At 69.6% G+C, this 57,037-nt stretch carries 56 protein-coding genes and 1 pseudogene (1 of these 57 cut by a window edge); 28 read left to right on the top strand and 29 right to left on the bottom strand.

Annotated elements, in window-relative coordinates:
- On the top strand, positions 1 to 512 hold the 3' portion of the coding sequence (locus tag VF106_RS46410) for a cellulose binding domain-containing protein (protein ID WP_330846486.1). It extends 1,030 nt beyond the left edge of the window; 512 of the gene's 1,542 nt are visible here — the last part of the coding sequence; its start codon lies beyond the left edge, outside the window; the stop codon is at positions 510 to 512.
- Positions 513 to 624: 112 nt separating this feature from the next.
- On the top strand, positions 625 to 849 hold the full coding sequence (locus VF106_RS46405) for a hypothetical protein (protein ID WP_330846485.1): 225 nt from the start codon (positions 625 to 627) through the stop codon (positions 847 to 849).
- On the opposite strand, the gene VF106_RS46400 is transcribed toward VF106_RS46405, so the two are convergent.
- Positions 846 to 1,052, bottom strand: a complete 207-nt coding sequence (locus VF106_RS46400) for a DUF3072 domain-containing protein (protein ID WP_330846484.1) — start codon at positions 1,050 to 1,052, stop codon at positions 846 to 848. The genes VF106_RS46405 and VF106_RS46400 overlap by 4 nt on opposite strands.
- A 108-nt stretch (positions 1,053 to 1,160) precedes the next feature.
- Between VF106_RS46400 and VF106_RS46395 the strand changes: the two genes are divergently transcribed.
- The 4 genes from VF106_RS46395 (at position 1,161) to VF106_RS46380 (ending at position 8,187) form a co-directional block, all read left to right on the top strand.
- Positions 1,161 to 1,730, top strand: a complete 570-nt coding sequence (locus VF106_RS46395; RefSeq protein WP_330846483.1) for an ArsR/SmtB family transcription factor — start codon at positions 1,161 to 1,163, stop codon at positions 1,728 to 1,730.
- Positions 1,731 to 1,845: 115 nt separating this feature from the next.
- Positions 1,846 to 3,258, top strand: a complete 1,413-nt coding sequence (locus VF106_RS46390) for an alpha/beta hydrolase family protein (RefSeq protein WP_330846482.1) — start codon at positions 1,846 to 1,848, stop codon at positions 3,256 to 3,258.
- Positions 3,259 to 3,352: 94 nt separating this feature from the next.
- Positions 3,353 to 4,597 carry a hypothetical protein gene (locus VF106_RS46385; RefSeq protein ID WP_330846481.1) on the top strand — a complete coding sequence of 415 codons (1,245 nt, stop codon included), beginning with the start codon at positions 3,353 to 3,355 and terminating at the stop codon, positions 4,595 to 4,597.
- A gap of 104 nt (positions 4,598 to 4,701) precedes the next feature.
- Complete coding sequence (locus VF106_RS46380) at positions 4,702 to 8,187, top strand: S8 family peptidase (protein ID WP_330846480.1); 3,486 nt, start codon at positions 4,702 to 4,704, stop codon at positions 8,185 to 8,187.
- A gap of 33 nt (positions 8,188 to 8,220) precedes the next feature.
- Here VF106_RS46380 and VF106_RS46375 read toward each other — a convergent pair whose 3' ends face one another.
- The 11 genes from VF106_RS46375 to VF106_RS46325 all read right to left on the bottom strand — a co-directional run bounded on the left by VF106_RS46375 (position 8,221) and on the right by VF106_RS46325 (position 21,956).
- Positions 8,221 to 8,991 (bottom strand): glycerophosphodiester phosphodiesterase, encoded by a 771-nt coding sequence (locus tag VF106_RS46375; RefSeq protein ID WP_330846479.1) that lies wholly within the window; start codon positions 8,989 to 8,991, stop codon positions 8,221 to 8,223.
- Positions 8,992 to 9,035: 44 nt separating this feature from the next.
- Positions 9,036 to 9,743 (bottom strand): phosphocholine cytidylyltransferase family protein, encoded by a 708-nt coding sequence (locus VF106_RS46370; RefSeq protein ID WP_330846478.1) that lies wholly within the window; start codon positions 9,741 to 9,743, stop codon positions 9,036 to 9,038.
- Positions 9,740 to 10,963, bottom strand: coding sequence for a CDP-glycerol glycerophosphotransferase family protein (locus VF106_RS46365; protein ID WP_330846477.1), 1,224 nt, complete (start codon positions 10,961 to 10,963; stop codon positions 9,740 to 9,742). The genes VF106_RS46370 and VF106_RS46365 overlap by 4 nt, the downstream gene beginning before the upstream one ends.
- Positions 10,964 to 11,257: 294 nt before the next feature.
- A complete protein-coding gene (locus tag VF106_RS46360; RefSeq protein ID WP_330846476.1) occupies positions 11,258 to 11,920 on the bottom strand; it encodes a sirohydrochlorin chelatase in 663 nt (220 codons plus the stop codon).
- Complete coding sequence (locus VF106_RS46355; RefSeq protein WP_330846475.1) at positions 11,917 to 13,047, bottom strand: uroporphyrinogen-III synthase; 1,131 nt, start codon at positions 13,045 to 13,047, stop codon at positions 11,917 to 11,919. Before VF106_RS46355 ends, VF106_RS46360 begins: the two co-directional genes overlap by 4 nt.
- Positions 13,044 to 13,382, bottom strand: coding sequence for a nitrite reductase small subunit NirD (nirD, locus tag VF106_RS46350; RefSeq protein WP_330846474.1), 339 nt, complete (start codon positions 13,380 to 13,382; stop codon positions 13,044 to 13,046). Before nirD ends, VF106_RS46355 begins: the two co-directional genes overlap by 4 nt.
- Positions 13,379 to 15,877 carry a nitrite reductase large subunit NirB gene (nirB, locus tag VF106_RS46345; RefSeq protein WP_330846473.1) on the bottom strand — a complete coding sequence of 833 codons (2,499 nt, stop codon included), beginning with the start codon at positions 15,875 to 15,877 and terminating at the stop codon, positions 13,379 to 13,381. The genes nirD and nirB overlap by 4 nt, the downstream gene beginning before the upstream one ends.
- Before the next feature lie 4 nt (positions 15,878 to 15,881).
- Positions 15,882 to 17,417, bottom strand: coding sequence for an MFS transporter (locus VF106_RS46340; protein WP_330846472.1), 1,536 nt, complete (start codon positions 17,415 to 17,417; stop codon positions 15,882 to 15,884).
- Positions 17,414 to 18,859 (bottom strand): FAD-dependent oxidoreductase, encoded by a 1,446-nt coding sequence (locus VF106_RS46335; RefSeq protein WP_330846471.1) that lies wholly within the window; start codon positions 18,857 to 18,859, stop codon positions 17,414 to 17,416. Before VF106_RS46335 ends, VF106_RS46340 begins: the two co-directional genes overlap by 4 nt.
- Positions 18,856 to 20,898, bottom strand: coding sequence for a molybdopterin oxidoreductase family protein (locus VF106_RS46330; protein ID WP_330846470.1), 2,043 nt, complete (start codon positions 20,896 to 20,898; stop codon positions 18,856 to 18,858). Before VF106_RS46330 ends, VF106_RS46335 begins: the two co-directional genes overlap by 4 nt.
- A gap of 119 nt (positions 20,899 to 21,017) precedes the next feature.
- Entirely contained in the window at positions 21,018 to 21,956 is a 939-nt protein-coding gene (locus VF106_RS46325; RefSeq protein ID WP_330846469.1) for a LysR family transcriptional regulator, read from the bottom strand.
- An 86-nt stretch (positions 21,957 to 22,042) separates the two neighbouring features.
- Between VF106_RS46325 and VF106_RS46320 the strand changes: the two genes are divergently transcribed.
- From VF106_RS46320 to VF106_RS46260, 13 genes are all read left to right on the top strand, one after another.
- Positions 22,043 to 23,326 (top strand): CitMHS family transporter, encoded by a 1,284-nt coding sequence (locus tag VF106_RS46320; protein ID WP_330846468.1) that lies wholly within the window; start codon positions 22,043 to 22,045, stop codon positions 23,324 to 23,326.
- A gap of 141 nt (positions 23,327 to 23,467) precedes the next feature.
- Positions 23,468 to 24,739, top strand: a complete 1,272-nt coding sequence (locus VF106_RS46315) for an acyclic terpene utilization AtuA family protein (RefSeq protein WP_330846467.1) — start codon at positions 23,468 to 23,470, stop codon at positions 24,737 to 24,739.
- Positions 24,726 to 25,031: an AtuA-related protein gene (locus VF106_RS46310; protein WP_330846466.1), complete on the top strand. Its 306-nt coding sequence runs from the start codon at positions 24,726 to 24,728 to the stop codon at positions 25,029 to 25,031. Before VF106_RS46315 ends, VF106_RS46310 begins: the two co-directional genes overlap by 14 nt.
- A 178-nt stretch (positions 25,032 to 25,209) precedes the next feature.
- The gene (gene gvpO / locus VF106_RS46305) at positions 25,210 to 25,518 is read left to right on the top strand and encodes a gas vesicle protein GvpO (protein WP_330846465.1); all 309 of its coding nucleotides are present in this window, start codon (positions 25,210 to 25,212) and stop codon (positions 25,516 to 25,518) included.
- 17 nt (positions 25,519 to 25,535) lie between these two features.
- Entirely contained in the window at positions 25,536 to 25,847 is a 312-nt protein-coding gene (gvpJ, locus tag VF106_RS46300) for a gas vesicle protein (RefSeq protein ID WP_330846464.1), read from the top strand.
- The gene (locus tag VF106_RS46295; protein WP_330846463.1) at positions 25,844 to 26,578 is read left to right on the top strand and encodes a GvpL/GvpF family gas vesicle protein; all 735 of its coding nucleotides are present in this window, start codon (positions 25,844 to 25,846) and stop codon (positions 26,576 to 26,578) included. Before gvpJ (VF106_RS46300) ends, VF106_RS46295 begins: the two co-directional genes overlap by 4 nt.
- Positions 26,571 to 26,741, top strand: coding sequence for a gas vesicle protein GvpJ (gvpJ, locus tag VF106_RS46290; RefSeq protein WP_330846462.1), 171 nt, complete (start codon positions 26,571 to 26,573; stop codon positions 26,739 to 26,741). Before VF106_RS46295 ends, gvpJ (VF106_RS46290) begins: the two co-directional genes overlap by 8 nt.
- Complete coding sequence (gene gvpK / locus VF106_RS46285; protein WP_330846461.1) at positions 26,741 to 26,983, top strand: gas vesicle protein K; 243 nt, start codon at positions 26,741 to 26,743, stop codon at positions 26,981 to 26,983. The genes gvpJ (VF106_RS46290) and gvpK overlap by 1 nt, the downstream gene beginning before the upstream one ends.
- Positions 26,980 to 27,345, top strand: coding sequence for a gas vesicle protein GvpJ (gene gvpJ, locus VF106_RS46280; protein ID WP_330846460.1), 366 nt, complete (start codon positions 26,980 to 26,982; stop codon positions 27,343 to 27,345). Before gvpK ends, gvpJ (VF106_RS46280) begins: the two co-directional genes overlap by 4 nt.
- Positions 27,342 to 28,085, top strand: coding sequence for a GvpL/GvpF family gas vesicle protein (locus tag VF106_RS46275; RefSeq protein WP_330846458.1), 744 nt, complete (start codon positions 27,342 to 27,344; stop codon positions 28,083 to 28,085). The genes gvpJ (VF106_RS46280) and VF106_RS46275 overlap by 4 nt, the downstream gene beginning before the upstream one ends.
- 58 nt (positions 28,086 to 28,143) lie before the next feature.
- Positions 28,144 to 28,725: a hypothetical protein gene (locus tag VF106_RS46270; protein WP_330846457.1), complete on the top strand. Its 582-nt coding sequence runs from the start codon at positions 28,144 to 28,146 to the stop codon at positions 28,723 to 28,725.
- Positions 28,683 to 29,642 (top strand): glycoside hydrolase family 25 protein, encoded by a 960-nt coding sequence (locus VF106_RS46265; protein ID WP_330846456.1) that lies wholly within the window; start codon positions 28,683 to 28,685, stop codon positions 29,640 to 29,642. The genes VF106_RS46270 and VF106_RS46265 overlap by 43 nt, the downstream gene beginning before the upstream one ends.
- Before the next feature lie 66 nt (positions 29,643 to 29,708).
- Positions 29,709 to 32,363, top strand: coding sequence for an AfsR/SARP family transcriptional regulator (locus VF106_RS46260; protein ID WP_330846454.1), 2,655 nt, complete (start codon positions 29,709 to 29,711; stop codon positions 32,361 to 32,363).
- Positions 32,364 to 32,845: 482 nt separating this feature from the next.
- On the opposite strand, the gene VF106_RS46255 is transcribed toward VF106_RS46260, so the two are convergent.
- Positions 32,846 to 33,367, bottom strand: a complete 522-nt coding sequence (locus VF106_RS46255) for a M23 family metallopeptidase (RefSeq protein WP_330846453.1) — start codon at positions 33,365 to 33,367, stop codon at positions 32,846 to 32,848.
- Positions 33,368 to 33,714: 347 nt separating this feature from the next.
- Between VF106_RS46255 and VF106_RS46250 the strand changes: the two genes are divergently transcribed.
- Entirely contained in the window at positions 33,715 to 34,398 is a 684-nt protein-coding gene (locus VF106_RS46250) for a PP2C family protein-serine/threonine phosphatase (protein WP_330846452.1), read from the top strand.
- Between the two features lie 60 nt (positions 34,399 to 34,458).
- Here VF106_RS46250 and VF106_RS46245 read toward each other — a convergent pair whose 3' ends face one another.
- Positions 34,459 to 35,037 (bottom strand): hypothetical protein, encoded by a 579-nt coding sequence (locus VF106_RS46245; protein ID WP_330846451.1) that lies wholly within the window; start codon positions 35,035 to 35,037, stop codon positions 34,459 to 34,461.
- 37 nt (positions 35,038 to 35,074) lie between these two features.
- Here VF106_RS46245 and VF106_RS46240 point away from each other — a divergent pair, with 37 nt between their 5' ends.
- From VF106_RS46240 to VF106_RS46225, 4 genes are all read left to right on the top strand, one after another.
- The gene (locus VF106_RS46240) at positions 35,075 to 35,302 is read left to right on the top strand and encodes a DUF2630 family protein (RefSeq protein WP_330846450.1); all 228 of its coding nucleotides are present in this window, start codon (positions 35,075 to 35,077) and stop codon (positions 35,300 to 35,302) included.
- 90 nt (positions 35,303 to 35,392) lie between these two features.
- A complete protein-coding gene (locus VF106_RS46235; protein ID WP_330846449.1) occupies positions 35,393 to 37,432 on the top strand; it encodes a phosphocholine-specific phospholipase C in 2,040 nt (679 codons plus the stop codon).
- A gap of 31 nt (positions 37,433 to 37,463) precedes the next feature.
- Positions 37,464 to 37,868 (top strand): nitroreductase/quinone reductase family protein, encoded by a 405-nt coding sequence (locus VF106_RS46230; protein WP_330846448.1) that lies wholly within the window; start codon positions 37,464 to 37,466, stop codon positions 37,866 to 37,868.
- Positions 37,865 to 38,500: an AAA family ATPase gene (locus VF106_RS46225; RefSeq protein WP_330846447.1), complete on the top strand. Its 636-nt coding sequence runs from the start codon at positions 37,865 to 37,867 to the stop codon at positions 38,498 to 38,500. Before VF106_RS46230 ends, VF106_RS46225 begins: the two co-directional genes overlap by 4 nt.
- A 177-nt stretch (positions 38,501 to 38,677) precedes the next feature.
- Here the strand turns inward: VF106_RS46225 and VF106_RS46220 are convergent, their stop codons facing one another.
- Entirely contained in the window at positions 38,678 to 39,112 is a 435-nt protein-coding gene (locus VF106_RS46220) for a GNAT family N-acetyltransferase (protein WP_330846446.1), read from the bottom strand.
- Positions 39,113 to 39,194: 82 nt separating this feature from the next.
- The gene (locus VF106_RS46215; RefSeq protein ID WP_330846445.1) at positions 39,195 to 39,608 is read right to left on the bottom strand and encodes a hypothetical protein; all 414 of its coding nucleotides are present in this window, start codon (positions 39,606 to 39,608) and stop codon (positions 39,195 to 39,197) included.
- A gap of 96 nt (positions 39,609 to 39,704) precedes the next feature.
- On the opposite strand from VF106_RS46215, the pseudogene VF106_RS46210 reads away from it, so the two are divergent.
- A pseudogene (locus VF106_RS46210) lies at positions 39,705 to 40,154 on the top strand (sigma-70 family RNA polymerase sigma factor); the annotation flags it as partial.
- A gap of 230 nt (positions 40,155 to 40,384) precedes the next feature.
- Here the strand turns inward: VF106_RS46210 and VF106_RS46205 are convergent.
- The gene (locus VF106_RS46205; protein ID WP_330846443.1) at positions 40,385 to 41,710 is read right to left on the bottom strand and encodes an NAD(P)/FAD-dependent oxidoreductase; all 1,326 of its coding nucleotides are present in this window, start codon (positions 41,708 to 41,710) and stop codon (positions 40,385 to 40,387) included.
- Between the two features lie 34 nt (positions 41,711 to 41,744).
- The gene (locus VF106_RS46200; protein WP_330846442.1) at positions 41,745 to 43,802 is read right to left on the bottom strand and encodes a DUF6351 family protein; all 2,058 of its coding nucleotides are present in this window, start codon (positions 43,800 to 43,802) and stop codon (positions 41,745 to 41,747) included.
- An 88-nt stretch (positions 43,803 to 43,890) separates the two neighbouring features.
- Here VF106_RS46200 and VF106_RS46195 point away from each other — a divergent pair, with 88 nt between their 5' ends.
- Entirely contained in the window at positions 43,891 to 45,042 is a 1,152-nt protein-coding gene (locus tag VF106_RS46195) for an amidohydrolase family protein (protein WP_330846441.1), read from the top strand.
- A gap of 498 nt (positions 45,043 to 45,540) precedes the next feature.
- Here the strand turns inward: VF106_RS46195 and VF106_RS46190 are convergent, their stop codons facing one another.
- Positions 45,541 to 46,029 carry a MarR family winged helix-turn-helix transcriptional regulator gene (locus VF106_RS46190; protein WP_330846440.1) on the bottom strand — a complete coding sequence of 163 codons (489 nt, stop codon included), beginning with the start codon at positions 46,027 to 46,029 and terminating at the stop codon, positions 45,541 to 45,543.
- A 74-nt stretch (positions 46,030 to 46,103) separates the two neighbouring features.
- Between VF106_RS46190 and VF106_RS46185 the strand changes: the two genes are divergently transcribed.
- Positions 46,104 to 46,829 carry an ABC transporter permease gene (locus tag VF106_RS46185; protein WP_330846669.1) on the top strand — a complete coding sequence of 242 codons (726 nt, stop codon included), beginning with the start codon at positions 46,104 to 46,106 and terminating at the stop codon, positions 46,827 to 46,829.
- On the opposite strand, the gene VF106_RS46180 is transcribed toward VF106_RS46185, so the two are convergent.
- From VF106_RS46180 to VF106_RS46135, 10 genes are all read right to left on the bottom strand, one after another.
- Positions 46,786 to 47,388 (bottom strand): 1,2-dihydroxy-3-keto-5-methylthiopentene dioxygenase, encoded by a 603-nt coding sequence (locus VF106_RS46180; RefSeq protein ID WP_330846439.1) that lies wholly within the window; start codon positions 47,386 to 47,388, stop codon positions 46,786 to 46,788. The two genes, VF106_RS46185 and VF106_RS46180, sit on opposite strands and share 44 nt — an antisense overlap.
- Complete coding sequence (mtnB, locus tag VF106_RS46175; protein ID WP_330846438.1) at positions 47,385 to 47,978, bottom strand: methylthioribulose 1-phosphate dehydratase; 594 nt, start codon at positions 47,976 to 47,978, stop codon at positions 47,385 to 47,387. Before mtnB ends, VF106_RS46180 begins: the two co-directional genes overlap by 4 nt.
- Positions 47,975 to 48,670, bottom strand: coding sequence for an acireductone synthase (mtnC, locus tag VF106_RS46170; protein WP_330846437.1), 696 nt, complete (start codon positions 48,668 to 48,670; stop codon positions 47,975 to 47,977). Before mtnC ends, mtnB begins: the two co-directional genes overlap by 4 nt.
- The gene (locus VF106_RS46165) at positions 48,667 to 49,647 is read right to left on the bottom strand and encodes a translation initiation factor eIF-2B alpha/beta/delta subunit family protein (RefSeq protein ID WP_330846436.1); all 981 of its coding nucleotides are present in this window, start codon (positions 49,645 to 49,647) and stop codon (positions 48,667 to 48,669) included. Before VF106_RS46165 ends, mtnC begins: the two co-directional genes overlap by 4 nt.
- On the bottom strand, positions 49,647 to 50,804 hold the full coding sequence (locus tag VF106_RS46160; RefSeq protein WP_330846435.1) for an acyl-CoA dehydrogenase family protein: 1,158 nt from the start codon (positions 50,802 to 50,804) through the stop codon (positions 49,647 to 49,649). Before VF106_RS46160 ends, VF106_RS46165 begins: the two co-directional genes overlap by 1 nt.
- Positions 50,801 to 51,526, bottom strand: a complete 726-nt coding sequence (locus VF106_RS46155) for a phosphorylase family protein (protein ID WP_330846434.1) — start codon at positions 51,524 to 51,526, stop codon at positions 50,801 to 50,803. Before VF106_RS46155 ends, VF106_RS46160 begins: the two co-directional genes overlap by 4 nt.
- Complete coding sequence (locus VF106_RS46150; protein ID WP_330846433.1) at positions 51,523 to 52,401, bottom strand: ABC transporter permease; 879 nt, start codon at positions 52,399 to 52,401, stop codon at positions 51,523 to 51,525. The genes VF106_RS46155 and VF106_RS46150 overlap by 4 nt, the downstream gene beginning before the upstream one ends.
- A 129-nt stretch (positions 52,402 to 52,530) precedes the next feature.
- Positions 52,531 to 53,520 (bottom strand): ABC transporter permease, encoded by a 990-nt coding sequence (locus tag VF106_RS46145; protein WP_330846432.1) that lies wholly within the window; start codon positions 53,518 to 53,520, stop codon positions 52,531 to 52,533.
- The gene (locus VF106_RS46140) at positions 53,517 to 55,028 is read right to left on the bottom strand and encodes an ABC transporter ATP-binding protein (RefSeq protein ID WP_330846431.1); all 1,512 of its coding nucleotides are present in this window, start codon (positions 55,026 to 55,028) and stop codon (positions 53,517 to 53,519) included. Before VF106_RS46140 ends, VF106_RS46145 begins: the two co-directional genes overlap by 4 nt.
- Positions 55,009 to 56,049, bottom strand: a complete 1,041-nt coding sequence (locus VF106_RS46135) for a BMP family ABC transporter substrate-binding protein (RefSeq protein ID WP_330846430.1) — start codon at positions 56,047 to 56,049, stop codon at positions 55,009 to 55,011. The genes VF106_RS46140 and VF106_RS46135 overlap by 20 nt, the downstream gene beginning before the upstream one ends.
- 225 nt (positions 56,050 to 56,274) lie before the next feature.
- On the opposite strand from VF106_RS46135, the gene VF106_RS46130 reads away from it, so the two are divergent.
- Positions 56,275 to 56,625, top strand: a complete 351-nt coding sequence (locus VF106_RS46130; RefSeq protein ID WP_330846429.1) for a hypothetical protein — start codon at positions 56,275 to 56,277, stop codon at positions 56,623 to 56,625.
- Positions 56,626 to 57,037 lie beyond the last annotated feature (412 nt).

Raw genomic sequence — 57,037 nt, 5'->3', positions numbered from 1 at the left:
ACGAGACCGTGCAGGACCGGATCCTGAACGCGTTGAAGATCGTCAAGCAGAACAACCCCGGCATCCAGACGATCGTCACGTTCGGCACCACGACCAGCGGCCCGAACTTCTTCGGCAACCGCCTGATCGAACGGGCCGGGGCGCTGCAGGCGAACATCGACGTGTTCACGATCATGCCGTTCGACTTCGGCAGCTCGAACATCTACAACGACACCGTCAACGCGTCGGAGGGCTTGAAGAACAAGCTGAAGTCGGTGTTCGGGTGGACGGATGCCCAGGCGTACCAGCACATGGGCATCTCGGGCATGAACGGTCTCTCCGACCAGCAGGAGATGACGTCGGTGGCCACGTGGACACAGATCCGTGACTGGGCCAAGGCACGCGGGCTCGCCCGGCTCGCGTTCTGGTCCGTCAACCGAGACCGCCCTTGTCCGGGAGGCGGCGTGGTGAGCAACTGCAGTGGAATAGCCCAGAACAACTGGGACTTCACGCGCATCACCGCGGGGTTCTAGAAGGGGAGGCAGCGGGGGGCCGCGATCCGGTCCCCCGCTGCCCTTTCGCTGGGTTGGTACGGCTGTTTCGGGATATCCCACGGGTGGAACCTGATCAGCCGCCGGGGGCGACATGACACCGCTATCGTGGATGCGGCGGCAGGCGCGGTGGAAACGCATCACGGTCCTGATGCTGGTCCTGTACGCGGCCGTGGTGCCGCTCAACCTCCTGGTCCGGTTGGCGATGCACGACTGGCAGTGGCATCCGGACGCCCTGAGCAGCAGTTTGATCATGGGTCTGATCGGGCCCGCGCTGGTCCTCGTGCAGGCGTCGATGGCGAAGCGGCCCCGCGACTAGCCGCTACCGCCGGCGACACCGCGGCCGGTACGTACCTGCAGTTCGTCGATCAGCTCGGACGCCTGGGCCTTCGTGAGCCCGCCCGGGACCTCGACGCCGGCCTCCCGAGCCAGCGTGTGCAGGTAGGACTCCTGCGGTCCGGTCATCGGCTCCTCTCCCGTCACCCACTCATCTGGGTCCTTGTCCGGTACCGGAGTGACCACGACTCCTCCTCTCCTCGAACTCTCGTTCGACTTACCCAGCCCTTCCGCTGTCTACACCCCACGAACCGAACGGTTGCAAAGGATCCTTTGCAAGGATACCTTTGCACCGTGACGACTCCTCGTGAGATCTCCGATGTCGACGAGCTGCGGACGCTCGCGCATCCGTTGCGCCAGCGGATCCTGCGGCATCTGGGGCAGCACGGGCCCGCGACGGCCAGCATCCTGGGCAAAGCGCTGGGGGAAAGCAGCGGGGCCACCAGTTATCACCTCCGGATGCTGGCCAGGCACGGCTTCATCGAGGAGGTGCCGGAGCGGGCCCACGGCCGGGAGCGGTGGTGGCGCTCGCCCGCAAAGGACCTGCGCTTTCCTCGGCAGGCACAGGATCCGGAGATCCGCGCCCTCGTCGACCAGCTGAACCAGCTCAAGCTGGCCGCCGACCAGGAACTGTTCGCCAGCTTCCTGGCCAACCGGGCGGAGTTGGGCGAGTGGGCGGACGTGCTGCCGTACTCCCGAGGGTCGCTGCGCCTGACCCTGCCCGAGCTGCACGAGTTCTTCGACGAGTACATGGCGCTGCTCAAGCGCTACCAACGACCGGAGGCGGAAACACCCGCGGACGCCCGGCTCATCGCCGCCCGCTTCTTCGCCTTCCCGGTGCCCGATCGCGGCGACCAACCCTGATTGGTCCGGGGCCGCCGAGCTGCCACTCGACGGCCCCGGAAGGGCGGAAGCCGTAGTACCACGCCGGATTCGGCGTGTCCTCGTACACACAACCTCCGTGGAGAGGAGAGCATCTGTGCTCCCCGAACGCAACTCGCCGTTCCGGCGTGCCCTGAGCATGCTGTTGGCGTTCCTCGCGACACCGTGCCTGATGGTGTTGCTGCCCTTGTCTTCCGCGTCGGCCGCACCGGCCGGACTGATCGAAGAGGACATCACGTTCACCAGCGGCGAGCTGGCCCTGCACGGCACGGTCATCGCGCCGGCGACCGCCTCGAGCACACGCCGGCCGGGCATGGTGATGGTGCACGGTTCCGGCCGCGTCACGCGGGAGGGCTACCGCGAGGAGGCGGAAGCCTTCGCGCGTTCCGGCATCGTGACGCTGATCTACGACAAGCGGCGCCCGCCGTCCAAACTCGACCTCGACTTCTCCTTGCTGGCGGACGACGCGCTCGCCGGGCTCCGGGCACTGGGCTCCCGCCCGGACGTCGACCCCGCCATGACCGGGCTCTGGGGTGTCAGCGAGGGCGGCTGGGTCGCGCCGCTGGCGGCGTCGCGGTCCGCCGACGTGGCCTTCGTGGTGATCGTCGGCGGGCCCGGGGTTTCGCCAGAACGGCAACAGTCGTGGAACCTCGTCAACCGTCTCGCCGCCGCCGGGGTGTCCGGCTCCCTGCGGGACACCGTCTCGCGCACCACGCTGGGCCTGCTTGTCGGCGCTGGCATGTTTCCCGAGTCCGGGTACGACCCGGTGCCGGTGCTGACACGGGTCAACCAGCCGGTTCTCGGGCTGTGGGGAGAGCTCGACCGGGTGATCCCGGGAGCCGAGAGCATGCGCGTCTTCCAGGAGTCGTTCGACCGAGGCGGCAACGACCACTACACGTTGCGGGCCATCCCGGGCGCCGATCACACGATGCGCGTGTCACCGGACGGTTTTGTCCGGCGAGACGAGATCTCGCCGGACTATCTGGAGCAGGTGGGTTCCTGGGTCTCCGGCCTCGCAGCGGGACCGCCGGCCGCCAGCATCGGCCAACCGTCGCAACAGGACCGTCACAGTGAGCCGGTCGAGGCCGGGTCGCCCTGGGTGCAGGTGGCCGCGGTCGCCGTGCTCCTGCTGGCGTTCGCGGGTTACGGCGTGAGCGCGGTGGTCCGGCGACTGCGCGGGCATCGCGACGCGCCACCGGCCCGGCGACCGGCACGCTGGCTGGCAACAACAGGACTGTTGAGCGTGCTGGGACTGTTCGGTTACCTAGGCTATCTGGCGTCCACAGGAGCGAAAAGCATTGGCGTGGTGGTGCTGGGCCGACCGGTGCCGTGGCTCGTGCTGCAGCTCCTGGCACTCGGCGTAGTTGCCGCCACCGTGACCACGATCGTGGTGTCCTGGCGAGCAAGGACCGAACTGTCCACAGTCCACCGGACACGTCTCGGGCTGCTCCTCGCCGGGGGCGCGGTGTTCGTGCCGTGGGCCCTGAACTGGGGTCTGCTCCTGCCGTAGTGCTTTCCGGTCCGGAAGATCCCGGACATGACGTGAAGGAGGTTCGTACATGGGGAAACGGCGTGTGTTTTCCGCATTGACACTATCCGCCGCCGTGGTGGCGTCCCTGGTCACGGCTGCTCAGCCAGCCGTGGCGGCGCCGGCAACACCCCCGTCGCTCTCGGACTTCCAGCTGGTGCCGACCAACACCTTGCTTCCCGCGGTCGTCAGCCGGCTGGACGAGCAGCTGCCCAAACTGGGCGTGCAGAACATCCTTCTGCAGGCGAACCGGGACGACGCCCCGAAGGGCGCCGCCTGCACCTCGTCGGCGTTGAGCACCATGACCCTGCCGGTGCTGCGGAAGTTCTGTTTCACCGACGGGGACCGGGACACCGAGGAGTGGTTCCCGCAGGGCGTCACCACGGTCGCCGACGCGCAGGCGGACCAGTGGTGGGGTGAGAAGCAGGCCATCCTGGTCAGTTGGTACGACAAACAGACCGATCCGGTCAAGGGTGTGCGGGTGTCGTTCCTGGACGTCGCCACCGGTAACTACCAGCACGTCCTGCTGGTCTACCCGTACATGAACGTCAACGACAACCCGTCCTACGAGCCGGTCACCACGCCGCAGAAGGGGACTGGCGGCAGCGTCCATGCCGGCGGAATCGTCTGGTACGGCAACTTCCTGTACGTGGTCGACACCGTGCGCGGCATCCGGGTGTTCGACATGCGCTACATCTTCGACATCAAGTCCGCCTCCAACGGTGACGTCGAGGACTCCGGCAAGATCGGCAGGCAGAACAACAAGTACTACAGCTACGGCTACCGCTATGTCATGCCGCAGATCTACGGCTACTCGAACCCGGACGGCCTGGCCGATTTCCCACCCGACCACAAGTGCAACGCCGCTGGGCCGCAGAAGTTCTCCTACGTGGGGCTGGATCGCAGCACGACGCCGAACACGCTGGTCACCGGCGAGTACTGCGCCGACCAGAACGACCCGAACCTCAACGGCCGAGTGGCGCGCTGGCCGATGAACGACGAGACCGGGCTGCCGGGCACGGACGGGACCTGGAAGGCGACCAGCGCCTACCGGCTGCCCAAGCCAAAGGTGCAGGGACTGGTCTCGACCAATAATCGCTGGTACATGCACAGCACCGGCGGCGGGGACACCGGTCCAGGGCACCTCCAGGTCGCGGTTCCCTCCGGCGGCGGGAGCACGGGTGTACTGACCAACGACAGCGACGAGTTCAATGTCGCGATCGGCGTCGAGGACCTGTCGTACTGGCCTGCCACCCAGGAGCTCTGGACGGTGACCGAGCACAAGGGCAAGCGCATCATCTACAGCACGTATCGCCCCTGAGTGACACGGGCCGTCCTCGATGAGCTTCGATCGAGGACGGCCCGTGAACCATGAACCGGCGTCCCGCCAATAGGTGGATGGAGACACCTACGAAAGGACGCCACGTGCGAATACGGGCATCAGCCTGCGTACTGACGGTTCTGGCCAGCCTTGTCGTCTCGGCCGCGCCAGCAACGGCAGCCCCGCCGACGGAAGCCGCGCCGGCGGGTAGACAGGTCACGCTGATCACCGGAGATGTCGTCACCGAGGACATCGGCATCACCCCGGCGCCGCGGGAGCGTCCGGTCCCCTTCACGAGGATGACCCTCGACGGCGACGAGTACGTGATCCCGGGCGACGCCGAACCGCTGGTCGCGAGCGGTCAGCTCGACCGGGAGCTGTTCAACGTCACCGGTTTGCTGAGGCAGCGGTACGACGACGCACACACCGACTCGACGCCCCTGCTCGTCCAGCAAAGGGCCGGGCTCCGAGCCGAGCGGACGTTCGACATGCTCGGTCTGGCCTCGGTGCAGGCGCCGAAGAAAGGCAAGGACTGGCGGGAGCTGACCGCGAGCGGCGGCAAAGTCTGGCTCAACGCCAAGCTTTCCGCGTCACTGGATGTCAGCGTGCCGCAGATCGGCGCGCCCGCCGCCTGGGAGGCCGGTTTCACCGGCGAAGGTGTGACGGTCGCCGTGCTGGACAGTGGGGTGGACGCCGATCACCCCGATCTGGCCGGAAAAGTGGCCACCAGCAAGAACTTCTCCGCCAGCCCCGACACCGACGACCGGGCCGGCCACGGCACACACGTGGCCTCCACCATCGCCAGCGGCGACACCAGGTATCGCGGGGTCGCACCCGGCGCGAAGCTCGCGATCGGCAAGGTCCTCGACGACGACGGCTACGGCCAGTGGGACGACATCATCGCGGGCATGCGGTGGGCGGCGGCCGAACAGAAGGCCGACGTCGTCAACATGAGCCTCGGCGGGAACATGGAGAGCGACGGCACCGATCCCGTTTCTCAGGCGGTGAACGAACTTTCCGCGGCCTACGGGACGTTGTTCGTGGTCGCGGCGGGGAACGAAGGCACGCGCGGCAAGATCAGTATGCCGGCCGCCGCGGACGCGGCGCTCACGGTCGCCAGCACAACCAAGGCCGGCGCGGTCTCCGAATTCTCCACCCGGGGTCCGCGACCGAAGGATGCCGCGATGAAGCCGGAGATCGCGGCACCTGGCAGCGACATCGTCGCCGCACAGGCAGGCGGCACGCACGTCAGCATGTCCGGCACGTCGATGGCGTCGCCCCACATCGCCGGAGCCGCGGCGATCCTCGCCGGGCAGCACCCGGACTGGACCGGCGACCAGATCAAGGCCGCGCTGGTGTCCACCGCCGCCCCGATCGGAGCCGGGGCGTATGAGGTCGGCAGCGGCCGAGCGGATCTCGCGCACGCCGTGTCGTCGACCGTCCTGGTGTCCCCGGCGGCGGTGAGCGCGAACCTGAAGTGGCCGAACACCAAGCCACGCAAGGACATCGTGACCTATCGGAACACCGGCACGAGCCCGGTCACACTGTCCCTGACGCTGGACCTACCCGGCGCGCCAGGCGGTTTGGCCACGCTGTCCGCCAACACGGTGACCATCGCGCCCGGTGGGCAGGGGTCGGTGACGATCACCACGAAGCCGAGGTCGGGACAGCCCGGCCAGTACGGTGGCGTGCTCACCGCGACAGCGGCTGACGGGCGGACCAGCCGCACGCCGGTGTCGGTCCAGGACGAGGTCGAGTCCTACGACCTCGGTGTCGCCGTGCTCGACCGGGACGGCAAGCCGGTGACGGACTACGGGCTCGCCCTGGTGGACCAGGCGACCACCGAGCGGTTGTTCACGGCGCCAGGCGCCACTTATCGGCTGCCGAGGAGCAAGTACACGGCGTGGGTGTCCTTCGCGGGCGCCGACGGCGAGGCGATCGTGCTGGCCCATCCGGTGGTGGACCTGAAACGCAACACCACGATCAGGTTCGACGCGCGGCAGGCACGGCGGGTGTCCGCGCAGGTGGACCGGCCGGAGGTGCGGGCCGGCATCGGACAGGTCCTCGTGTCCATGCAGAACCCCGGTGAGGCCGACCGGGTCGGCATGGTCCTCCCGTTCGATCCGCAGTTCACCCAGGTGTACGCCGCCTCGACACCCGGCGTGACGTCCCCTTCCTTCCACTTCTCCAACTCCTACCGGCTGGAAGAGCCGTACATGGAGATGTTCACCGAAACGGCGCCACGCGTCGAGATCCCCATAGGCTGGTGGGACACCCAACCGTCGCCCGGCACCCGCCGGGAACACGTCGTGGACGGCGGACGCGGCACCCCGGACGATCTGTCCGGAGTGGACACCACCGGCAAGATGGTCGTCATCCAGGTGAGCAAAGAGGACGAGGACATCGACCAGCGAATCGCGAACGTGGCGGCCTCCGGGGCGGCCTCGGCGGTGGTCAGCGTCCAGTCGTCGGGGAAACGCCACCAGCGCAACGGTTTTCCCGCGCTGTACGTCCCTTCCGACTATGTCGGCCGGCTTCTGGACGTGGCCAAGGCCGGCGGTGAGGTCACCTGGACCTCACGGGAAGGCGGGAAGGAACGCTACGAGCTGGCCTTCCCCGCCGACGGCAAGATCCCCGCGGAAGTCGCACACTCCGTCCGCACAGCGGACCTCGCGGCCGTACGGACCCGCTACTACGGACAGACCACGGACGCGCCACCGCGCGTCGGCGCCTCCTACGTCACCGCTTACTCGAGCATCGGGGTGGGGTTCCACGTCCCGGTCCGACCGAGCCAGGAACGTGTCGAGTACTTCACGCCGGGCACCTGGAACCTGAACGTCGGAACCGCCCAAGACTTCCGCAGGCAGCAGGTGACACTGGCGGCGGGGAGCGAGACACGGGTGTCGTGGAACCGCGCGGTGCTCAGCCCGGGATTCACCGGCACGACGACGAGCTCACTCGGCGAGAACCACCCGTGGGCTTACCGCAGACAGGAAATAGTGGACGTGACCGTGCCGTTCTTCACCGACGCCGACGGTCACGCCATGGCGCCGGAGCTGGAAGAGACCAGCTCGGGCACCACTTCGCTCTACCAGAGCGGCAAACTCCTCGGCACACAGCACCTGGCCGGGAAGGGCACGTTCTGGGTCGGCCAGAACACCCACGACTACCGGTTCGTGACCGAGGTGACGAGGGACGCCGCATGGTGGCCGCTGTCCACAAAGATCAGTGCGGAGTGGACGTTCCGGTCCGGGTTCATCCAGGGCCCGTTCAACAGCCCGTTGCCGTTGCTGTCGGTTCGCGCCGAACCACCGGTGGACATCACCAACCGAGCACCGGCCGGTCCGGTGTCCGTGCCGGTCACGGTCACCAGGCAGGACGGACCGGCGACGATCAACACCGTGGCACTGGAGTACTCCACGGACGACGGCACCACCTGGCGACAGGCGGCGGTCACCCGTGACGGCGACCGCTGGCTGGCCCAGCTCGACAACCCGGCCGACGGGTTCGTCTCGCTACGCACCAAGGCCACCGACACGGAAGGGAACACGGCCGACGTGACCGTGATCCGCGCGTACCAGGTGGGCTGACAGCAGTGGGGGGCGAGCATCCTCGCCCCCCACTCACATCACCGCTGTCACCAGCTCCTTGCTCAACGCCTTGAGCACCTTCGGCACGTTGTTGACGCACAGGGCGTCCACGCCGACGTCGAGCAGCTCCTGGGCGAACTTCACCGTGGGGCACCAGGCCAGGAACTCCCGGCCGCTCGCGTGCACGGTGTCGACCACGTACTCCAGCGGCCGGTGCAGCTCGACCGGCTCGCGTTCGTTCGGCCGCAGCGACCCCCAGTGCGGGGCGAGCACCTGGACGTCCAGGTGCCCGGCCATGGCGACGGCCTGACCGATCGGGAACTCGACCCACGTCAGCAGCGCTCGGGGCACGGCGGGCGCCAACTCCTTGGCGATGTCCAGCGCCCCCGCGTCGAACGAGCTGATCAGCGTCGGCCGCCGGCGTGCCTCGCGGCGTGCGACGCCGGCCAGCTTGGCCATGGTCGTCTCGGCGCGGCCGCGGACCGCGTCCTCCATCGAGGTCTTCACGTCGAAGTCGACGCCCACCCCGGTGGGCAGCGCCTCCAACAGCGAAGCGAGGTCCAGCGCCCCGTCACCGGTGGCCTCGGTACCCGTGATGTCCGCGTAGAACACCCCGTCCGAGTTCGCCGGGTTGTGCGCGACGACCAGGCGGTCGTCCGACGTGCGCCGGACGTCCACCTCCACCCAGTCGATGCCGAGCGCGGCAGCGGCGAGAAACGACTCGAGCGTGTTCTCGTAGATACCGGCGACGGTCCCTCGACCAAGGCCACGATGCCCCAGGAGCGCGGGTCCTGGGCCAAACACTCTGCCGTTCATAGCGCGCCGTCATCGACGCGCCTGCCGACAGCTCAGGCGGCCGAGGTGACGGTCCTGCCCACCTCCACATTGGCACGTTCGAGGTCTCCGGCGAAGTCCACCTCCACGACGAAGAACTCGGAGATGGACAGCGCCAGCACCGGCATGCCGGCCGTCTCGATCGCGGACTCGATGCCGCGCTCGAAGTAGTCGGTGTCGGTGCAGCCCTCCAGGTGCTCGACCAGCGTCGCCCTGTCGGCCGACGCGATGTAGTTGATGCCGACGGCCTCACCGAAGCCGCCTACAACTGATTTTGACAGCTTTTCGATGAGTCCGTCGGAGGACGCGGTGTACTTCACTTCTTCTTCACCGCACGCTTCCGTGTTGACACACACGAAGCTGCGGTCCTCGGCGACGGCCGAAGCCACCCGGTCCAGCAGCTTCGGGTCGAACACGACATCGCCGTTGAGCCACAGCACACCGCCAGGCGGCACCAGCCGCAACGCCTTGAGCAGGCTCTTTGAGGTGTTCGTGTGCTCGTAGCGCTCGTTGTAGACGAACCGGGCCTCCGGCGCGTGCCGCATGACCTCCTCGGCGTGGAAGCCGACGACGATGGTCACGGCGGGGTCGGTCAGACCAGTGCTGAGGTTGTCCAACTGCTGGCGCATGATGCTGCGGCCGTCGGCCAACGGGGTCAGCGGCTTGGGATGGGGCATGCCCAGGCGGGTGCCCATCCCAGCGGCCAGGATCACGACGTTCATGCGGGCACCTCCACGGGAGAAACGGACAAATGGGCGTCCCGGGAACGCACCGCGTCGTTGATCGCGGCGAGAAAACGGGCCGTGCTCTCCCCCGGTGCGAGGTCGCCGAAGTACAGCTCACGCACGGCGGCGCGGGCCTGGAGGTACTCGTCGTGGTCGAGGCGGGCGGTGAGCGTCTCGGTGAGCGTCTCGATCGTGACCGTGTCGATCACGTCGGCGCAGCGGCTGATCGGGGCGTCGGTGTGCAGGCGCTCCCGGTCGGCGTAACGGTCTGCGATGAACATCGGCTGATGCGGACGCAGGTAGAGGAAGTCGAGACCGACCGACGAGACGTCGGTGATCATCAGGTCACACGCGGGGAACACGGCGAGGATGTCCCCCTGCTCCTGGACGACGTGCCCCTCGCCGCGGGAGAGCCGCCGGACGATCTCCCGGTGCGCCGAGGCGATGGCCGGCAACGGGCTCACCGCGACCCTCGGGTGCGGCTTGTAGACGACCCGAACGTTCGGCACGGCCAGCGCCTTCTCCACGATGGCCAGCCCGAACACGTCGACGGACGTGTAGTTGTTCGAGGCGTTCTCCCCTTCCCAGGTCGGCGCGTAGAGGACCGTCCTCTGTGTACTGGGCGCCAGGACGGGGGCGGGCCGAAGGTCGAGCTGGGGCCTGCCGACCGGCACGAGCTTGGCCTCGTCGAACTCCATGAGCGCCGCGCGGTGCCGCCGGCGCGCGGCCTCACCGGCGATGAACACCCGGTCGTACGCCTTGACCTGGTTGGAGACCATGCAGATCTTGTCGCTCTCCCCGTGGTTGACGTGCACGTGGAGCATCTGGCGCTGCATGAGCGAGTGGAAGTTGTGCACGGAGTTGTTCACGTACACGGCGACCTTGAAGTCACTGGACTCGTAGAGCTGCACGAGATCGGGGAAGGCGGGCGCGCAGACCGTGTGCAGGTGCGTCGACTCCACCAGCTCCGCGTAGGTCTTCCGGTTCCGGGTGATGATCGTGACCGGATGCTCACGATCAAGCCGCTCCAGCACCGGGAGCCACTGTTTCAGCTGGTACAGCTTCCGCGGGTCATCGGCGAAATAGACGGCGACAGTCCCGGGGACAGGCGTGCCCGGCTCGTAGCCGGCAGGCAGGGGGCCCTTGGGGGTGTCAAGGAGACGACGGACATCACCGGTCTCCTTCTTTTTGCGGATGCCGAACAAGCCCACAGGCATGACTCCAGTAGGTGCGAAAGCGATGGGGTGGCCGAGATGGGTACGGCCGCCCACATCATCGCTGTTGAGACACCCTTTGGCCAAGTCCCTGACCAGCCCATGAAACCCATTGTTCACGAACCGTTGCGTGGGTCCCCCGCTCGCCGCCACGCCTCGACGTGGTCAGACCGCACGTCGGGACGCCGAACTTCGGGACGACAGCCATGCCTTGAACGGCGTCATCGAGACGTGCGACGTCACCGACGCACCTAATAGGACAGTGCGGGCCCGTCCTTCATCGCACCGCGGGAGACCTCATGCGCTCATCTGCGACGGTGCGGTGAAGCCCCACTGCCTGCGGACCGAGGTGTAGCGGAGGACGATCAGCCTGGCGATGGCGGGGTGGACGCCGAGCGGGGCGGCGACGACACGCGCGCCGCTGTCCATGGCACGCCGGTGGAAGAGGCCGGGCGCGAGGAACCAGCTGGCGACGGCGGTGTCCTTCGTGAGCACGTCGTCGAGCGCGGGTTGGCTGGTCGCGACGAAGCCGACGCGGTCGGTGCCGAGTCGGCGGGCCGCGGCGCGGACCTCCTCGCGTGCGTGCGGGTCGCTCGACCCCGAGGCGGCGAGCACGACCGGCTGGCCGGGGCGCCAGCCGGCTTCGAGCAGGCGTTGGCGGGCGACCGGGACGAGGTCGGCGCCGAGGTGTGGGGTGAGCACGGCCGGCGTGCCGGCGGCCCGGATCTGCTCAGGGATGTCGATCTGGACGTGGTAGCCGGCGGCGAGGAAGGCGGGCACCACGACGGCGGGCCCGTCACACTCGCGGAGCACGGTCGTCACGTCGGGTTGGTGCACGTCGGCGTAGGCGACCCGGACGTCGGGCACCCACTCCCGCACCAGGTCGGCGAGCGCTTCGACGGTGTCGGCGCCGGCGGGGTCACGTGTGCCGTGCGCGACGAGGACGAGGGCAGGCTTCACGATTCGTCCACCGTCAGGCAGTAGCCGCGCTTCACGACCGTGGTCACCAGGCCGGGCACCCCCAGCGCCGCGCGAAGGCGGCCCACCGCGGTCTCCACCGCATGAACGTCCACTGTGTCCTCTCGGCCGGAGTGTTTCCGCAGCACACCCGCCAGCACCCGGCGGGACAGCACCCGGCCCGGGTCCGTGGCCAACGCCCGCAGGACGGCCATCGGGGCCGGTGGCACCGGGCGCAGCTCGTCGTCGACCAGTACCGCCTGGCCGCGTAGCTCCAGCGTCCGGCCACTCGCGTGCACGCGGGTCGCGCGGGCCGGCAGCGCCACCGCCAGCTCTCGCACCAGCGCGCCGATCCTGGCCCGTGCCGGCTGGATCACCGGCACCCCGACCGGCACGAGCGGACGGGCCGTGATCGGGCCGACACACACCACCAACACCTGGTACCGCAGGGCGTCCAGCACCTCGTTGAGACGCCCGGACGCCTCAGCCGTGCGCAACACGGACGCCGCCGCCGGGGCGCTCGTGAACGTCAGCGCGTCCAGCTGGCCCGCCAGCAACGCGTCGAGCAGGCGGTTCAGCGGCGCCGGGTCCGCGGGCCCGGTCCACCGGTACACCGGCACCTCGACGACCTCTGCGCCGGCGGCCCGCAGCGTCTCGACGAAGTCCAGCAGTGGCTCGCCGTGCAGCTGCACGGCGATGCGCTTGCCGGTCACCCCTGTCTCCAGCAGGTGTTCGAGCAGTTCAGCGCTGGCCTCCGACGCCGGGGACCAGGCCTCCACGAGCCCGGCCGCCCGCACCGCGCCCTTCGCCTTCGGGCCGCGGGTCAGCATGGTCGCCTTGTTCAGCGCGGTCAGCAGGTGGTCCCCGAGTCCCCAGCCCTCGGCGGCCTCGATCCAGCCGCGGAAGCCGATGCCGGTCGTGGCGACCACGACGTCGGCGGGGGTGTCGATCAACGCCTTGGTCTGGCGCAGCAGCACCGTGTCGTCGGTCAGCGGGATGATCCGGATCGCCGGCCCGTACTGGACGGACGCGCCGCGCCGCTCCAGCAGCGCGCCGAGCTCGTCCGCGCGCCGGGCCGCGGTCACGCCCACCGTGTAGCCGGCCAGCGGCTCGGTACTCGGGGCTGTCACGGCCGGCCGACCAGGATCGTGCCGTCCTCGACCCGCACCGGGTACACGGTCACCGTGACGGTCGGGTCGTCGACGCACGCTCCGGTGAGCAGGTCGAAGTGCTGTTTGTGCATGGGGGACGCCACCACCGGCACGCCGCCGAGGTCACCGACGATGCCCCGGGACAGCACCGCCGCCCCGCTGAACGGGTCGACGTTCGAGATGGCGTGGATCTCGTCCTCCGACGTGCGGAAGATCGCCACCTGCTCGTCGCCATCCAGCAGCGCCGCGGCGCCCCGGTTGGGGATGAGGTCGGCGACCGTGCACACGGGCGTCCAGACTTCCAGCGCGGTCACCGGCTCACCGCCACCGGCATGCCGAGCGGAACCGGCTGACCGCGCTCCTCGCGGAACGAGATCGTCGGGTCCGGGGTGCCCGGCGCGTTGACGAACGACCGGAACCGGGCCAGCTTGGCGGGGTCGTTCAGCACGCCGGCCCACTCGTCCGAGTAGGACTCCACGTGCTTGGCCATCGCCGCGTCCAGATCCTCACAGATGCCCAACTTGTCGTCCACGATCACCTCCCGCAGGTGCTCGATGCCGCCGTCGAGTGACTCGATCCACGCTGCCGTGCGCTGCAACCGGTCGGCGGTGCGCACGTAGAACATCAGGAACCGGTCGATGACGCGGAACAGTGTCTCGGTGTCCACGTCGGACACGAACAGATCCGCATGTCGAGGTTTGAACCCGCCGTTGCCTCCGACGTACAGGTTCCAGCCATGCTCCGTTGCGATGACCCCGAAGTCCTTGCTGCGTGCTTCAGCGCACTCCCGGGCACAGCCCGACACCGCCGACTTGAGTTTGTGCGGCGCTCGCAACCCACGGTAACGCAGCTCCAGCTCGATGGCGAGACGCACCGAGTCCTGAACCCCGTACCGGCACCAGGTGTCACCGACACAGGACTTGACGGTGCGTAGTGCCTTGCCGTAGGCGTGGCCGGACTCGAAGCCGGCGTCCACGAGCCGCTTCCAGATCAGCGGCAGCTGGTCGACGGTCGCGCCGAACAGGTCGATCCGCTGCCCGCCGGTGATCTTGGTGTACAGGCCGAAGTCCTGCGCGACCCGCCCGATCACGATCAGCTTCTCCGGGGTGATCTCGCCGCCGGGGATGCGCGGCACCACCGAGTAGGTGCCGTTGCGCTGCATGTTCGCGAGGAAGTGGTCGTTGGTGTCCTGCAGGGTGGCCTGCTCACCCTCGAGGATGTGCCCGTTACCCAGCGAAGCCAGCATCGACGCGACCGCGGGCTTGCAGATGTCACAGCCCCGGCCGGTGCCGTACCGGCTGATCAGCTCGCTGAACGTGTGGATCCCGGTCGAGCGCACGATCTCGAACAGGTCGGAGCGCTTCTGCGGGAAGTGCTCACAGAGCGCGTTCGACTGCTCGACGCCGGCCGCCGACAGCAGCTGCTTGAGCATCGGGATGCACGAGCCGCACGTCGTGCCCGCCTTGGTGCACGTCTTGAGCGACGCCACGTCGGTGCAGCCCTCGGTGATCGCGCCGTTGATCGCGCCCTTCGTGACCGCGTTGCATGAGCAGACCTGCGCCTCGTCCGGCAGCGCGCCGACACCGACCGCGACGCCACCGCTCGGAGCGATCATGGCGGCCGGGTCGCCAGGGAGGTCCCGGCCGACGAGCGGGCGCAGCAGCGGGTACTGGGCCGCGTCGCCGACGAGGACACCGCCGAGCAGCGTCTTCGCGTCGTCGGACACCACGAGCTTCTTGTAGGTGCCGGCGACCGCGTCGTTGAACACGACCTCGAGTGCGCCCTCGGTCTTCGCGTGCGCGTCGCCGAAGCTCGCCACGTCCACGCCGAGCAGCTTGAGCTTGGTCGACAGGTCACCGCTCTCGAACGTCGACTGTCCACCGAGGAGCCGGTCGGCGACCACCTCGGCCATCGCGTTGCCCGGCGCGACCAGCCCGTACACCATGCCGTTCACGCAGGCGCACTCGCCGATCGCGTAGATGTCCGGGTCGCTCGTGAGGCAGTCCGGGCCGACGGCGATGCCGCCGCGCTCCCCGACCGCCAGCCCGGACTCGCGTGCCAGCTGGTCGCGGGGCCGGACACCGGCCGAGAACACCACGAGGTCGACGTCCAGCTCGGTGCCGTTGCCGAGCTTCGCGAGCAGCCGGCCGCGGTCGGACTCGATGGACTGCGTGCCGGTGCCGGGATGCACGGTCACGTCCAGCTTCTCGATCAGCTGGCGCAGCAGCCCGCCGCCACCGTCGTCGACCTGCAGCGGCATGAGCCGCGGCGCCAGCTCGACGACGTGCGGCGAGAGTCCCATGTCCCGCAACGCCTTCGCGGCCTCCAGCCCGAGCAGCCCGCCGCCGACCACGAGCGCCGAGCGGCGACCACGCACCGCCTTCTCGGCGTCGGCCCGGATCGCGTCCAGATCCTCGATGGTCCGGTACACATGGCAGCCAGGCAGGTCGTGGCCGGGCACCGGTGGCACGAACGGGTACGAGCCGGTGGCGAGCACGAGCGCGTCGTACTCCACTGTGGACCCGCTGCCCGTGTGCACCTTCCGCGCGGTGCGGTCGATCGCGACGACCGGGTCACCCAGGTGCAGGGTGACCAGGTCATCGCCCTCGTAGGTGGCGCCGTCGAGCTGCAGTGCCATGGGATCCCACGTGTCCACGTAGGACGTGAGCGCCACCCGGTCGTAAGCGGGACGGGACTCCTCGGCGAACACCTCGATTCGCCACTCGCCGATGACGTCCTTGTCCCGCAGGGCTTCCACGAGCCGGTGCCCGACAGGACCGTTACCAGCAACTACGAGTGTTCTCGACATACAGTCACACCCCCGCGTGCGCCAGGCTCGGAACGCGAGCGACCGCGAAGCTCCGGCGCAGGTAGTAGAACCAGGTCATGAATCCGAACACGACATAGGCGGCGAGGAAGACCCACAGCGCTGAGGTCGACCAGTCGTTGTTGGCCAAGGCGACGGCCTGCTTCTCCGCCAGGGTGTCCGCGGCGGCCACCTTGGCCGTGACGCCGAGGCTGGCCTGCCGGAAGATCAGCTGGATCAGGAAGCCGCCGAAGGCGCCGATCGCGCCGGCGATACCGATCACCGCGGCCGACTGCCGCTTGAACGAGAGCGCGGTCTCCGCCGCGTCGAGTCCCTTCTCGGCGGCCTCCTTGCGGCCCAGCTCACCGAAGATGACCGGGATCATCCGGTAGGTGGAGCCGTTGGCGGCACCGGAAAGCATGAAGATCACCATGTAGGAGCCGAAGAACACCAGGAAGCTGTGCGAGTTCACGCCGACGATCGCGAGCAGGGTGAACACGCCCATGCCGACGAAGCAGGCGAGCGTCACCTTCGCGCCACCGATCCGGTCGGACAGCCACCCGCCGAACGGGCGGGCCACCGAGCCGATCAGCGCACCGAGGAAGCCGAGGCCGGCGAGGTAGGTGGCGATGAACGGGTTGGCGGCCAGGAACTCCGGGAAGGTGGTCTTGATGACGAGTGGCAGCGCGAACGAGTAGCCGATGAACGAGCCGAACGTGCCGATGTAGAGGATCGACATGATCCAGGTCTGCCCATGGCGCAGAGCCGTGCTGTAGGACTTCGTGTCGGCCTTGGCCTGGGTGAGGCTGTCCATGAAGAACCACGCGCACAGCCCGGCGACCACCACGAACGGGATCCAGACCAGGCCGGCGTATGCGAGGTGCACCTCGTGCTGCGGCAGCTTCGCCGCCGCCGTCGGGACACCGATGATCACCACGAGGGGCACCACCAGCTGCACGACGGCCACACCGAGGTTGCCTCCCGCGGCGTTCAGACCCAGCGCAAGGCCCTTCTTCCGCTCCGGGTAGAAGAAGGAGATGTTGGCCATCGACGAGGAGAAGTTCCCGCCACCGACACCCGCGGTCGCCGCGCAGATCAGCAGCACCCAGAACTGGGTGCCGTGCGACTGGCCGGCGAGCCACCCACTTGGCACGACCACGGCCAGCAGCAGCGACGGGATCAGCAGCAGGCTCGCGCTGATCATCGTCCACATGCGACCGCCGAACTTCGGCACCGCGAACGTGTACGGGATGCGCAGCGCGGAGCCGACCAGGTTCGGCACGGCCGTCAGCCAGAACATCTCCGGCAGCGTCATGGGAATCCCGGCGTTGGCCAGGTTGATCACGACAACCGACCAGAGCACCCAGATGGCGAAGCCGAGGTGTTCGGCGAAGATCGAGAAGATCAGGTTCTTCCTGGCGATCTTCTTGCCGGTGCTCTCCCAGAACTGCTCGTCGTCGGGGTTCCAGTCGTCGATCCAGCGCCCGCCTTGGCGGGCAGGGGCTTTCGGGGTGTCGATCGTGGGTTCGGTCGTGGCGGTCATGGGGTGGTCTCCTCGGAACTGGCGAGCCAGTCGGCGATCGCGGACACGGTGTCGCGGCAGCCGCCACAGCCTGTGGTGGCCCTTGTCGCCGTGGCGAGGCCCGAAACGCCTCTCGCGCCACCGCGCCATGCCTTCACCAGCTGGCTCTTGCTGACGGTGTTACAGCGGCACACCGTTGTAGCCGCGGGGAGATCTGCTGGGCTGTGTGCGACAGACGCGCCCGGTGGGAGCGCGCGGCCGAGCAGCAGGGCGATGCGGTCCGACGGAGCGGGGATCCCCCGGTCGTACAGCTGCGTGATCGTGGCAGCGGCGTCAGGAGCGCCGATCACGATCGCGCCGGCCACCCGGTCGTCCCGCAGGACGAGCTTCGCGTACCTGCCGCGGGTGGGATCGGTCAGGCACAACACTTCCGCGTCCGAGGAGTCCACTTCGGCGTGGACGTCGCCGAGCGCGGCGAGATCGACATCTTTTGCCTTCAACCGGGTCACGACCGGCGTGCCGCGGTAGCGGGAGGCCGGCTGTGCGCCGGTCAGCAGGTCCGCGAGCACGGCGGCCTGCTCCCACGCCGGCTGCACGAGCCCCGAGATGGTGCCGGGATGCTGCGCGCAGTCGCCGATCGCGTGGACGCGGAAGTCGCTGGTGCGCAGGGCGTCGTCGACGACGATGCCGCGCTCGACGGTCAACCCGGCGTCCTTGGCGAGCGTCGTCTCGGGGATCACTCCTGCCGACACCACGACGAGGTCGGCCGGCACGTGGCTGCCGTCGTCGAGCTTGAGACCGTCGCCCGGCAGGTACCGGGCGGCCTTGACACCAAGGCGAACCTCGATGCCCAGTGTCGCGAGCGTGGCCGCGAGCACCCGACCGGCGCCGGCGTCGAGCTGGCGTTCCATCAGATGGCCAACCGGGTGCACGACCGTGACGAGGTTGCCCCGGCTGGCCAGACCACGCGCGGCCTCGAGCCCGAGCAGTCCGCCACCCACGACGGCGACCGGCGCGCCGGGCTTCGAGGCGGCCACGATCTGCTCGCAGTCGTCCAGCGTGCGGAACGCGACCGCGCCCGGCGCCAGGACACCGTCGTTGAGGAGTCCCTCGGTCGGTGGGAGCCACGGCCGGCTGCCGGTGGCGAGCACGAGCGCGTCGTAGTCCACTGTGGAGCCGTCGGTGAGCGTCACCGTCCGCGCCGCGCGGTCGATACCGTCGACCGTGGTGCCGAGGCGCAGGTCGACGTCGTGCTTCTCGGCCCAGTCGTCGCCGTGCAGGCGCACCATCTGCGGCGTCATCCCGCCACCGACCACACTGGACAGCAGGATCCGGTTGTAGGCGGGGTGTGGCTCCGCGCCGATGACGGTGACGGAGACGTTGTCGGTGTCCCGCCTGCGGATCTCCTCGGCGAGCCGGGAACCGGCCATGCCGTACCCGACGATGACGATCTTGCGAGTCACGCTGCCTCCAACCGGACGGCACAAACCTTGAACTCGGGCATGCGGCTGGTCGGGTCCAACTCCGGGTTCGTCAGCAGGTTCGCCCTGCCCTCGCCCGGGAAATGGAACGGAAGGAACACCAGGTCGACGCGGATCGACGCCACGCAACGAACCCGTGCGCGGACCCGGCCGCGCCGGGACACGACGTCGGCGAGGTCGCCGTTCTCGAGCCCGGCTCGGGCGGCCGTGTCGGGATGCACCTCGACGTACATCTCCGGCACGGCCTTCATCAGCTCGGGCACGAGGCGGGTCTGCGCACCGGACTGGTAGTGCTGCAGGACCCGACCCGTGGTGGCCTGCAACGGAAACTCCTCGTCGGGTGGCTCGGCCGGTCCACTGTGGTCGACCGGCACGAACCGCGCCAGTCCGTCCGCGTGGGCGAACCGGTCGAGGAAGGCACGGGGTGTGCCGGGGTGGTCCGTGGCGGGCACCGGCCAGTGCAGTGCCTCACCCTCGCGCAGCCGCGCGTAGGTCACGCCGGAGTAGTCGGCGATCCCGCCGGCGGACGCGCGTCGCAGCTCCTCGAACACCTCCTCGGCGTCGACCGGGAAGCGGTCGGCGGGCTGGCCGAGACGCTGGGCGAGGCCATGCAGCACCTCGAGGTCGGTCCTGACGTTGGCCGGCGGCCGCACCGCCTTGCGCCGCAACAGGATCCGGCCCTCGAGGTTGGTGAGCGTGCCGTCCTCCTCGGCCCACTGCGTGACCGGGAGCACGACGTCGGCCATCGCGGCGGTCTCGGACATCACCACGTCCGCGACGACCAGGAAGTCCACAGCGGACAGCTTGTCTTCGACCCGGCCCGCGTGCGGTGCGGAGACGACCACGTTGCTGCCGAACACGAGCAGCCCACGCGGCCCCTCGTCCAGCAGCTCGTAGGCCGAGACCCCGGGCGCCGGCAGCGAGTCCGGGTCGACGCCCCACACCGCGGCGACGTGCGCCCGGGCCGCCGGGTCGTCGAGCTTGCGGTAGCCGGGCAGCTGGTCGGCCTTCTGGCCGTGCTCACGGCCACCCTGCCCGTTGCCCTGCCCGGTCAGGCACCCGAAGCCGGAGCCCGCGCGGCCGGGAAGTCCCAGCGCCAGCGCGAGGTTGATCCACGCGCTGACCATGTCCGCGCCGCGGGCGTGCTGCTCGGTCCCCCGCGCCGTCAGCACATAGGCGTTGGTCGCCGTCGCGAGCATGGCGGCGGCCGCGCGCTGGTCGGCCGCCGCCACCCCCGTGACACGCTCGACGCGCTCCGGCCACCAGGTCGCCGCGATCCGCCAGACCTCGTCGAACCCCGTGGTCCGGTCGGCCAGATAGTCGTGGCGCAGGTGGCCGTCCGCGACGACGGCGTGCAAGATCCCAAGCGCCAGCGCCAGATCCGTGCCCGGCGCGGGCTGGAGGTGCAGAACGGCCTGTTCCGCGGTGGCCGACCGGCGCGGGTCGACGACGATCAGCTCGGCGCTCTTGAGGTGCTGGATGAACGGCGGCATCGTCTCCGCCGGGTTCCCACCGACGAGCAGAACCGTGTCCGCCTGCTGGAGGTCCTCGACTGGAAAGGGCAGACCACGGTCCATACCGAACGCCTTCATCCCGGCCGCCGCGGCCGAGGACATACAGAAGCGTCCGTTGTAGTCGATCCGGGACGTGCCAAGGGCGACCCGCGCGAACTTGCCAAGGAGATAGGACTTCTCGTTGGTCAGACCACCGCCGCCGAACACGGCGACGGCGTCGCGGCCATGTGTGGCCTGGATCTCGATGAGCTGGTTAGCGATCAGGTCGAGTGCGCGATCCCACGTGGCCGGTCGTAACTCTCCGTCCACACGAACCAGTGGCTCGGTGAGCCGACCGGGTGAGTCGAGCAGGGCGGCAGAGGTCCACCCCTTCTGACACAGCCCACCCCGGTTGGTGGGAAACTCCCGTGGCTCAACGGTTTTACCCGCCAGCCGCATCCCGCACTGAAGCGCACAGTATGGGCAGTGTGTGTCGATGGTGCCAGTTAACGGCGCCGTAATCGTCACCCGCTGTCCTCCTCGAGTTGGCTTCTAGGAACGCTAAGGAGCCCTCGTTACGCGGAGGTTGGCGAATGTTTCAGGCATGCGACATTGCCTGCGCAGCGCAGGTGCGGACGCGGTGAGAATCAGGAGAGCGACCAGGATGTTTCGGGAGGTAGACGCCCAGATGAACTGCTGGCGCCACTGATCGCGGCGCTGAACGCGCTGGCCGCGGGTGACATCGGTCTCCCCGGTACCCGGACGACCGCGATCCTACGCTCGACGCGCGGATCTCCGAGCGGCCGGTGCTCGAGGCCGGCGAATCGTATCAGCGGCAGGACAAGTCCGGGTACCGCCGAGACGCCGAGTCCCGCGGCGACGAGCCCGGCGACCGCGCTGATGTTGCGTGCCTCGATGGCGATACGCGGCACCGAGCCGGACTCGGCGAAGGCGCGGTCGAGGTGCTGGCGGATGCTGGTGGTCCGGTCGAACGCGATGAACGCCTCCCGCGCGAGGTCCGACCAGGACACCTCCGTGCTGGCCGCGAACGGATGACCGGGTGGGAAGACACAGCAGAACCGGTCGGCGGCCACAGGCGTCACATGCAGGTCGTCGACGGGCTCACCCGAGACCACGGTCACGGCGAAGTCGACCAGTCCGGCACGCACCCGCGTGAGGACCTCGTCGGCCAGCGCGTCCTCGATGGACAGTTCGACCTCCGGGTGCGCGCGCTGATAGCCGGAGACGATCGACGGCAACAGGATGGCGGCCAGCGACGGCAGCGTGGCCACGCGCACCCGGCCGCGCTGGCCGTCGAGAAAGCCGGCGAAGTGCCGCAGGTTCGCCTCGAACGTGGCCACCGTGCTCCTGGCGATGTGGACGAACTCCCGGCCTTCTGCGGTCGGCTCCAGCCGGCGGGTGGTCCGTTGGAACAGGGCCACGCCCAGCCGCCGCTCGACCTCCAGCACGGTCCGGGACAGCGACGACTGCGCCTGCATGAGCGTCTCCGCGGCCGAGGTGAAGCTGCCGGCGTCGTGGACGGCGAGGACCACGCGGAGCTGCTGGATCGTCAGGTCCATGCGCATGGTTCATCAATCTATCGAATATTGATGCTTGTCTGCGATAGGTAGCACCCTGGATCTTGGGGAGCACTCGCCGTAAGGAGGCAACGATGCTCGCCGCGAGTGGCTTCGTCACCATTGCCCTGTTCCTGGTGGCCGTCCTGTCCCGCCGGGTCTCCGTGTTGATCGCACTGACCGCGCTGCCGATCCTCGTCGCGCTGGTCACCGGGTTCGGCGGCCAGCTCGGCACGCTGATCGGCGACGGCCTGGTCAAGGTCGCGCCGGTCGCGATCATGATCACGTTCGCGGTGCTGTACTTCAGCCTGATGGTCGACGTCGGCCTGTTCGACCCGGCCGTCGCGCGGGTGCTGCGGTGGGCGAAGGGCGACCCGCTGAAGATCACCGTCGGCACGGCCGTGCTGACGCTGCTCGTCGCGCTCGACGGGGACGGCGCGTCGACGTTCCTGATCACGGTGTCGGCGCTGCTGCCGATCTACAAACGCCTGGGCATGCGTCGGCTGGTGCTCGCGGGCGTGGTGTGCCTCGGCGCCGGCGTGATGAACATGGTCCCGTGGGGCGGACCGACCGCGCGGGCCATGGCGGCGCTGGATCTGTCCGCATCGGACGTCTTCGTGCCGGCGCTCCCCGCGATGGGCGCCGGGATCGTGTGGGTGCTGGTCGCGTCGTTCCTCATTGGACGGTCGGAACGCGCGCGGCTCGGCGTGATCGAACTGTCCGAGGTGGTGTCGGAGACCGAACCGCGCGTGGGTTGGGACCGTTTTCGCTTCTGGTTCAACGTGGTGCTGACGCTCGCGCTGGTCGGCGTCCTGTTGGCACAGCTCTTCCCGCTGGAAGTCGTGTTCGTGGCGGCGTTCGTCGTCGCGGTGATCGTGAACCGGCCGTCGTGGGAGCAGCAGCAGGAACTGTTCGCCAGGCACGGCAACAACGTCGTACTCGTCACGACGATGATCTTCGCGGCGGGTGTGTTCACCGGGATCCTCGGTGGCGCAGGCATGATCGAGGCCATGGCTCGCTGGCTGGTCGGCGTGATCCCGGACGGCGCGGGCGGCGCGTTACCCGTCGTCGTCGCCGTCACGAGCATGCCACTGTCGCTTGTGTTCACTCCGGACGCCTACTACTTCGGGGTGCTTCCGGTGCTCGCGGAGACGTCTGCCGCGTTCGGTGGGAGCGCGGCCGAGGTCGGCACGGCCGCCATCCTGGGCCAGATGACCACCGGCTTCCCGCTGTCCCCGCTGACCGCGTCCACGTTCATCCTCGTCGGCATGAGCGGCGTGGACCTGGGTGCGCATCAGCGGTTCATCTTCAAGTGGGCGTTCGGCACGACCATCGTGATGACGGTGGTCGCACTGCTGACCGGCGCCATCTCGGTCTGAGCGGGCCGCCGGCGTCTGGACTGACGAGCACGGAGGTCCCTGTGCGAGGTACGAGCCCAGGGATCTGCGCGCGCAGGAGGGAAGACGCCGGGTACAGGCCCGCGAACGCCGAGCGGAGCGAGGCCATGACGGAGGTTTTGCTTGCATACCACCAGGATCGGTTGTGGAGCGGGGTTCTCCGGCGATCGGATCGAGCCTGCCGAGGACCTGCTGCGTCGGGGCGCGCTCGCGGACCTCGTGCTCGAGTGTCTTGGGGAGCGGACGGTCGCGCAGGCACAACGACGCCGGCTCGCCAACCCCGCGCTCGGCTACGAGAAGCGGCTGCCCGACCGGTTCGCGCGGCTACTCCCACTCGCGATCGCCGGTGGCGTCCGGGTGATCACGAACATGGGCGCGGCGAACCCCCTTGCCGCCGGGCAGGTCACCCGCGCGCTGCTCGACTCGCTCGGGCTCGGCGGGCGGGTCGCGGTCGTCACGGGCGACGACGTGCTCGACCGCATCGACCTCGACGCGCCGGCGTGGGAGACCGGCCGGCCGCTGCGGTCGCACGGCGAGATCGTGTCGGCCAACGCCTACCTCGGCGCCGACGCCGTCCTACCGGCACTCGACGCGGACGTGGTGATCACCGGCCGGGTGGCCGACCCGTCCCTGTTCGTCGCGCCGCTGGCACAGCGGCTCGGCTGGGATCTCGGTGACGTGCCGAGGATCGCGGCCGGCACACTCGTCGGGCACCTGCTGGAGTGCGCGGGCCAACTGACCGGCGGCTACTTCGCCGACCCCGGCTACCAGGACGTGCCCGACCTCGCGAACCTGGGCTTCCCGTACGCGGACGTGTCGTCGGACGGGACCGCGGTGTTGGGGAAACTCCCCGGCACCGGCGGGCTGCTGTCCAGGGCGACGGTCCGCGAGCAACTGCTGTACGAGATCACCGATCCGACGGCGTACCGGACACCGGACGTCGTGCTGGACATGCGCCAGGTGGCCGTCACCGACGACGTCCGGGTCTCCGGCGCCCGCGGCACACCACGACCGGAGTCGTTGAAGGTGAGTGTCGGCTACCGTGCCGGGTCCAAAGTGGAGGCCGAGATCTCCTACACCGGTCCGAACGCGGCACGGCGCGGCGCGCTCGCGTGCGAGATCGTCACCGCGCGGCTCGCTGGCGTGCCGGTGCGGGCCGAGGTGCTCGGCGGACCGACGGACTGCCGGCTTCGCGTCGCGGCGATCAGCCACGATCCCGCGTTGCTCGACCGGGTCGGTGACGAGGTGGAATCCTTGTACACCAACGGTCCCGCGGGTGGCGGCGGCGTGCGCGTGCACATCACCGAGGTGATCGGGATCGCCTCGACGCTCATCCCGCGCGCGGACGTGCCAACCTCCGTCACCTTTCTGGAGGCGTCCGATGTTGCTCCATGAGATCGCGCACTGCCGGGCAGGCGACAAGGGGAACACGGCCACATTGTCGATCTTTCCTCGGGACGACGCCGATTATCCGATCTTGGTCCGGGAACTGACGGCCGCGCGGGTCCGGGAACACCTGTCGGCCCACGTTGCCGGCGAGGTCGTGCGCTATGAGCTACCGGGTCTGTGCGCTCTGCAGTTCGTGTGCCACGAGATCATCGACGGTGGCGTGACCACGTCGCTCGCACTCGACACACACGGCAAGTCGCTGAGCTCCCGACTTCTCGCACTTGACGTTGAAAAATAACCTGGATGAATTTGTATGACGCTTCTTGGCCGGCGTGATGTTCGGCCAGTCGTCGCCACGGTGTCCGCCACACTGCCTACTATCGGGGGAATTTCGATCTTCGTCGGGTGCATGGTGTAACAAGACGCCTGGTGCATACGAGTAACGCCGTTCTAGTGCGTTTCGATCAGACCGAACGATGAAAGATTCATCATTCGAACCCCCCACTCCACCCGACAGGCCTCCCGCGAAGCTGACCGCGGCGGGAGCGATTCGAGCGGCGGTGTCGGAGTTCAGGACACTCACCGGTCGGGAACCCGAAGGGGTCACCGGCGTGCGCAAGACCGCGGAGGGCGGCTGGTCCGTACTCGTCGATGTCGTTGAGCTGGAACGAATTCCGGCCACCACGTCCGTCCTCGGGACGTACCGGGTGGACATCGACAGGGACGGCGACATGGTCGCGTGCGAGCGACTCCGCCGCTACACCAGAGGTACCACCGACATGTGATATCGGGGAGATCCACTGTGGACAGTAGGTCGAGCTCACTCGCCGACGTGCTGGAACGCGTTCTGGACAAGGGCGTGGTGATTGTCGGCGACATCGCGGTGAACATCGTCGACATCGAGTTGCTCACGCTGCGCCTGCGATTGTTCGTCGCGTCCGCACAGACCGCGAAGGAAATGGGCATGGACTGGTGGACAGGCGATCCGTTCTTCTCGCCAAACCACCAACACCAGGTCCTGGAGGCCAGTCACACCAGAACCGCTGAGCTGGAACGGTTACGCGGCCGGGTGGCCGAGTTGGAACGTGCGCTCGAGAGCGAGGAACGATCATGAGGCCGGGTCTCTGCGCCTATGTGATCACACGGGAGCACATGCTGGTCGCCCTGCCGGGAATGCGGCTGGTGACACACCGCGGGCTCGCGATAGTCGTCGCGGAGGTCGACCTGACCCCGTTCGCAGAATTGGAGGCGAATCCCACGCACTGGACGGAAGAACCGAGCGAGGACGACCCACTGGTCAAACTCGCTCGCCGGCACGACCTCGTGGTGCGGTCCGTGTTCGAGCACCATCCGGTGCTGCCGTTGCGGTTCGGCACGATCCTGCGGGACGAGCCCGCCGCGCTGCGGTTGCTGACCAACCATCACCATGAGGCCGGCGCCTGGCTCGATCGGGTGGCGGGCCATCGCGAGTGGGGCGTGCGTGCGCGGCTCGCTCATCCCGGCGAGCCGGACACGATGTCGACGGAAGGCATGTCCGGCGCGGAATATCTGACGATGCGCCGCGATCGCCTCGCCGCGGCGGCCCGTGTCAGACGGGACGGCTCGACGGCCGCGGCCGCCCTGGACGAGGCACTGACCCGGTACGCCACGGAAACCGTGCACCGGCCAAGGAAACCGTCCACGCCACTGCTCGACGCCGCCTACCTGGTGCCCGCCGATGCTGAGGCCGCCTTCCACGCGGAGACCGAGCGCCACGACGAGTTGGCGGTCGAGGTCACCGGCCCGTGGCCGCCGTACTCGTTCGTCCGGCTGAAACTGAGCTCCGGGGAAGTGGCGCATGTCTGAGGTATGTCTTGTCTCCCCGAGCGCGGCCGGTCTCGTCGACGTGCTCGACCGAGTGATCGACCGGGGAGCTGTCGTCAACGGCGACGTGATCATCACGCTGGCGGGCATCGACCTGATCCGGTTGGACCTGCGTCTGCTGCTCGTCGCGATCGAGAACGCCTGATGTCCACATCGGACGAACCACTTCGGATACCCGCGGATTCTGGCCGGGGACTCGGCCAGCTGGTGGTCGCCGTCCTGGAGATCCTGCGTGATCTCCTTGAACGGCAGGCGATTCGTCGCGCGGAATCCGGCTCACTCACCCCGGAGGAGGTGGAGCGCCTGGGGCGGTCTCTGATCGCACTCGACCACCAGTTCACCGAACTCCGGGAAATTCTCACCGAGGAAAGGAACCAATCGCCATGACCACCCCCATTCTCCCCGGCGCCAGCGGCGGTCTAGCCGAGGCACTGAACATCCTGCTGGACAAGGGACTCGTGATCGACGCCTCGGTCCGGATCACCGTGATCGGCATCGAGATCCTGGCCATCGAGGTCAAGGTCATCATCGCCAGCGTCGACACGTACATCCGTTATCTGGAGGCAATGCAGCGGCTGGAGGCCCAGAGACGCCAGCTGGACTCGGCCGTGCCGACACCACCGCCGGCGAGCCAGGGCATCGCGGGCGCGTTCGGCATACTGCCCCCGGTTCCGGTCGGCGTCGCGATGGCACCGGCAGCAGCGCCGCAGGCCCAGGTGGTCGCGGCCGACATTGAGCAGCAGCAGTGAGCACGGCATCACCGAGCCTGCGCGGCAACAGCACGGACGACCTGAAGGGCACGAGCCTTCTCCTCCACGGCGTGGTGCGGGCAGACCATCCCTCCGCGGGTCGTGTGGTGACGTGGCAGGACCTGGCGATGGTGGTGAGCGACTGGCACCAACCGACCCGCGAGGACGCGGTGGCTCACCTGGAAATGCTGGGAAAGCTGGTCGTCGACGGCCCCGTGGTGCCGCTTCGGTTCGGCACCACCGCGACCGACGAGGAGTCGGTGTGCGCTGAGGTGCTAGCGGCCTCCGCACCTCGCCTCCGAGGACTGCTGGACCGTCTGGACGGACTCGTGGAACTCCACGCGTACCTGAAGTTCGACGAGGACGAAGCGTTGCGGATGGTGTTCGACGAGCACACCGTGACATGGCAGGAAACCGGCGGACTGGATCTGTCCACTCGCATCCGGCTCGGTGAGAAGGTGGCCCAGCAACTGGTCACCTGGCGCCGGACGCGTTCGGACGAACTGCTGGCCGCCGTCTCGGCGGTGGCTGTGGACGAGGTCGCGCTACCCGAAGGCGACCACACGGAGGAGCGCCGTGCGTTTCTCCTTCCACACAAGGAAGTCGAACCGGCTCGGGCCGCGATCACCGCGCTGGCCTCCATCGCGGGCATCGGCGCCGAGTGCGTCGCCCCGCTACCCGCGTACAACTTCCTGACCGAACCAAAGGAAACATCCTCCGACTCGCGGTGGGGCTGGTAGTCGTCACCATCCGAATCGGACACATCGCAGCTGCTCTACGTCCGGAAAGGAGCGTGGCGTGCTCGGGGCATTGGCGGCCGCGGCGGCTACGGCCGTGGCCGGCGCAATGGGAACGGACGGGTGGAAAGGTGCCCGCGCCGGATTCAGCCACCTTTTCCGCCGGTTGATGGCCCGCAAGCGAAAAGAAATCGAACACCGGTTGGACGAGGAAGCCGCCCTGGTCGCGAGCGTGGCCGAAGTGGATCGCGCACCGCTTCGCGCCAGCATCGTGCCGGACCTGAGCCAGCTGATTCTCCAACTACTGCGAGAACTACCGGAAATCGAAGGCGAGATGCGTGATCTGGTCTTACGTCTCCACACGAGCCTGCCGCTGGATCACGCGTCCCGAACACAGCTGAACCAGTACATCGCAGGACACGACCAACACAACGTCACCGGCACGAACCAGGTCTACAACATCAACATCACACACCTGTGGACGGAGTCGAACCATCGCAGGAAGCTGCTCTCCATCATCGCGATCGCCCTGATCCTTGGCGCGGCGGTGACGGTGGCGGTGCTCTCGTACTCCGGTGCCACTGAACAAAAAGGACATTCATGGCAATATTCGGGCTGGATATCAGCCACCACCAGGATCTGAAGCTCGACCTCGGGCAGTGCCGACGCGAGGGCATCGAGTTCGTGTTCATCAAGGCCTCGGAAGGCTCGACGTTCCTCGACCCCGAGTTCGCGGCGAACCTGGACGAGGCCCGCACCGCCGGACTGCTGACCTGCGCCTACCACTACCTCCGTAGCTCGGCATCCGCGGCCGCGCAAGTGTCCAATGTGGCGCGCGCCGTCCCCCGGGACGTGCCGGTCATCCCCGACGTCGAAACCGGCTCGGGCGGCATCGGACTGCTCCGCGACTTCGTGGACCGCCTCCGCGCCAACGGCTATCACGTACCGCTCACCTACCTGCCCCGCTGGTACTGGCAACAGCTCGGCTCCCCATCACTCGCCGGCCTGCCACCACTCTGGAGCTCCCGCTACCCCGACAACGTCGTCGGCTCCCTCACCGACGAATGGGCCGACGTACCCGGCCACTACTGGAACGGCTACGGCGGCCTCGACGTCGCGGTCCTCCAGTTCACCAGCTCGGTACGCATCGCCGGCCACCAACCCATCGACGCCAACGCCTACCGCGGCACCCGCGAACAACTCGCCGTGCTGCTCGGCCGCAAGGAGGAGGACCATCCCGTGAAGCACCTGATCCTGGCCCGCGAAATGGGCGGACCCGCCGTGTGGGTGGGCGACGGCCTCACCCGCCGCCACATCGCCGACGAGACGGAGCTGGCCGGCCTGCAGTACTGGATCGGCCAGAAGGGCGGCGACCCCACCGTCCGGGAGTTCGCCGACCTCCGGGTGCTGGGCACCCCCGGCGGCACGGTCGACGTCGACGAGGGCGCACTCGCCAAGGAGCTCCTCTCCCGCGGTTGGGACGGCGTCACAGCAGCCGAGGTCCGGGAGATCATCATCGGCGCGTTTGCCCGTGCCGCCAAGCCAGAAGGCGTCGGCTGACGTCTGGAGGTCTGGCCAGCATACGGACGGTTCCGTTTCAGACACGCCACGCATACGATCCGAATCGTGGCGACGGTGGCATTCAGGGTGCTCGGGCCTCTGGAGGCCGAGATCGACGGGCGTTCGGTCGCGCTCGGCGGGCCGAAGCCGCGCTTGTTGCTGGCCACGCTGCTGCTGCGGCCGAACACCGCGGTCAGCACCGACGTGCTGGTCGACGTGCTCTGGCCCGGTTCCCCGCCGAGGTCGGCCGCGGCCAACGTGCGCACCTACGTGCACAGCCTGCGCCGTCTGCTCGACAACCGCATCGAGCACCGGCCCGGCGGGTACCTGCTGCGCGCGGAACCGGACGAGATCGACCTCTGCAAGTTCGAGGAGACCCGGGATCCGGCCCTGTGGCGCGGCGACTTCCTCGAGGATCTGCCGCAGTGCCACGCGTTCGAGCCGACCAGGGCGCGCGTCACCGAGATGTGGCTGTCCACACGGGAGCAACGGATCCGGACCGCGATCGACCGGGGCGGTCACGACGTCGCCATCGCCGACCTCCGTGGCCTGCTCAGCGAGCACCCACTGCGCGAGGAGCTGTGGGAGCTGCTGATCCAGGCACTCACGGCGGCCGGCCGGCGCGCGGACGCCGTGGCCGCCTACGCCGAGGCGACACAGGTCCTGCGCACAGAGTTGGACACCACCCCCGGGCCGGAGCTGCTCGCCGCGCTCACCCCGGTGTGCCAGCTGCCGCGCGACCTGCCCGACTTCACCGGGCGGGACGAGCTGGTCGACGAACTGGCGGGCCTCATGAGCGACCGCGACGACCCGACGGTGATCGTCCTGTCGGGACCGCCCGGGGTCGGCAAGTCGGCCGTGGCCGTGCGGGTCGCCCACCTCACGCGGGCGGTGTTCCCGGACGGCCAGCTGCACCTCGACCTCGCCGGCACCGCCGCGTCACCGCGCAGGCCGTTCGACGTGCTCCCCGAACTGCTGCGGGCGGTCGGCGTCACCGAGATCCCCCGCACGCTCGCCGAACGCGCGGCGGTTCTGCGGTCCGTGCTGGCGGGCCGCCGGATGTGCCTCGTGCTCGACGATGCCGGGTCCGCCGCGCAGGTCGCGCCGCTGCTGCCCGGCGCGGGCGGGTCGGCCGTGCTCGTGACCAGCCGGGTCATGCTGCCCGACCTCGTTGGCACCCATCCCGTCGAGCTGGACGTGCTCGGCGAGCCGGAGGCGGTCCGTCTGCTGGCCGGCATCGTCGGCACGGCACGCACGCGGGCCGAACCCGACGCCGCCGCGGCCATCCTCCGGTTCTGCGGGCGGCTGCCGCTCGCGATCCGCGTCGCCGGCACCCGTCTCGCCCACCGGCGCGGCTGGACACTGCGGACGCTCGCCGACCGGCTGCGCGACGAGCGGCGCCGGCTGGACGAGCTGCGTGTCGGTGACCTCGCCGTCCGGGCGAGCGTCGGTCTCAGCTACGAGTCCCTGCCGGCGGACGCGGCGCGGGCGTTCCGGCTGCTCGGCCTGCTCGGCCCGGTGCGCTGGCCGGGGTGGGTGGTCGCCGCGCTGCTGGACCGCGAACACGCCGACGACGTGCTGGACCTGCTCGTGGACAACCACCTGGTGGAGCTGGTCGGCCCGGACCGGTACCGGCTTCACGACCTGCTGCGCTGTTATGCCGCCGAGTTGGCGGAGAAGGACGAGCGGGCGGTCGAGCGGGTGCTGGGCGGCTATCTGACCCGAGCCTCAGCCGGGGCCGCCGGGATGCCGTACTTCGGTGTGCTGCCGCAGGACGCGGAACCGGGCGCGGACCCCGCCAGCTGGTTCGACGCGGAGCGACACACCGGCGTCGCGATGGTGTCGCTCGCCGAGGCGTGGGGCGCGGACGAGCTCACGTGGCAGCTTGCGGCCACTTTCGCGCCGTACTTCGACCTGCGTGGTCACCAGGACGACTGGCAGCGCACACACGTGAAGGCTCTCGCCGCCGCACGCCGGGCCGGCAACCGGCGCGGGGAGGCGATCGTCCTGCGCAACCTGGGCCAGGTCGCCCTCTACCGGGACGACTACGCCGAGGCGAGGTCCGCGCTCACCACCGCACACGAGCTGTTCACCACCGTCGGCGACGACCGGGGCGCGGCGATCGCACTCGCCGGACTCGGCACCGTGCTACGCATCCTCGGCGACCACGACCACGCATTGGACTGCTGCCACGGCGCGCTCGAACTGTTCGCCCGGGTCGGCGACCGCCAGGGCGAGGCGGTGGCCAGACTCGCGGCCGGTTCGGTGTGGCTGGCACTCGGCTGTCTCGCCCCGGCGGGCCGCTGGTTCACCGACGCCTACGAACTGTCCGCCGCGATCGGCGACCGGCACCGCGAGGCACACGCACTGAAGCGCATCGCCACACTGCACCAACGCCGCGGCGACCTCCCAGCCGCCCGCGAACACCTCGGCCGAGCACTGACGATCTTCCGCGAACTCGACGACGAGCACTGCGTGGGCTACACGAACCAAAGCCTCGGCGAACTGTGCCTACACAGCGGCGAACTGACGGCCGCCGGCCAACTCCTGACCACCGCCCTGAACCGCCACCACCGCAACGGCGACCGCCGCTCCGAGGCAGACGTCGCCGAACTACTGGCCCGCCTACACGAAACCCGAGGCGACGAGGCAGCCGCACGCCGCCACGCGGCCAGAGCCCAAGCAATCCGCAGCACCCTGCACCTCCTACCCACAGGCTGACCGCGACACCCTCGGCCCACCGCGGCTCCAGTCCAGCGCGGGGTCGTGCGCTCGGATCGAGCGCAGGCCACGTTCGTGCGGCGCACGAGTGTCCCATTCGCCCGCACTGGCCACCGAAAGTTGTCCACAGGGCCCCGCGACCAGGGGTTTTGTCTCTGCCGCTTGGTACGATGGCCTCGGGGTGGCCCCCCGGGTATGGGTGGGGGATGCCTGCGCAACCATCTGTGTTGGCGTTGATCAAGAAACCGCTCAGCCGACGTGGGGCGTGCGGGTGGGGCGGTCCGGTGGCCGTGCGAGGAAGGCGTCCTTCACAACGGTGAGGAACGCTCGCTTCACCGCACCGCGCCGCCCTCGGCCGGGCCGGTGGCCGGGCGTCCTCAAGGGCACCCTCGAGACATCGACCGCCCTGTTGCCGGAAGCACCAGCGCCACACACGTCGCGGGGCCGGGCGCTGTGCGCCCAGCCCCGCGAAACCGACAAGCTCAGCAGCCGGTCGAGCTGGTGATCGACGTGTTGCCGTAGTACTTGACCGCGACGCCGTTCAGTACGACCTTCTTCACCACGCCGTTGAGGCGCTGCTCGTAGTGCAGGTGCGGCCCGGTGGAACCGCCGGTGCTGCCGACCTTGCCGATGAGCGTGCCGGTGCTGACCTTCTGCCCGACCGAGACGTTGAACGAGTTCAGGTGCGCGTACAGCGTCTTCCAGCCACTCGCGTGCTTGATGACGATGTACTTGCCGTAGCTCGTGTTGCCGAGATTCTTGACGGTCTCGACGGTGCCGGCCGCGCTCGAGCGAACGTTCTTGTTGTTCGCGCCGGTGCGCTGGAAGTCGACAGAAAGCTGCGGGTTGTGGTTGGAGCGCGTGTTGGCGTTCCACACCTGGCCGCAGTCGAACGGGGTACGCAGGTTGACGGCCTGGACGCCGACGTCCGCACTCGCCGGGGCGGCCACGACCACTGACGCGGCCAGGAGAGCGGTCAACGCGGTGACCAATCGTCGGGGCATCAACGAACCTCACTTTTCGGGGGACTGCAGGGAGCGGACACCGCACCAGGGCCGCGTACAAGTCCCGTACAAATCCCCGATCGGGGACTGATGGCAGCAGGTGTGACGCCCGTAACATCCCGTACTGCAAGGCAAACAAAGGAGGTTGTCATGCGAGGTGGGTGCGGATGCGGCTGCGGCGACGACTGCGGCGGCGGCTGCTGCAACGGCAACTGCGGTTGCTGACCTACTGAACGGGTCGGCGACGCCGGCGCCGGCCCATCCACAGACGACCTTCACCCGCCCCACAGGCAACTCACAGCTTCCCGACGCATTCTCGCAGGTAGAGAGCGGGCGAGGAGGCGGAGATGGACACACAGCCAGCATGGCGCACCGCCAGCCACCAAGGCCTCCGCGAGGTGAACGCGGACGCGGTGGCCGCGGCGAACGGCGTGGTAGCACTGGCCGACGGGGTCGGCGACACGAAGACCGCGGCGCACGCGGCCCTGTCGGCGGCCACCGCGGCGGCCGGGGTGCCGGCGGTCGCGGGCCCACAGGCTGCGCTTTCCGCGGCCCACGAGGCGATCACCGAAGGCGACTGCGTTCTGGTGGTGGCCCAACCCGTCGCCGACGGCGGCTACCGCATCGGCTGGGTCGGCGACGTGCGGGCCTATGCGTGGGACGGCGACGAACTGCGCCAGCTCACCAAGGATCACACGCTGGCCCAGTACTTTCGTGACCACGGCGGGGACGTCACGCCGCGCATGGAGCACCTCGTCACCACCAGCGTGCACACGGCTGCCGCCAATCGTTACGGCGTAACGGAAACCAGCGCCACGAGCCTGGTGCTCACCACCGACGGCGTGCACAAGACACTGACCCACGAGGCGATGACGACCATCCTGCGTCATTCCTCCTGCCCGGCCGAGGAACTGGTTCACGCCGCCCACGCGGCGGGAGCGAAGGACAACGCCACGGCCGCCGTCCTCACGGGCGCCCCCAGCCCGGCCACCCCACTCCTGCCGACTGTCCCCCTCCAGTTGGCAGCGTGAGGTAGGCCGAAAAGCCGGGAAAGGCGCGTTCATGTCCCCGAGCGCGTCTTTCCCGGTTCGTCAGCTTCCCCAGTAGGCGAGGTCTTCCGCGCGCTGCTCCCAGGTCTTGGGGTCCTCGCTGTCCGGGTCGCTCGGAAACCACCGCGCCTTGCGGGCGAAGTACCTGGTCACGTCCTCGTCGGTGACGCCTTCCGCCAGTCGTGCCAGCACGGCCTCCCGGTAGGGGTGCGCGCTGGCCCGCACATACCTGAGCGTGTCCTCGACCCCGGCGACGACGAGCGCCTCGACGTCGTAGGCGATGGACGTGTCGAAGTTCGCGGTCTTGAGGTCCCACTGCCGCCAGACGTCCGCCACGAGCCGGTGCCTGGCCAGCAGGTAGCCGGCGATCTCGTACTCGTCGCTGGTGCCGGAGAACGGCGCGTTGCCGCGGCAGAGCGCTTCCTGCTCCGCGAGGAACCGGTGCAGCGGCAGGTCGTCGGCCCGCCAGTCGTACTGCATGCCCCACAGCACGAGCGCCCGTCGTCCCGCGTTGCGGTCCGTGTCGTGGCCGTCGGGGTCGGTGCCCTTGGCGTAGGCGAGGCCGGACCACACGGTGTCCTCGCGGGCCGCGGCCAACGCCGCCTGTGCGCGTTCGATCACGTGGGCAAGTATGCCGAGGCTCTGCGAGCATGTAGCCATGAACGACAAGGAGATAGCCGGCCGCATCAGCGCCCTCATCGACGAGGAGCACGCGCTGGAGCGCGCCGGTCACACCCCCGACCACGACCGCCTGAAGGCCATCGACGTCGAACTGGACACGTGCTGGGATCTTCTGCGCCAGCGCCGCGCCCGCCGCTCGGCCGGCGAGAACCCGGACGACGCACAACCCCGGTCGGAGGGCGTGGTGGAGGGCTACCTGCAGTAGCCGGTCTCGTCGCGGGTCGATCCGACACTGTTGCCCCGGCAGGCCACTGCCGGACACCCGGTGTTCAGCGCCACCGTGCAGGATCCCGCCATGGCTCAGATCTCGCGGCGCCGGTTGCTCACCACCGCCACCGCGGCAGGCGGTGCCGCCGTGGTCGGCTCACTCCTGCCGCCGTCCCTGCACGCGGCCATCGCCGACACGCCGGTCCGCAAGGGCGGGCTGCGGGCGATCGAGCACGTCATCGTGCTGATGCAGGAGAACCGGTCCTTCGACCACTACTTCGGCACGCTGCGCGGCGTGCGTGGTTTCGGCGACCACGACCCGCTGCGGCAGCCGGACGGGCGTTCGGTGTTCCGGCAGCCGGCCGGCGCCTCGGAGGTGCTGCCGTTCTCGGTGCGTGAGGCCGCCGAGTTGGCCAACCGGCCGGCGTCGGACATCCAGTACCTCGGCGACCTGCCGCACGGCTGGGCGGACGCGAGCGCCGCGTGGGCCGGTGGCTGGCACAACGGGTGGGTGGCGGCGAAGAGCGCGGCCACGATGACGCACTACGAGCGGCAGGACATCCCGCTGCAGTACGAGCTGGCGGAGACGTTCACGCTGCTCGACGCGTACCACTGCAGCATCAACGGTTCCACGAACCCCAACCGCAACTTCCTGATGACCGGCACCACCGGCTACGAGCCGGGTTCGACGGCGCGGGCGGTCACCAACGCGGCTTACTCGTACGACCACGCCGGCTACGACTGGACCACCTACCCGGAGCGGCTGCAGGCGGAAGGCGTCTCGTGGCGGATCTACCAGGAGTGGGACAACTTCACCGACAACGCGGTCGAGTACTTCCTGCCGTTCAAGGAGATCGGCCGGCGCATTCTGTCGCATGTGGACGGTAAGTACCGGACGACGGAGGAGTTCTACTACGCGTTGTTCGACATGTCCGCGGTGGACCGGGCGACCGCGCTGTCGCAGTTCGCGGCCGGCCGCGCCGCCCTGCCGCCCGCGGAGCGGGAGCTGTTCGACTTAGCCATGTACCGCAGCGAGCCGGACACGCTGGTGTCGCGGCTGAAGGCGGACATCAACGCGCGGCGGCTGCCCGCGGTGAGCTGGCTCGTGCCGACCGCCGCGCTGTCCGAGCACCCCGGCGCGTCGACGCCGGTGGGCAGCGCCAACCTGATCTACCAGGTGCTGGACGTGTTGGCGTCGGACCGGGACACCTGGTCGAAGACCGTGCTGTTCGTGAACTTCGACGAGAACGACGGCTACTTCGACCACGTGCCACCGCCCGTGCCGCCGACGTCGGCCACGGACGACTGGTACGACGGCAAACCGCTGGGCCTGGGGCCCCGGGTGCCCATGACGGTGGTGTCGCCGTGGACCGTCGGTGGGCACGTGTGCTCCGAGGTCGCCGACCACACGTCGGTACTGCGGTTCCTCGAACGGTGGACCGGGGTCGCCGAGCCGAACATCAGCGCGTGGCGGCGCGCGGCGTGCGGGGACCTGACCTCGGCGTTCGACTTCTCGGGAGACTCGCGGGCGCCATCGCTCGACCGGCCGGGCCCGGTGCCGGCACCGGTGTCCCGCTGGCGACCCGCTCCGCCAACGACACAGTCCATGCCCACGCAGGAACCCGGCCGGCGGCCGGCGCGGGCGTTGCCGTACCGGCCGTGGGTGTCGACGCGGCTCGCCGGGACGGAACTGGCGCTGACGCTGGGCGACGACGGTTCGGGATCGTGCCACTTCGCGGTGTACACCTACGGCGGGGCGACGATGGCGCCCGTGCACGTGGATGTGACGTCGCGGTCGGTGGTGCGGGTGCCCGCGTCGTTCGACGAGGTCGTGGTGTCCGGCCCCAACCGTTTCTGGTACGAGCTGTCAGGCACGTTGCCCGTGGATGTCATCTTCCGCGACGGGTCACTCGAACTCGTGAACTACGGCCGCGCCACCGTCACGCTCAGGGTTCACGCCCTGCGATATGGCAACCGGACCTCGTCAGTGCGGCTCCGGGGCGGACAACGCCGTTCACTCACGTGGGCGACCGACCATGGCTGGTATGACCTGGAAGTAACGGCACCGGACTTCCGCCGCCGCCTGACGGGCCGCGTCGAGAACGGCCACCCTGGTTTGACCGCCTGAACTGTCGGTCCTCGGGTCTACTGTGGCCGGCATGGACATGCAGGCAGTCAACCGAAAGGTGATCGAGCAGTTCCGCGCGGGCGGCGAGATCGAGGGCATGCACCGCGAGCGGCTGCTGCTGCTCACCACCACGGGAGCGCGCTCCGGCCGGCAACGCACGACGCCGATGATGTTCCACCCCAGCGGCGACCGTGTGTTCGTGATGGCGTCCAACGCGGGCGCGCGGAAACCACCGGACTGGTACTTCAACGTGCGCGCGAACCCGACGGTCGGGGTGGAGATCGGCGACGAGTCGTACACCGCGACGGCAACGGAACTCGCCGGTGAGGAGCGGGAGCGCTTATGGGCGGAAATCACGGCCCTGTACCCGTTCTTCCTTGACCACGAGCAGAAAGGCGAACGTCGGATCCCGGTGGTGGCGCTGGCACGCGCGTGACCCTGATCTGGCTGAACGGTCCCTTCGGGGGCGGCAAGACACAGACGGCACATGAGTTGTCACGTCGACTGCCGGGCAGCGTCGTCTGCGATCCGGAGCACGCCGGCTTCGGGCTGCGCAGAATGCTGCCGCCGGCGTTACGCGGCGACTTCCAGGACCTGACGTCGTGGCGGACGGCCGTCGTCGAGGTCCTGCACCTGGCGTTGCGCCAGAACCGGGGGCCGGTCATCGCCCCCATGACGGTGATAGAACCCACGTACTTCGAGGAGACAGTCGATCGATTACGCACCATGGGCCATGAGGTCCACCACTTCTCACTGCTGGCACGCAGGGAAACTGTGCTGAAACGCCTGCGCGAACGAGGTTTCGGCCACGTACTGCAGCTCCTGGCTGGTAAGGACGCCCCACTGCGCCGCGACAGCTGGGCGGTGTCCAAACTGGACATCTGTCTGGAGCGCCTACAGGACAAGCAGTTCGCCGAACACGTGTGGACGGACACCCTCCCCGTACGAGAGGTGGCCGACCACATAGCGAAGACCGTCGGTGTGACACTGCGCCCGAACAGGGACGGCCCCGTCGGCGGCTACCTCCGCCGGTCGTGGACGAGCGTGAAACACATCCGCTTCGACTGAACACGACCGAGCGTGGTGACCGCGAGGGTTCGCCGGGTCTCGCTTTTCGCGGACTGAAGGACGCTCTCACGACGTGACCGATGTCGCGAACGGCATCCTTCAGGACACCACGGCAAGAGGCGAGACCACGCGTCGCGAGGCCGCCCTGCCCCAACAGCGTGCCGCACTCCGGCTGCTTCAAAGGGTGTAGTCGTAGCGGATGAAGCCGTGGAAGGTGGCCACCTTGTCATAGAGGGCACGTGCGGTGGCGTTGTCCTCCTTGGTCTGCCAGTACAGGCGGGTGGCGCCGTGCGTGCGTGCCTCCTCGGCCACCCGTTCGATCAAGGCCCGCGCGGCGCCGTGGCCACGTGCCTTCTCGTCGACGAACAGGTCCTGGAGATAGCAGGAGTCCGCTGACCAGACCGCGGCGTGGAACAGGTAGTGCGCGATGCCGACGAGCTGACCGTCCAACCAGGCGCCGACACCGTGCAACTCCGTGCCGTTCAGTAGCCGCTGCCAGGTCTCCTCATAGCCCTCATCAGGCACGACGGTGCGGTAGAAGTCCTTGTAGCCGCGCGCCAGCACTTCCCAGGCGGCACGGTCCTCGGCACGGAGGCAACCAATCTCGATCATGGCACGTCATCCTCACACGAGGTGGCCGCGAACCTTCGCGAGATCTTGCGAAATTCGATGCAACCTTCCGCCGCCGCCGCGCCTATGAACCCGCGAAGAGCGCGGCACCGGGTCGCGCCACCCACGAGGAGGACACACAGGTGCTAGGTCGAGGGACACGGATCGGGCTGGCCGTCGCGGGCCTGGTGGTAGTCGGCGGAGCGATCACGGGAACGGCGATGGCCGCGGCGGCGGACGGGGGTTCTGGCCAGCCGCCGACCAGCCAGGCGCCGGAGCCCACGAGCTCCCAGGTCGACGAGCCGACCAGCTCACAGCCCGAGGCCACGAGCGAATCACCCAGTTCACAGCCGTTGCCGACCAGCGACGAGCCGACCAGCTCGCGGCCGGAACCGACCAGCGAACGGCCTGCGGAGCCCACCAGCAGCCAGACCGAGGAGCCGACCAGCCAGCGGCCGGAGCCGACCAGTTCGAGGGTGGACTCCCCGACGTCCAGCACGGAGCCCGCACGTAAGTGACGGTCGACATCGTGAAACGAGGTACCGGGCCGGGCTCGCCGTGGGACGACGAGTTCGCCCGGTACTTCGGCACGCGCATGCGGTCGTTGCGGCTGACCGCGTACTCGCTGTGCCATGACTGGCATCAGGCCGAGGACATCACACAGATGGCGCTGCTCAAGCTGTACCGGGTCTGGCCTCGCCTCGACCACGAGCGGGGGATCGACGCGTTCGCCCGCAAGGTCGTGGAGCGGACGTTCCTCAACGAGTACCGGCGCCCGTGGCGCGGCAAGGAGCGGCTGACCGACGCCCTGCCCGAGCTCGGCACGGCCCCGCACGGGCTCGAGGACCGGTCGCTCGTGCTGGACGCCCTGTCCGGTGTGGCGCCCAAGCAGCAGGCAGTGCTGGTGATGCGGTTCCTGCACGACATGAGCGTCGAGGAGACCGCCGAGGAGCTCGGCCTGTCGACGGGGACCGTGAAGAGTCAGAGCGCACGCGGCCTGGCCACGCTCCGCAAACGGCTAGGCCCGCACTTCACCGCGATCGCGGCGGCGGCCACGGTGGCGGCGATCATCGCGATCATCCTCGGTCTTGGCGGGTCCGCGACGCCGCCCCAGCCGGTCGAACCGGCCGTGCCCTCGGAGACGACGAACCCGAGGCCGACCAGCGACTCCTTGTCCGAGCCGACGAGCAGCAGCACCAGCGAGCCATCGAGCGCCAGCACCAGCGAGCCTCCCTCGAGTCACACCGCCGCGACACCCGACGGTCCGGTGACCCCCTAGCCGCGTTCCACGCCGGGCGTCCTCGGCAGCTCCGGGCTGTCCGTGTCGAGCGGCACGTGCGGCCCGCGGACCAGGCCCAGCTGTACGGACTGGCGCCCCAACACGGCGTCGAGTAGCCAGTCGACGGCCGTGCGGACGCGGTTGCCCGGCATGGCCGCCAGGTGGTAGCCGCGCGTGACCACCTTCGCGGGGAAGCCGGACAGCGGGATCCGCAGCGGGTTGGCCGCGGCCTGGGTGCCGCCGAGGTCGACGACGAAGCCAAGGTCGTGGTGCTTGTACGGGCGCAGCGGCTCACCGGTCAGCGACGCGAGGACGTTGCGGCCCGCGAGCTTGCCCTGGCGTGACGCGTGCTGCGCGGTCATCGTGGTCAGCTGGCCGGGGCGGGTCAGGTCGGGCACGGCCGCCGCGTCGCCGCAGGCGAAGATCTCTGGATGGCCGGGCACGACCAGCGTCGGGTCGGTGACCAACCGGCCCTTCCGCGTCTCCAGCCCCGTGTCCTCGACCAGCGGGTCCGGCCGGACGCCGACGCACCACACCAGCGTGCGGGTCGGCACGAAGTCACCGCTCTTGAGCCGCACACCGCCGGAGGTGGCCTCCGCGACGGAGTCACCCATGCGGACCTCGACCCCACGGTCACGCAACACCTTGTCCGCTGTGCGGGACAGGCGCGGGTGCAACTCGGGCAGCACCTTCGGCGCGATGTCGAGCAGCAGCCAGCGGATTCGCTGCCCGCGCAGCTCGGGGTGCCGGGCCGCGACGGCCGAGGTGAACAGCGGGCCCTGCGCGGTGACCTCCGTGCCCGTGTAGCCGGCCCCGACCACCACGAACGTGCAGCGCGCGTCGCGTTCGCCCTGGTCGTCTGTGGCGGCGGCCAGCTCGATCTGGCGGATGACGTGGTCGCGCAGGTACAGCGCCTCCGGCACGCCCCGGAAGCCGTGCGCGTGCTCGGTGACCCCGGGGATGGGCAGGAGCTTGTTGACGCTGCCGGCGGCGAGCACCAGCCGGTCGTAGTCGAGGGTGTGTTCGCCGCCCTCCGGGTCGGTGTAGCCGACCTTCCTGCCGTCGATGTCGAGCGTGTGCACCGTGCCGAGCGCGAGCCGGACGCCCTTCAACGCGGCCGGCAGTGACACGGTCACCCGGCGCGGGTCGACGACGGCGGCCGCGACCTCGGGCAGCAGCGGCAGGTAGAGGAAGTAGTCGGTCGGGTTCACCAGGACGATCTCGGTGTCGCGACCGGCTTTCCGCACCGCCTTGCGCAGTGAGCGGGCCGCCTCGAACCCGGCGAACCCACCTCCGACGATCACAACTCGGTTCGAACCCATGCGGCCAGCGTTACCCGACCGGACGGGGGCGAAACTAGTAGGTCTGCCACGTCCCCCTGGCGGGTCGCTCCCCGACACCCCTGCGGGTGTAATCGCACACGCCGGTCGGGAAAGCCTGACGCAGCAACGTTTTCTCGGCCGCGGTGAACGTCACCGGGTAGGCGCGGAAGTCCAGTGGCTTGAGGCGGCACTTGACCGTCTTCATGCCGAGTTTCGCGCCCGCGACCAGGCGGGGGTTGGCCGCGACCGGGTACAGCTGACCGCAGCGGCCGCTCGACGGGTAGGTCAGCGGCTCGACGATCCGCTCAGTGGCCGAGACGAAGCAGCCGTCCGCGAGGTCGGCTGGCTTGTTCGCGATCACCTTCGCCGCGCGGTCGCGCCGGGAGGTGTCGTCGCCGATGGCCGTCAGCCAGCGGTCCATCGCGTCCAGCTGGTACGCGGCCGCGGCGCCGGCCTGCGCGGGGTCCGCGGACGACGCGATGATCACCTGGTTGGCGGACGTCCCGTTGGCGGTGCGCAGGCGGTCGCGCATCACGAACGACATCTCCGCGGTGTGGATGTCCGCGATCGGGATGCGGTCCAGGTAGGTGCGCTGGTCGATGATCGGCGTGTGCCGCAGGCCGAGCCCCGCGCTGTTGACCAGGTCGGCGGCGTAGGCGGCGGCGAGCGCGCGCGGGTCGGCGGAGGTGCGGGTCGGCACGGGGCGGCCCGCGAAGTCGTAACCGCCGATACCGGCGTTCAGTGCGGCGAACTGAGCGGGTGTGATCTGACCGGACTCCAGCGCGGCCAGGCCGTACTGGACGCCGACGTTGTCCAGCACCGCCCGCACGAACCCGTTCCTCGGGTCGTGGCCGAGCTGGTTCACCCACTGTTCGGCCGCGCTGCACCGCAGCCCGTCCGGATTGGTCACCGGGTCCCACCGGATCTCGACCGGGATGATCGGCTCGCAGCTGCCCGTCGCCGTCGTGCGGCTGAGGAACGTCACGCCCCACGACACGCACGTGCTGTACGAGACGTAACCGGACACGGCACGTCGCTGCTCCGCGGTGAAACCCCCGCGAGTGAAGAACGCGTTGAGCAGTCCGCAGTCGGTGACCGGGCCGGTGACCGTCAGCGGGTCGGGGTAGGAGATGCCGGGGATGATCCCGTCGAGGATGCCCGGGTAGGCGTCCGCGATGTCGTACTGCTGGATCGCGCCGCCGGAGCCGCCCCAGCCGATGGTGTGCCTGGCCGGGCCGTAGGTCTCCAGGAAGTGTTCCTTGACCATCATCGCCGCCTCGGCGGAGATGATGGGGCTGCAGTTGTTGTCCAGCACGTTGAGCGAGGACGACGCGACGGCGTACCCCTGCGACAGGAAGAGGTCCTCCAGCACGTTCGCCGCGGTGCCGCCCTGCCGGTAGCCGCTGTTGCAGCCGCCGCCGAAGTGGTAGACGAGCCGTCCGTTCCAGCCGGTCTCGGGCGCGACCGGTGACGGGTCGGTCCCGTCGGACAGCGCCGCCAGCTGGTACACGGCCCGGTCGATCACGCCGGTCTCCACCCGCACGACGTACGGCACGGTTCGGCCCTGCACGGTCGCGGTCGCGAGGTCGGCCGGCGTGGTGGCGGGCAGTGGTTTGAACGTGCCGGCCGTCGACCGGTACACGAATCGCACCACGGTCGGCGCCTCGCAGAGCGGCTGCTGGGCCGGCGCGAGGCCGAAAGCCTCGGTCTGGCAGAAGAACGGGAGCTGTTGCCGGCCGGAGAACACCGGGCCGGAGCGCGGGTGGTTCACCACGCGCGCGTGCGCGTGCCGGTTCCTGGCCGCCGACGCGCTGATCGTGTTGGTCCCGTCGCGCAGGCCACGCACCACGCCGAGCAGCGATCCGTCCGGCTGCGCCGTGAAGCTCGACGTGACGTCGAGCCCGTTGCGCCGCACCCTCACCCGGTCGCCGTTCGCGACCCGGACGAGAACGTCGCCGCCGCTGACGAACTCCGGTCGGGTGTTGGATTCGACCGTGACCGTGAGGTCGTGCCTCGGGTCGGCGGATATCACCCCCGGCATGGTCAGCGCGGTGGTGAGCAGGACCGTGGCGACGACGGAGGCGCGGGTCACGAGGAAATCGTAAGACGAGGGACAACCGCCATCTGGAGTCGTGATAGTTTGATATCGAACTATCAATGATCGAACTAGGAGGCGGATCGTGCGTACTCTCATCCAGGGCGTGCGGGTCTTCACCGGGGAAGAGGCCCTGCCCGGTGCCGACGTCCTGATCGAGGACGGCCGGATTGGCACGCCCGACGGCGGCCGGGTGGACGAGACGGTGCCCGGCGCCGGCCGCACGCTGCTGCCGGGGCTGATCGACGCCCATGTGCACGTGAGCGACGGCAGCCTCGAGCAGGCGCTGTCGTACGGGGTCACCACCGAGCTGGACATGTTCTGCCTGCCCGACAACCTGGCCAGGCAGCGGCGGCTCGCGGCGGACCGGCACGACGTGGCCGACCTGCGCAGCTCGGGCGTGCTGGCCACCGCGCCGGGCGGTCACCCGAGCCAGATCATGGCCAACGTGCCACCCGAGCTGGGCGGCGAGTTCGACACGGTCGCCGGTCCCGGCGACGCGGCGGCGTTCGTGGCGGCCCGGGTCGCCGAGGGCGTCGACTATCTGAAGGTGGTCATCGACCACGGAACCACGGCAGGCGCCGACCTCCCGGTGCTCACCCCGGACACGGTCGCGGCGCTGACCGAAGCCGCCCACGCCGCGGGCCTGAGGGTGATCGCGCACGCGGCGAGCGCGGCGGACACGAAGATCGCGCTGGACGCGGGTGTCGACGGGCTCGCACACGTACCGTTCGACGCGGCCCCCGAGGAAGCGACGGACCTGGTGGCCCGCTGCGCGGCGGAGAACGTGTTCGTGGTCAGCACGCTCGTCTACGTGGAGTGGCTGTCGAGCGGCCAGGCCAACCCGGCGCAGACCGCGACACCACTACACCTCGACGACGCGATGACGATCACGGGCATGCTCGCCGGGGCCGGCGTCCGCCTGCTGGCCGGCACGGACGCGAACCTGTGGCATCCCCAGCACGGGGTCAGCCTGCACCGGGAGCTGGAACTACTGGTGCAGGCGGGCCTGACACCCACGCAAGCACTGGCGGCGGCCACGAGCATTCCGGCGGCCACGTTCGACCTGACGGACCGCGGCCGCATCGCCCCGGGCCTACGTGCCGACCTGCTGTTGGTGGAGGGCGACCCCACGACCGACATCACGGCGACCGCGGCCATCGCGGCCGTATGGCGCGGCGGCACACGCCTGACGCTGCCGCACGGACGTCCCGAAGTGCAAGTGGGGCCGAAGTAGCGCTCGGAGTCCCGAGACGGTCGGGCCAGCTCGTTGGTGGTCCATGTCTCGGGGGGTGCCCTTGAGGACGCTGAACGTCCGGAGGGTGACCTTCAGGACATCCGGGAACCGGCCACCGGGTCGAACCGCCCGAGAAGCGGGCTTCTGCCCGCCATCGGACCGCACTATCGCGAACCACCACACAGGTTCAACGCCCCGACATGGCCTGAGCCTCCGGACGTGCCCGACCTCGTCGGCCGTGACCATGCCGTCGCCGCGATCACCCACGTCCTCACCACCCCCGGTGCCCGGCTGGGGCTGGTCGACGGCGGCGCTGGCGTGGTGAGAGCCGTTTCATGATCAACGCCAACACAGGTGGTTGCGTAGGCATCCCCCACCCATACCCGGGGGGCCACCCCGAGGCCATCGCACCAACCGACACCGACAAAACCCCAGGTCGCGAGCCCCTGTGGACAACTTTCGCTGGCCAGTCCGAGCGAAAGGGGCACTCGTGCGGTGTCAGTCCTCGAGCAGTGTGACCAGTAGTTTGCGCAGCGACTCGGCTGTGGCGGTTCGTTCCTCCTCGGTGAGTGCTTCGGTCAGTTTGGCCAGGTTCGTCGCGTGGTTGGTCATGGCCGCGTCGATGACCTCGTGGCCGGCGGGTGTGAGGGTGATGCGGAAACTGCGGCGGTCGGCCTGGTCGAGTGTGCGTTCGACCAGGCCGGCGGCCTCCAGGCGGTCGAGGCGGTTGGTCATGCCGGCCCGCGACATCATCAGCGTCGCCGACAGTTCGGACGGGATCAGCGTGTACGGCGGGCCGGACCGGCGCAGTGCGGACAGCACGTCGAACTCGCCCTGCCGTAACCCGTGTCCGGCGAACGACTTCTCCGCGCGACCCTCCAGCACCCTGGCCAGCACCGCGATCCGCCCTGCCACGCCCATCGGGGTCAGGTCGAGGTCGGGACGCTCGCGGCGCCACTGATCGAGGATCACGTCGATCGGGTCCATGGTCCCCACCCTATGGATGCGCGGCGCGTTCGATGTGACGGCGGCGCTTGTGCCACCTTGTGAGCGTGAACGTCATGATCGGGTGGCAGCTCGCCGCGGTACTCGTCCTGCTGATCGTGGCCGCGGCCGTGGTCGTCGGGGTCGGTCGGATCGGGTCGTGGCGGGCCGTGGTCACCGCCGCGGTGCGGGCGGTGGGCCAGCTTGCCGTCGTCAGCCTCGTCATCGTGCTCGTGCTGCGGAGCGGCTGGTTGACGGCCGCGTTCGTGCTTTTCATGTTCGGGGTTGCGACGTGGACGTCCGCGCGGCGCATCACCAAGGCACGGCAGGGGCGCTGGGCGGCGGTCTCGATCGCCGGCGGGGTCGCGCCCATTTTCGCGTTGCTGCTGGCCACGCGGGTGGTGCCGATGGCACCGGTGGCCATCATCCCGATCGCCGGCATCCTCATCGGCGGCGCGATGACCGCGACCTCCCTCGCCGGCCGGCGGGCGCTCGACGAGCTGACCGCGCGGCGCGGCGAGTACGAGGCCGCTCTGGCGCTGGGGTTCACCGACCAGGACGCGGCCCGCCTCATCGTGCGGCCGACCGCCGGTCAGGCGCTCGTGCCCGCGCTCGACCAGACCCGCACGGTCGGGCTGGTCACGCTGCCCGGCACGTTCGTCGGCATCCTGCTCGGCGGCGGCTCCCCGATACAGGCGGGCGCGACGCAGCTCCTGGTCCTCATCGCGCTGCTGGCGATCGAGGGCATCGCCGTGCTCGTCACCGTTGAGCTGGTGGCAGGCCAGAAGCTCGTACGGCCATGAGGGTGTCGAAGTCCGCGAACTCGGAGGCCAGTTGGGCGCCGGTGAAGTTGCCGACCCAGCCATCGTCGTCGTGGAAGAACCGGATCGCGACGTAGTCCGGGCGGGTGCCCATGTCGAACCAGTGGGTGGTGTTCGCCGGCACGCTCAGCAGGTCGCCGGCCTCGCACAGGACCGCGAATACCTTGCCGTGGATGTGCAGGTAGAACACGCCAGCGCCCCGCGCGAAGAACCGGTCCTCGTCGTCGTCGTGGGTGTGTTCGGACAGGAACTTCCGCCGTGCCTCGGCCGCCTTCTCCCGCCACTCGTCGGTGTCCTCCGGGGTCATGTGCAGCGCGTCGACCAGGATGTAGCCCTCGTTCTCCACCACCCTGGACACGTACGGCTCGTACGCGGCGAGCACCTCCTCGGAGGTCGGCTTCGCCGGCAGGTCCTCCACCACCGGCCACCGCTCGAACCGAACGCCGAGCTGCTTCAGCTCGTCCGCGATGACCTCCGCGTCGTCGGTCCGCTTCAGCACGGTGTCCGGCTCGTCGTCGGCCCACACAGTCAGAAGTGTCATGACGTTCCCCTTCCCGCTCCTTCGAGTATGAACCGCAGCAGCCACTCCAGGCACTCCAGCCGGTGGCGGGCCTGCCGCAGGTCCGCGCCCCACACGTAGATCCCGTGCCGCGCCACGATCAGCGCCGGCGTGTCGGCCCGGTAGCCGCGTTCGAACGCGTCGCCAAGCACCCGCATGTCCTGTCCGTTCTGGATGACCGGGATCGTGACGAGGTCGTCGTGGGCGAGCCGGCCGAAGCCCTTCAGCATCTCCAGGTCACAGAGCTGGACCCCGTCCGGCCAGCGCTCGGCCGCCAGCACCGGGGCCAGCGCGTGAACGTGCACGACCGCCCCCGCACCCGAGACGGCCGCGATCCGCGCGTGCAACCCCGCCTCCGCCGACGGGTTGCCGCCGTCGACCGGCTCGCCGTGCTCGTCGATCTCCACATGGTCGACATCGGTCAGCTCGCCCTTGTCGAGACCACTGGCCGTGACCGCCAGCCGCAGCGGGTCCCGGCCCAGCACCACCGACAGGTTGCCGGACGTGCCCCGCATCCAGCCCATGGCGGTATAGCGGACCGCTTCGTCGGCGAGCTGCTGCCCTGGGCTCACAGTGAGACCTCGTCGAACGAGCCAATCTTCCGGTGCTGGCCGAAGTCGGCGTCGCCGAACGGCTCGCCTTTTCGTGCCACGCCAACGGTTTGCCAGCCGGCGGCACCGGCCGCGTCCAGCTCGGCCGGCACGTCGGAGAAGAACACGACCCGCGCCGGGTCGGCGTCCAGCGCGGCGGCAATGGCCCGGTAGGACGGTTCCTCCCGCTTCGGGCCCGCGTTGACCGTGTCGAAGTGCTTGCTGAACAACGGGGTCAGGTCGCCGTCCGTGGTGCGGGAGAACGACGCGATCTGCCCGGCGACCGACCCGGAGGAGAACACGGCGAGCCGCCGCCCGTCCGCGTGCCACTGCCGCAGCTTCGGCGCCACGTCCGGGAAGAACTCGGTGGTGAGGTCACCGTCGGCGTAGCCCTTCTCCCAGATCAGGCCCTGCAACGTCTTGAGCGGCGCGATCTTCTGGTCGGCGTTCATCCAGCCGTGCAGGACCGCGACCACCTCGTCCGTGCTCGCGGCCTCGGGCAGGTCGCCGAGCTTCTTGGTCTCCGCCACGGCATCCCGAACCACCGGGTCGTCGCCGTGCGCGTCGATCCACGGGCCGAGCCGGGGCCGGGCGTAGTCGTACAGCACCACGTGCACCTGGCTGGTCGCGGTGAGCGTGCCCTCGATGTCGAGGACCACCCAGTCGGCAGTCACGAAACCTCCCGGTAGTAGTCGGCGAGCAGCAGCGGGTCGAACGGGCCGCGGTCGGTGACCACGGTGGTCACGAACCGCGGCGGGGTGATGTCGAAGGCCGGGTACAGGCCGCGGATGCCGGGACGGTCCAGGATCTCCGTGCCGTCGCGGTACTCGATCGGCACGTCCGCCGCGGTCGGGGCGAGCCGGTCGGGCGCCTGGACCATCGCGTGGAACGGCACGCCGAACGCGTTCGCCGCGACCGCGAGCCCGAGCGTGCCGATCTTGTTGATCACGTGCCCGTCCATGGTGACCCGGTCGGCGGCGGTGACGAGCGCGTCCACCTTTCCGCTGGACAAAACGGCCGCGCCCATGCCGTCGGTGATCACGGTGGTGTCGGCGCCCATCTCCGCCAGCGTCTCGGCGGTCAGCCGCGCGCCCTGCAGGTACGGGCGGGTCTCGGTGCAGATGAACGCGAGCTCCTTGTCGGCGGCGGCCCGCACCAGCTCGACCAGGTACAGGTCGGCCCAGCAGTGGGTGAGCACGGTCGCCTTGTCCGGCAGCAACTCGGCGGTGTGCCGGCCCAGCGCGGCGCTGCGGGACCGGTACCGCTCGTCACCGGCCCGCGCTCCTTCGAGGGCGGCCGCGACCAGTGCGTCACCGGCCTGACCGTCCACATGGGACAGCACGGCGTGGACGGCCTTGCGCAGGTGGTTGTTGGTGCGCCGGGTGTCGATCAGCCGCGCGCCGGCTCGTTCGAGGTGGGCGCGGGCCTCCTCGGGGCCGAGCGAGGAGGCTTCGCGCGCGGCGAGCACCATGCCCCACAGCGCGGCGAAGTACGGGCCGGAGGACTGGGTGACCATGTCCTCGATGGCCTTCGCGACGTCCTCGACTCCTCCGCAGCGCACCCACACGCGTTGAGCCGGGAACACGCGGCGGTCCAGGATCTCGACGCCGTCGTCGGTGAGCCGGACGCTGTCGGCGAGGACCGGGGTCATCACGTGTACCCCGTGAAGGGCGGCCGCTCCCCGGTGAGGAAGTGCGCGCCGACCTCGCGCGCCTTGTAGACGACCGGGTCGTGCAGGGTGAGCGTGCGTGCGTTGCGCCAGAAGCGGTCGAGCGCGTACTTGTTGGCCGTGCCTCGAGCGCCGACGAACTCGAACACCTTCGACGTCGTCTCGTTCACCGCGCGGGTCGCGACCACCTTGGCGGCGGAGATCGTCACGGCCGCCTCGGCGCGGTCGGCCTCGGTCAGGTCGTCGCCCCGGTCGAACGCCTCACCGAGCGCGCGGGCCGCGTCGTCGGTCAGCGCGCCCGCGGCCCGGACCTGTGCGACGAGTTCGCCGTAGCCGGCCAGGACGTGCGGGTCGTCGACCGCGTTGTCCACTCCGGACAGGAACCACGGCCGGGTGCGGTGCCGGGTGTAGTCGGCGGCCTCGATGAGCGCGCCTTCCGCGATGCCGACGTAGATCTGGGTGAGGAACAGCTGGAACGCGATGGGGGCGAGGGAAAGGCGCGGGGACTGCTGCTCCGGTTGTGGCCCGAGCACGTCGTCGGCGGGCAGGAACGCGTCGGCGAACTCGACGCCGCCGCTCGAGGTCAGCCGCTGGCCGATGTTGTCCCAGTCGCGGAGGTAGGTGATGCCGGGTGCCCTCGCGTCGAGGACGAACGTCAGCTTCTCCGCGTTGTCGGTGCGGGTGGCGCTGACGACGAGCCGGTCAGCGACGGCGGTGCCGGTGGCGAAGGTCTTGCGGCCGTTGAGGTGGAACCCGCCGTCGACCGGTGTCAGCTCCAGCGCCGCGTCGAGCGGGTTGCTGACGCCGGCCCAGAAGTGGTTGCCGGCCACCGTTTCCTGCCAGAGCCGGGTGACGAGGTCGGGGCGGTCGAACAGCTCGCCCCGCCACAGCTGCAGGTAGTGGTAGCCGAGGAGGTGCCCGACGTTGGCGTCGGCGGCCGACACGATGCGGGTGACGGCGTTGGCGGTGAGCCAGCTCTCGCCTGCGCCGCCGTGCTCGGCCGGAATGAGGAGGGTGAGGAGCCCGGACTCCTTGAGCAGCCCGACCTCGTGCTCCGGCTCGGCGCCGGCGAGGTCCCGCGCGGCCGCGTCGGAACGGAGGGCGTCGACGAGCTTGTCCGCTTTCTCCTGCGAGTTCATGTCAGCGCCACCAATGCGTCGAGGGCGACCGCGCTCCCCCGCGCCACCGCCTCGACGACGACCTGGCGGTGCGGGTTGTACGAGGTCGGGTCGGTGTTGTCGACGGTAGCGTTCCCGTCGATGACGAGCACCCCGCCGGCGCGCAGACCGTTGAGTCCCGCGAACACGAGCAGGGTGGCGAGCTCCATCTCGATGGCGATCACGCCGGCCGCGATGTAGTCCCGCATCGGCAGTTCCCGCACCATCGGGCTGAACGCGGCGCGTGTCCAGACCACGCCCCGGTGGGCCCGCGCCTGGTGGACGGTGGCGGCGGCGGTCAGCGCGAGAACCGCCTCGGCCGTGGCGGACGCCGGGTACTCGGGGTGCACGAGCTGTTGGGTGACACCGTCGTCGCGAACCGCGGCCTCGGCGATGACGAGGTCCCCGTCGGCGATGTCCGCGCGCAGAGCGCCCGCGGTGCCGAACCGGAGGAACGTGTGCACGCCGGCGGCGGCGAGTTCCTGGAACTGGCAGAGCGCCCCCGGCCCACCGACCCCGTGGGAGGACACGACGACCGGCGTGCCGTGCCAGTTGCCCTGGTAGCTGCGGTACTCCCGGTTCTGTCCGATGAGGACGGCGTCGCTGAGCAGGTTCGCGACGGCCGTGGCCCGTTCGGGATCGCCGACGACCAGTGCGTGTCCTGGCAGCCCCGTTCGGGGGATCTTGGTGATGGGCAGGGTCATGTGCTGCTCTCCCTGGTTCTGCGGATCCGCGCGCTGGAGACGAACAACGCGACGAGGGTGACGACGTACGGGGCGGCGTCGGTGGCCTGCTGGGGCAATCCGATGCCCTGCAGCCGAAACCCGAACGCCTCGGCGAGCCCGAAGAGCACGGCGGCGGCGAGCACCCCGTAGGGCAGGGCCCGCCCGAGCATGACGGCGACGACCGCGATCCACCCCCGGCCGGCGGTCATGTTCTCGGAGAAGAGGGTGACGTTGCCGAGGGCCAGCTGCGCGCCGGCGAGCCCGCAGAGCGCGCCGCCGGTCAGGATCACGCCGTACCGGTAGCGGGTGACGCTGACCCCGAGGCTGGCGGCGGCGTCCGGTCGTTCGCCGACCCCGCGCAGGCGCAGGCCCCACGGGTGCCGGTAGAGCAGGACCGCGAGCGCCGGCACCGCGAGCCAGGACAGGTAGACGAGCAGGGAATGCCCGGACAGGACCGGGATGCCGCCGAGATCGAGGTCGGGTAGTCCCTGGAGCGCGGGGTCGCTGAACGTGCCTCGGGTGCCGAACACGGTCCGGATGAGGAAGGACGTGAGCCCGACGGCGAGCAGGTTGATGGCCACCCCGAGCACGATGGCGTCCCCGCCGAGCGAGACGTGCCCGACGGCAAGGATGAGCGAGTAGGCGGTCCCGGCCACGACGGCGAGAAGCACCCCGAGCCACACACTGCCGGTGTACCAACTACCGGCGACCCCGGCGAAGGCCCCAACGAGCATGGTCCCTTCAAGGGAGATGTTGAACACCCCGGCGCGCTGACAGAGCGCCCCGGCAAGCGCGGCAAAGAGAATCGGCGTGAGCGCCCCGAGCGCGGAGGAAAACAGCGCGGCATCAACCATCGCGAGTCTCGCTTCCGGCCCCCGCGAGTCGCGCGTTCAGCCCCCGCGAGTCGCGCGTTCGGCCCCTGCGAGTTGCGTTTTCGGGAACACCCCCCATGGGACAGCCACCCTTGAGGGCTGCTGGCACTGTCATGCCGGGCTCCTCCTCTTGCGGAGCAGGCCGGTCGCCGCGGCCAGGAAGATGATCAGTACGGCCTGGAGCACCGCGGTCAGCTCTCTCGGGACCTGTGTCGCCCGTTCCATGGCGAAGCCGCCGCTGGTCAGTGCGGCGAAGAACACCGCGGCCGCGAGCGTGCCCAGTGGGTTCGCCGTCGCGAGCAGCGCGGCCAGCAGGCCGATCCACGTGTACTGCGGCGTGATCAGCGCACCGTCGATGAACCGGTACGGGAAGCCCAGCACCACCACCGCGCCGACCAGGCCTGCCAGTCCGCCGGAGCACGCGAGCAGCCGGACCGTCAACCCGGGCCGGTCGATGCCCGCGTACCGCGCGAACCTCGGCCCCCATCCCGTGACCTTTGCCTCGAAGCCCGCCGGGGTCCGCGCGTCGACCACCGCGAAGACCGCGACCGCCGCCACGATCAGGAACACCCCCACCGTGACCGAGCCCATCGCCGGCAGCCGCACGTCCGGTGGCAGCTGCTCGCTCTGCGGCAGGCTCGACCCCGCGTCCCGCATGGGGAAGCGCACCAGGTACGCCGCGAACGACATCGCCGGGTAGCTGAGCAGCAGCGTCGTCACCAGAAGTGGGACGCCCAAACGGGTCTCGCACACGGCGGCGGCCGTCGCGTACAGCGCGCCTGCCAGCACGCCGGCGAGAAGTGCCGCCACCAGGCCGAGCGGGCCCGGCACGTGCAGCCCGACGGCCACCGCGCTGATCGCGCCCAGCACCAGCTGGCCCTCGCCGCCGAGGTTGACCATGCCGGCCCGCAAGGGAATCGCGAGCGCGGTGGCCATGCCGACCACCGGCACGGCGTAGGCGAGCGTGTCCTGGATTCCGTCCGGGCCGAACGCGCCGGTCACGATCGCCCAGTACGCGTCCAGTGGGTTCGCGCCGGTCGCGGCCAGTAACACCGCGCCGAGCACCAGCGCACCCACAAGGGTGAGAGCCACAGTCCTCACGACGTCACCCCGGCCATGGCCAAGCCGAGCGCCTCATACGTGGCCTCCTCCTTGGTGAACGACGCGACGACCCGCCCCTCGTACATCACGAGCACCCGGTCGGCCAGCGCGCGGATCTCCGACAGCTCCGCCGACACCAGCAGCACCGCGTGCCCGGCGTCGCGGTATGCCACGAGTCGCTGGTGGATCTGCACGACCGCACCGATGTCAACGCCGCGCGTCGGCTGCTCGACCAGCAGGACCGGCGCGTCGTGTGCCAGCTCGCGGCCGAGGATCGCCTTCTGCTGGTTCCCGCCGGACAGCGTGCGCATCGGCACCGTCTCGCTCGCGGCCCGCACCCCGTGCTCGGCGACGATCGCCGACCCGTGCGCGCGGATCGCCTGTCGCCGCAGGAAACCACGTCGTGCGAGCCGCCGCTGGAAACCGACCGCCAGGTTGTCGGCGAGCGTGGCGCCGGGTGCGCTGCCGACCTCCGCCCGGTCCTCGGGGACGTGCGCGAGACCCGCCGCACGCCGCTCACGCACCCCGAACCCGCCGACGTCCCGGCCCGCGACCGTCACGGTGCCGGCGTCGAGCTGGCGGAGACCGGCGATGGCGGCGACCAGCTCGGTCTGCCCGTTGCCAGCCACACCAGCGATGCCGACGACCTCACCGGCCCTGACCTCGAGAGCCACGTCGTCGAGCCCGGGATGTCCGCGCATGACGAGTCCCTGTGCGGACAGCAGGACCTCGCCAGGAGTCCCGACCGGATAGACCTTGTCCAGCTCGACATCACGTCCGGTCATCGCGGCCGCCAGCGCGGCACGGTCCGTGTCGGCCGTCGCACAGGTCAGTGTCACCCGACCATCGCGCAGGACGGTCACGTTGTCGCTCAACGCGAGGACCTCGTGCAGCTTGTGCGACACGAACAGGATCGTGCGCCCCTCGGCGGCCAACCCGCGCAGCACGTCGAACAGCCGGTCGGTCTCCGCCGGCGTGAGGACCGCGGTCGGCTCGTCGAGGATGAGGACACGGGCCTCCCGGTACAGCAGCTTCAGGATCTCGACCTGCTGCCGCACCCCGACCGGCAGGTCACCCACCCGATCAGTGGGCCGCAGTCGCAGACCGTGACGTTCGATCAGTCCGGCGACGGCCGCGCGGGCCGCCCGCCGGTCGATCAGCCCGCGCCGCGTCGGCTCGGCGCCGAAGATCACGTTGTCGGTGACCGACAGCGTGTCGAACAGCGCGAACCCCTGCTGCACCATGCCGATCCCGGCGTCGATCGCGTCGGCGGCCGAGCCGAAGGACACCGGCCGCCCGTCGACCTCGACCGTTCCATCGTCCGGCTGCGACAGTCCATAGAGGATCGACATGAGCGTCGACTTGCCGGCGCCGTTCTCCCCCATGAGCGCGTGGATCTCGCCGGGGGCGGCGGTGAGGTCGACGTGGTCGTTGGCGAGCACTCCGGGGAACCGCTTGACGATTCCCCGGAGTGCCGTGCCGCCCCCCTCAGGCCGCGGCGGGGTCATCGATCGCGATGGTGCCCGAGGTGATCTCGTCCCGCAGCTTCTCCACCTGGGCAAGGACGTCCGCGTGGTCCGCGATCACGCACTTCGACGCGGCGACGTCCGGTTGCAGGCCGGTCAGCGAGATGCCGTCCTCCTTGACCCCGTAGGAGCGGGTCTCGCCGCGCTTGCCGTCGAGGATGGCGGTGACGCCGTCGGCGATCACCACGTCGGTGCGCTTGATCACGTTGTCGACCACGACACCCGGGCTCGCCGGGCACTGGTTGGCGTCGACGCCGAACGCGAAGATCCCGTGCTCCTTGGCCGCCTCGAACACACCGAGGTTGCCGGACGCGGACGCGGCGCCCATCACGTAGTCCACGCCCTGGCCGGCGAGCGTCGCGGTCAACTCCTTGGCACGGCCCGGGTCGTTGAACGGGTTGGCGCCGCCGATGAACAGCGGGGACAGTGTGGCGTCCGCCCTGACCTTCTGCGCGCCGAGTCCGAACGGATCGGAGTAGCGGTGGAACTGCGGGGCGTCGACGGCCACGACCGCGCCGACCTTGCCGGTCTTCGTGAGCAAACCGGCTTCGGCGCCGGCGAGGTAGACGCCCTCGTACTCGCGGAACACCGCGCAGGTGACGTTGGGGTACGGCTTCTCCGTGCACGAGTCGACGAACAGGAACTGCTGGTCAGGGTGCTGCTCGGCCTGCTGCGCGAGCACGTCGGCGAAGTTGAACCCGACGGCGACGATCACGTCAGGCTTGTCCCGGACCGCGGCCGCGACGTTCTGCTGTATGGATGCGGGATCCGTGCTCTGGTAAACGTTCTGTGTGCCTTCGTGCGCGGCAGCCGCGTCCTCGACGCCTTTCACGGCGAGCTTGAGGAAGTCGTTGACGCCGACCGGGTTGGGCGTGACCAACACGATCGACGGCCCGTCGCCGTTCCCGCCGTTCCCGCCGTTCGACGGCGAGTTCGCCGCCGCGTTGCACCCGGCCGCACCCACCCCGGCGGCAAGTAGCAAGATCGTCACGCGCGCCTTCATGCGCACCACCCCTTTTGTGTGTCACCCGACCGGAGCAACCGTATGTGCGGCGCTCAGCATTTGACCACGCTGCCCACCAGTTGGGATGCCGTTCACTGGCGGGTCGGTCGAGGTTCGCTGAAGGGAGGTGTCGCACGTGGGCCGTCACCCATTGGAATGTCTTCAGGTTTGGCCAGTTCCTGCCGAGGGAATGGTGGGCAAACCTCAACGACGAGGAGGGACCGTATGGCAACCGAGGCCGTACCCAGAACCGTGCCGAGACCCTTGCCGGGGCCGCGGGTCACCGCACCCACCCCGGACATCCGACCACGCGCCGGCCACGAGTTGCTCGTGGGGGTGGAAAAGGTACTCGATCGGCTGAGGGACACCGACAGCGCCCCGAACGCCCAGTCCCTGGCCGACGACCTCCGCACCGCGCTGGCGCGCACCGCGGCCCTCGGTGACAGCTGCCGGGTCCGGCCCCAGTGCGACGGTGTCCGGCTCGCTGCGGACCTCCTGCTGGCCGACGAAGTCGTGGACGCGCACGCCATCCTGATCCGCATGCAGTCCGAACTCGCCGACCGCCAGCGCCGCTGAACGCCGTCCCGGCCACACCTCCTCGCCCCAACCGCCACACAAGGTCGAGCCCGGCCCGTGCTCTCACGCGGACCGGGCTCACCCATTCACCCGCCGGCCGGCGCCTCACCCCCGGGCTTCACCCCCTGCCGCCCGCGGTTCACCTCTCGGAGCGCCAGCGAGATCGGCACTCCCTGCGGAACTTCGCCGGCCTGGGCGCACGAAAGTCCCATTCGCTCGGACTCGTCGACGAAAGTTGTCCACAGGGGCCCGCGACCTGGGGTTTTGTCGGTGTGGCTTGGTACGATGGCCTCGGGGTGGCCCCCCGGGTATGGGTGGGGGATGCCTGCGCAACCATCTGTGTTGGCGTTGATCATGAAAACGGTCTCGGGTGATGTCGCGGGCCATGCGGCGCAGTGTTGGGGCGATGTTG

It is taken from the genome of Actinophytocola sp., assembly GCF_036378875.1.
Classification (GTDB): Bacteria; Actinomycetota; Actinomycetes; order Mycobacteriales; family Pseudonocardiaceae; genus Actinophytocola.
This window is presented reverse-complemented; position numbering and strand designations above follow the sequence as displayed.

Excerpts from the sequence above, each read along its gene's own strand:
- VF106_RS46325 (WP_330846469.1), bottom strand. The coding sequence starts at position 21,956 with ATGCGCATGGACCTGACGATCCAGCAGCTCCGCGTGGTCCTCGCCGTC.
- VF106_RS46370 (WP_330846478.1), bottom strand. The coding sequence starts at position 9,743 with ATGAACGTCGTGATCCTGGCCGCTGGGATGGGCACCCGCCTGGGCATG.
- VF106_RS46220 (WP_330846446.1), bottom strand. The coding sequence starts at position 39,112 with ATGATCGAGATTGGTTGCCTCCGTGCCGAGGACCGTGCCGCCTGGGAA.
- VF106_RS46250 (WP_330846452.1), top strand. The coding sequence starts at position 33,715 with ATGGACACACAGCCAGCATGGCGCACCGCCAGCCACCAAGGCCTCCGC.
- gvpJ (WP_330846460.1), top strand. The coding sequence starts at position 26,980 with ATGACCACCCCCATTCTCCCCGGCGCCAGCGGCGGTCTAGCCGAGGCA.
- VF106_RS46155 (WP_330846434.1), bottom strand. The coding sequence starts at position 51,526 with ATGACCCTGCCCATCACCAAGATCCCCCGAACGGGGCTGCCAGGACAC.
- VF106_RS46205 (WP_330846443.1), bottom strand. The coding sequence starts at position 41,710 with ATGGGTTCGAACCGAGTTGTGATCGTCGGAGGTGGGTTCGCCGGGTTC.
- gvpJ (WP_330846462.1), top strand. The coding sequence starts at position 26,571 with ATGTCTGAGGTATGTCTTGTCTCCCCGAGCGCGGCCGGTCTCGTCGAC.
- VF106_RS46135 (WP_330846430.1), bottom strand. The coding sequence starts at position 56,049 with ATGAAGGCGCGCGTGACGATCTTGCTACTTGCCGCCGGGGTGGGTGCG.
- VF106_RS46190 (WP_330846440.1), bottom strand. The coding sequence starts at position 46,029 with ATGGACCCGATCGACGTGATCCTCGATCAGTGGCGCCGCGAGCGTCCC.
- VF106_RS46240 (WP_330846450.1), top strand. The coding sequence starts at position 35,075 with ATGAACGACAAGGAGATAGCCGGCCGCATCAGCGCCCTCATCGACGAG.
- VF106_RS46255 (WP_330846453.1), bottom strand. The coding sequence starts at position 33,367 with ATGCCCCGACGATTGGTCACCGCGTTGACCGCTCTCCTGGCCGCGTCA.
- VF106_RS46405 (WP_330846485.1), top strand. The coding sequence starts at position 625 with ATGACACCGCTATCGTGGATGCGGCGGCAGGCGCGGTGGAAACGCATC.
- VF106_RS46185 (WP_330846669.1), top strand. The coding sequence starts at position 46,104 with ATGATCGGGTGGCAGCTCGCCGCGGTACTCGTCCTGCTGATCGTGGCC.
- gvpK (WP_330846461.1), top strand. The coding sequence starts at position 26,741 with ATGTCCACATCGGACGAACCACTTCGGATACCCGCGGATTCTGGCCGG.
- VF106_RS46265 (WP_330846456.1), top strand. The coding sequence starts at position 28,683 with ATGGCAATATTCGGGCTGGATATCAGCCACCACCAGGATCTGAAGCTC.
- VF106_RS46180 (WP_330846439.1), bottom strand. The coding sequence starts at position 47,388 with ATGACACTTCTGACTGTGTGGGCCGACGACGAGCCGGACACCGTGCTG.
- VF106_RS46310 (WP_330846466.1), top strand. The coding sequence starts at position 24,726 with ATGTTGCTCCATGAGATCGCGCACTGCCGGGCAGGCGACAAGGGGAAC.
- VF106_RS46140 (WP_330846431.1), bottom strand. The coding sequence starts at position 55,028 with ATGACCCCGCCGCGGCCTGAGGGGGGCGGCACGGCACTCCGGGGAATC.
- VF106_RS46295 (WP_330846463.1), top strand. The coding sequence starts at position 25,844 with ATGAGGCCGGGTCTCTGCGCCTATGTGATCACACGGGAGCACATGCTG.
- nirB (WP_330846473.1), bottom strand. The coding sequence starts at position 15,877 with ATGTCGAGAACACTCGTAGTTGCTGGTAACGGTCCTGTCGGGCACCGG.
- VF106_RS46165 (WP_330846436.1), bottom strand. The coding sequence starts at position 49,647 with ATGACCCCGGTCCTCGCCGACAGCGTCCGGCTCACCGACGACGGCGTC.
- VF106_RS46235 (WP_330846449.1), top strand. The coding sequence starts at position 35,393 with ATGGCTCAGATCTCGCGGCGCCGGTTGCTCACCACCGCCACCGCGGCA.
- VF106_RS46130 (WP_330846429.1), top strand. The coding sequence starts at position 56,275 with ATGGCAACCGAGGCCGTACCCAGAACCGTGCCGAGACCCTTGCCGGGG.
- VF106_RS46340 (WP_330846472.1), bottom strand. The coding sequence starts at position 17,417 with ATGACCGCCACGACCGAACCCACGATCGACACCCCGAAAGCCCCTGCC.
- VF106_RS46230 (WP_330846448.1), top strand. The coding sequence starts at position 37,464 with ATGGACATGCAGGCAGTCAACCGAAAGGTGATCGAGCAGTTCCGCGCG.
- VF106_RS46160 (WP_330846435.1), bottom strand. The coding sequence starts at position 50,804 with ATGAACTCGCAGGAGAAAGCGGACAAGCTCGTCGACGCCCTCCGTTCC.
- VF106_RS46320 (WP_330846468.1), top strand. The coding sequence starts at position 22,043 with ATGCTCGCCGCGAGTGGCTTCGTCACCATTGCCCTGTTCCTGGTGGCC.
- gvpO (WP_330846465.1), top strand. The coding sequence starts at position 25,210 with ATGAAAGATTCATCATTCGAACCCCCCACTCCACCCGACAGGCCTCCC.
- VF106_RS46365 (WP_330846477.1), bottom strand. The coding sequence starts at position 10,963 with ATGCCTGTGGGCTTGTTCGGCATCCGCAAAAAGAAGGAGACCGGTGAT.
- VF106_RS46150 (WP_330846433.1), bottom strand. The coding sequence starts at position 52,401 with ATGGTTGATGCCGCGCTGTTTTCCTCCGCGCTCGGGGCGCTCACGCCG.